The sequence below is a fragment of the Paenibacillus oryzisoli genome, from assembly GCF_001653565.1.
GTDB lineage: Bacteria > Bacillota > Bacilli > Paenibacillales > NBRC-103111 > Paenibacillus_E > Paenibacillus_E oryzisoli.
Genome location: NZ_LYPB01000046.1, coordinates 57,672 through 115,342 on the forward strand (window position 1 = coordinate 57,672; position 57,671 = coordinate 115,342).

Below are 57,671 nucleotides of genomic sequence, written 5' to 3' on the forward strand. Positions count from 1 at the left end.
TAATCTGTCCGTTCGCCGCCGTTGCTTGATATTTGTTCATACCACTTGCGACTAGAAAAATGAGTCCAAGACTCCAGAAAATCATTGATTTCCGATACGTTTTCAGTTCTCTCCAGAAAATATTCACTGGTCATTCCCTCCTCTCACCTGCGTTTAGACGGCATGAACGTCTTTTTTCGTGTAAATGAAGTAGCTTGCCGTAATCGAAACAACGATAATCGCGATAGCTGCAATAACATAGGGCGTTTCATAACTCGCATGTGCAAGCATGTAATTCCCACTAAAGTATTTGAAAGGCGAGAAATACCGCTTAGCTCCCTCCCCATCTACGGCAACGATCATGCCGATTACGAAAAAGGCAAACACCGTACCCAGACTGACGGATAAGACAGCTTTTATTTTTGAAAACACGACCGAAACCATGAAGCCAATCGCTAAAAACATTAACTGGATAAATAGTAATGTAAATGAAATCAGGAGAAAGATGTTCCTATCAAAATCAACTGTTTTTACTTGAAGCGCCATCAAATAAGCTGCCCCGATATACATGAGGCACGTGATCACTAAGGAAGCAGTTGCCGCTAATAGCTTGGAAGTCACTATTTTCGACCGTGTTACAGGCTTCGTAAGCAGAAAATCCGCTGTTTTCTCACGAACCTCTTTGGATAGGATAGACGCTCCCAACACCATAGCCTGAATAGCTCCGCACAGCGTAATGTACATGAAGATGTACATGTAGAATCCGAGTAGCGTACCGAACGTTTCGATTTGGATACCCAGCGCTTTCCTAACCCCCTCTGGATAGCCTTCTAAGACGGAAGAGAACTGCGCAAAATCTTTGGAAACCGAAGGAAAAAGGGATAAGAATAAGACGATGACAGCAATCAAGGAGCACGTCCACGTGATCGTGGATTTTCGATACGCTCGCAATTCATGCAGGAAAATATTCATGCCTTTTAAGCCTCCTTCTCGTAGTAATGCATAAAGATCTCCTCTAAATCCGGCTCTTCGATCCATAGATTCGCGATGTCGATTTGGGCTATTTTTCTCATGACTTGATTAATATTCCCTTTGAATAAGAAACTCGTCGTCTGGCCTTGAACTTCAATGTTGTTGACCCCTGGCATCCTGAAGAATTGTGGGTCGAGTACTTGCGCAGTGTCAATTTTAAATCGCTTATAATTGTTTTCTTGTAACGTGCTAATCTTCTCAACGGTTACGATTCTACCTTCTTTAATGATCGCAACACGATCACATAATCGCTGTACTTCGCTCAAAATATGAGAGGAAAACAGTATCGTAGCTCCCTTTTTATTCTGCTGTTCGAGCAATTCGAAAAACTTCTGTTGCATGAGCGGATCCAGCCCACTCGTCGGTTCATCCAGAATAATGAGCTTAGGATCGTGAAGCAGCCCTTGAACGATGCCCACTTTCTTCTTGTTCCCAAGGGATAGATCGTCAATTTTCTTCGTAAGGTCCAGATTCATGATTTCGGCAAGTTCTTTAATTCTTTGGGTGCAATCCCTCTTGTAAAAGCTCGCTGAATACTTAAGCAGGTCAATTACTTTCATGTTGTCATAATAAAAAACTTCCGATGGCAAGTAGCCGATTTCCTTCTTAATTTCGGGCGCAAACTGAATGCAGTCTTTACCGAAAATTTTGGCACTGCCGCTAGTTGGAAAAATCAGAGACAACAGCGTTCGAATCGTGGTTGATTTCCCAGCACCATTCGGTCCAATAAAACCGAAGATCTCCCCTTCTTCGATTGTAAAGCTAACATCGGTGATGCCTCTTGCATTCCCATAGGTTTTGGTCAAATTGGTAATTTCAATTGCATGCATGGCAAGGCCTCCTCAAATTTGTAAGGGTACAAGCAAACAAAAAGAAGCCCTAAGCATAGAGAATCTCTACGCCCGGGCTTCTTTACATAAGAAGGCGAGTGTGCGGTTCTCTCTCAATGCACTACGAGGTTAGCTGTCGGATTCGGACTTGAGAGCGTCCTACCTAATGCTTGCGAGCATCAGGATTCACCCCATGAAGCCATGTGTTGCTTGTTCCGGCTTCGGTTGGTTCCCCCGTTTCCCAGTTGGGAATTAAGTGGTTTAATTTTACAAAAAATCAACTTGTCGTAATGAATCTTACGCCGATCTAACCCGATTGTAAAACCTAGATTCACCTTTAATTTATGCAGATTTGACTTTGGCAGTCAATGAAAGCGCATACAATCAGTGAAGACGTTGATTATCCTATACTTTGCTAAGGCTAAGACGTTCATGCCCATTTCCACCATAGGAAACGACGAAATCCATCCGGTATACTTACACTTCCACTTCGCGGAGAAGGACTCATTCCCCATTTCCACCACTAGCACAAACCTCTCGTCACTTCCTGAGGAGGGGAGGCCTTTTCCCAACTTCAAAAGGATCACACTATAGTCACAAGGGCACGCTAAAAAGTGTAAAACCTTCAATTGCTTGAAGGTTTTTAAGTATTTCTACGTGCTCCACGGCTGCTGATATGTTGTTGGGTTACGTTCGATAATACGACAATACCCAGCAGACACCATTTCGATCCGTAACGATGGCAAGCAGTCCGTTGAACGGCGCTTCATACATGTCCACGTTAATTGAACCACCAGCGGCAAGCTCACTGTAGATGCTTCGGTACGCTTCTTCTTTCTCGATAGTTACGAACACTCTCACGTAATCGCCCTTCAAAGTTGGCTTTGCCGCTAACGTGTCAGCAAACTTAAGGATGGCCCCTTCGACATGTATGTCCGCGTTCAGCACTACTTCCCCTTGCTTGCGCAATATCGTGATCTCGCCACCAAAAATACGTTGGTAATACTCGATCTCATCCTTGCAGTTTTCTACCACGATAAAAGGAATAGCTTTCATCATATGCATCCTCCTCACAATTGGTTGCTCAATTTAGAATGTTGCTGTGTTGCTGTGCTTCTGCTTCTCCACCTTGCCTGCTTCCCACCCCACCCCACTCCGATCTTGCGACTACTCCCACTTCTACTCCTGCTCGGTCAGATTGTACAGTACGATTTTCAAGAGGCTAAGCATCTGGTCATACTCCGCATCGGTGATGCCTCTTCTCGTTTTATTTTTGACACGTGCTAGCGCTTCCTGTACCTTGGGCACCACCTCTTGCCCCGCTTCTGTCAAAAATAGCAACTGATAGCGGTTGTCGGAGCTATCTACTTCCCTCCGTACATACCCTTCTGTTTCTAGCTTGGAAATAGCTTTGGCGGTAGTCGTCTTATCGATAAGCAGCTTCTCGCTCAGCGCTTTCTGCGTAATTGGCTGCCCAAACGAGATGGCCATGAGAAAAATATATTGCCCGCTTCCGATTCGATACGGTGCCAACTCGGCTGAGATCGCTATCTGCATATGGCGGTAAATCGCTGAAATGTATTGGCCGTGTGATTCTGATGCTGGCACTCCTTCGTCATTGTTACTCCATCGGTGACTCAGTTTACCTTCCCCCTCAAAATAGGATGCTATTGCAACTAATTTCATTGTATGCCATATAGGATGTTATTGCAACTATTATTTTATCAAGAATGACCATATGAACTCGTCAAAGTTGCAAAAAAGCACTTATTTGGGGAATTTCCACCCAAATATAGTCAAATAAGTGCAAAAAGGCATCCTTGAGACCCCATCCGAGGGCATAAGGACGCCTGAAGGCAGAAACAGTTGCCTATTTGCACTTATTTCAGTTAAGAGAATGAATTCGATGCAAAAGGTTGCCTATTTGCACTTTTGCTAGGGGCATAGCCCCTACCTATTGCCTCTGTACCCGTCAATGTTACTGATGATTACGTTTAGCTTCTACGCCTAGAGCAAGAGATCCTCGCAAACCTGAGTTCGTTCCTAACCCAGGAGGTACAATATAGGTATTAATGTTCTCCATTAAAGATTCCGTCCGGATATAACCATTCAAGATCTTCTGAACATGCGTACGGATGAGTGGGAATAAATGAGCTTGCTGCATCACGCCACCGCCCAGAATAATCTTCTTCGGTGACATCATGAGTATGGTAGAACTAATCGATTGCGCTAAGTAGTAAGCTTCCAGATCCCATGCTGGATGATCAACAGGTAACTCGCTGCCCTTCACTCCCCAGCGTTGTTCGATGGCTGGCCCCGCGGCCACTCCCTCTAAACAATCTCCATGATAAGGGCATGTCCCCTGAAAGCTATCACTTGAATGGGGTCTAATCATCACATGCCCACCTTCGGGATGAACAAGGCCATGGACTAAACGCCCTTCCATATACACACCTACGCCGATTCCAGTACCGACCGTATAGTAGACACAACTATCAAGACCTTGTGCAGCTCCCCATTTGGCTTCTCCGAAAGCAGCAGCATTAACATCCGTGTCCCAGCCGTAAGGGACATCGAAGGACTGTCTCAATTTGCCCAATACATCGTAATTACCCCAGCCCGGCTTCGGCGTTGTTGTGATATAGCCATATAAAGGACTGCTTGGATCAACATTGATAGGTCCGAAAGATCCGATACCAATCGCTGCCACATGTTTATCTGCAAAATAATCAATTACCTTCTGCAATGTCTGCTCGGGATGTTCCGTTGGAAAACTAATTCGATCCTCAATGATACCTTCTTCATTTCCGATCCCACAAACGAACTTGGTTCCCCCTGCTTCAATGGCTCCATAACGCACGATGTCATTCCTCCTACAGTGTCTATGAAGTCGATTTTATCACAACCGTTTCGCCTAGAGATAGTCGAACTTTTCGACGATCTCGTCCCATCAGGCGCCATTCCTCACTGTGATAGTCGATTTTCTCGACTATCTCGCCCCTCTGTCGCCATTACACATAGAGATAGTCGAATTTTTCGACTATCTCGCCCCTTCAGGCGCCTTTCCGCACAAAGATAGCCGAATTCTTCGACTATCTCGCCCCTTCAGGCGCCATTTCGCACTGTGATAGTCGATTTCTTCGACGATCTCGTCCCTTTCAGGCGCTTCACTCTACCGCAAGTCTCATAACCTCTGTCAGCATCAGGATTGGCAGCGCTTGGCCATAGGTCATCGGGCAAAGTTCTATCCTGCGGTACGCCTCCAAAGTCTCTCCCATTCCGGTCCCATAAGAAACATTATGGACCGTTCCGTCCTCGGAGATTTGAGAGATGACGGCTTCAGCGGCCCTGCGCCCCAGAGGGAGATAACGGGCGTCCAGGTAGCCCAATCGGACAGCCTTTAGAATCCCGTAGGAGAAGCCTGCGGTAGCAGATGTTTCCACATACGATGTGGGATCATCCAGCAAGGTGTGCCACATGCCGTCTTGATGCTGCAGCTTCTCGAGTGCAGCTACCTGCGCTTGCAGGGCATCCAGAAGGAACCGCTCCACACCCGGATCCAAGTCGTCAACAATATCCAGGTAATCCACGACCCCGGCCGTATACCAACAATTTCCCCGAGCCCAGAGAGCCTCAGCAAAGTGATGGCGCCCCTCAAAGCTCCAGCCGTGATACCAGAGCCCGGTTTTGCGATCTGTTAAATATTTAATATGAACGAGGAATTGCCGTACCGATTCTGCCAAATAATCCTCACGCTCAAATAACTTGCCTGCCCTCGCTAAGAAAAGCACCGTCATGAACAAGGTGTCATCCCACAGCTGACCTTGGTTGACGTTCCCGGAAACAATGTGCTGCAACCCGTTTTCTTCCGTGCGAGGCATCTCCTCCATGATCCATTTTGCCCACTCCCGACAAAGATCCAAGAAATCCTCACGGCCTGTTTCCTCAGCAAGAAAGCTTAATGTCAGCATCGGACAGAGTGTATTCACATTCTTTTCCGGCAACCCCTTACTCATATTGAGCTCAAACCACGCAACAAGGAAATCCCGTACATCCGTCTCCCCTGTCTCCCGATAGTATTTATATAGCCCATACAAGCCTACGCCTTGGGCCCATTCCCACGTATCCATTGCGATAATACTAATCGGGCATTCTTCCACCAGTCCTGTATCGTTCCCTAGATGTTTCATCCTGTAGGCTACTTTGTTAATTAGCGCGCTAACGGCGGCTTTATCCATATGCAATCATCCTTCCTTCTTATCTTCATGCCCATTATAAAAAAAAGAAGGCGTGACCATTCTTGCATTATTGGACGAATTACATGCATTTTTGTGATATTCTTAACTAGGTAACAGATACGGGCTGACAAGGAGCAGGAAACGAGACGATGGTATATAAAAAGGTTAAAAACGCCTATACCGAGAATGTGCGGCTAGAGCATAACTTCGGAGCCGACTGGCATATGGACTATTATCACTTTCACAATGTCTATGAAATCTATCTTGCCGTAACAGCAGGAGCTGAGTTCTGGGTAGGAGATCAGCAATACCTGCTCGCTCCCAACGATCTTCTTTTACTCAGCACCAGCGATATGCACCGCTCCATTATTCATGACAGGGAACATTTTGAACGGTATATCCTGTATTTCAACCCCTTCTATATGAGTGTGATGAATACAGCCAATACCAATCTACTCGCGTGCTTTGCCCGTAGGACCGCCGCCAATCACCATCGAATCCGCTTGTCCAGCAGCGATGCAGCTACACTAGTCGGATTGTTCCATGAGTTGAAACTCCTGCTGGAACAAACTTGTTTCGCCGCCGATGTGAAAGTCAAATTACAGTTAGCCCACATTCTAATTCAACTGGAAGCCATGACACGAGAGGAACATCCCGGGCCAGCAAACAGTGGATTACCGACTGCCGCTTCTTCATTAATCACGCCGATTATGGCTTACATAGACGCCCATTATGCCGAGGCCATCACGACAGATATGATTACTGAGCAATTTTATATTAATCGCCATCGACTAAACGAATTATTTCGTGAAGTGACTGGGCTCTCCGTCCATCAGTATGTGGTGCAGCTACGAATTATCAAAGCCAAAGAACTTCTCGAAAAAGGGGATATCTCCACCACACAGGCATGTTATGCATGCGGATTCAACGACTACACCCACTTTATCCGTACCTTTCGCACGCTAGTCGGCATGCCGCCAGGTAAATACGCCAAACAAGCTGCCGAAAGCAAATTCCTGCATGGCATAAAGCAAGAACAATGAGGATATGCTGCTTGTTATTTCAGCCTACATCCAAATTAATAAATTTAGGAACAACTGCAACCTATTCCGTCCAACCTCCGTCTGATGGATTGTCAACATGATTGACGCTACATTTTAAATATCGGAGGAGATTCATCACATGAAGAAAAAATTAACTGTCATATTAAGTTTGGTTGGGTTACTTGGCACAACAGCTGCAGTCGGAGCAGAGGATTTCGTAGAAAAGGTTACAGGTTACTTGCAAAAGGATGTAAAAATTGTTGTTAACGGACAAGATAGCAAGCTAACGCCTGTCTATATTGATGGCAAAGCCTACCTTCCCGTTCGTGACGCTGCGACTCAGCTTGGATACACGGTAAATTACGATGAAGCCAATAAAGAGATCGAGCTTGACGAAGCCGAGGAGGCTGCCTTGATGCCTGCAACTGGTGTAATCGTAAGCGTGCAGACGAAAGACGACGGGAATACCCGTATTGAGCTGCTTGGCAGCACTTGGGTTATTTTGACCGTAGACAAATCAACGACCATCAAGAACCTAGATGGCAAAACACTAACTGCTGCTGATCTAAAAGCCGGCACTCAAATCGACGCTCAATTCGGACCAGCTATGGCGATGAGCTATCCGGGCCAAGCGCTTGCTGTAAACATTAACGTTCACGCAGACCGCTTAGTTAAAGAAGATACAATTAAAGAAGTGAAACATACAGATGATGGCTGGCAAGTTCAGCTAGACAATTTGGTACTTAATGGCGGTAAGGAAACGCGTGTCATGACGTCGCAAGGTGAATCCGTGAAATGGGAAGACCTGAAGGCTGGTACGAAAGTCAAAGCCTACTACGGTCCTTTTGAAACGAAAAGCCTACCTCCGCAAAGCCCTGTTTACCTTCTCGTTGTTCAGCCACAATCGCCTGTAATCGGCACGCCGAAAATGTCCCCAGAGGCTGCACAGGAATACCGTAACCTGGCATGGGCACAAGTGAAAGAGCAAGCGTCCCATATTACAACGAAGCAAGATGAGGCAGTCGTTCAAATCGTTTCCTCTGCTGAGGTTGGTGTACTGCCTTCCACAGACGAACAGAAGAAATTGCTAGCAGACGTACAAGCTGCGAAAGGCAACGTCATAACGGTTACTTACAATACTGACCAGGATGAGCTCCTCGGACCGTTAACGGCTGTGTTCGATTTCAACACCAAAGCTTTTATCGGCTTCAATATTAGAAAATAAACGATTGCCAAAAAGCCATGACATTCCGCTTAGGTTGAATGTCATGGCTTTTCTATGTCAATGACCACGAATGGTTAACTCCGTTAAATAGTCCGGGATCGATGTTACAGCAACACATGCCGTTCCCTATCTTATAGTTGAAAAATATTAATTTTGGATTTCAATAGATCTGCTTGGCATCGCAACATCTCTGAGGAAGCGGATAGTTCCTCCATAACTGCCATTTGTTCTTGGACAGACAAAGACACATGTTTCGTCTCTTTAGAAATCTGTGTTGCAATCTCCGCCACTTCGTTCGTTTGGACTAGGGCACTTCCAATCTTCTGAATCTGATCCGTTACACACCCAACGATATTCTCAACCGTTTGTGCGGTTTCCAGAACGGCCTTGTTGATTCGAGTCAGCGCCTTCTTTCCTTCCTCACCGTTGCCGACTTCGCGACTTGCGAGTTGTTCTTGATCCGTTATTTTCTCTACAACTCCGGCTACATCCAATTCAATTCGTGTGGTTAACTGGTTAATATCCCTCACCGCCTTGGCGCTTTGTTCAGCCAATTTGCGAATTTCCCCAGCTACGACCATGAATCCCGAACCATGCTCCCCTGCTCTTGCTGCCTCAATCGAAGCATTCAGGGCAAGCAAATGGGTTTGCTCAGCGATATCTCCAACAACTCGGGTTATCTGTCCGATTTCCTTCGCATTATCGTGTAACTGCCTGACGACCGTAATGGACTCCTGATTGGAATTAGCCAAGTTCAGTAGACCTTGTACGAGAGAACGTACAATAACCTCGCTCTCCTTGATGGTCTTCAGCGTTTCTTGCGAAATCGTCTGCGACTCTCCTGCTTTGGCCCCGATTTCATCTGCAGCTTGTTTAATCTGCACGACGGCCGTTAACGTTCCTTGCGTAGATGCTGCTTGTTCCGATGCACCGTTCGATATCATATCAACAGCGCCCGCTGTAAGTTCAATCTGTTTGGCCGCCTGATCCATCCCATGCCGTAGTACCCCTGCATGGCTGTCCGTAAACGAAACACTTGCCGATATATCCGTAATCATCTGTCGCAAGTTCCCAATCATTTGCTCAAAAGACATACTAAGCAAGCGAATTTCATCATTGGAGTGGTAAGCTGGAATATCCACTTGTAGGTTGCCAGTTGCTGCTTTATTGGCAGCTTCCGTCAATCTGAGCAGCGGTTTGGTAAACCAGGTGGCGCCAAACCATCCTAATAAACCTGTCCAGAAAATACCGAGCAGCATTATAATCGAGAGATATAGCCAATCGGTCATATCGGGAGCGATTATGTCTTTTACATAGAAAATAAAAAATGCACTGCTGCCATACGTCACGATCGACACAATGACAATGCCGATTACGATCTTCTTGACTAAACTCAGATTCATGAAGAAGCACCTTCGTTTTCGTACCCCACGACCTTCTCAATCACCATCGTAACTTTGCCCGCTTTGTTCTTCAGAGTCGTTTTGACATCACCTATTTTGCAGTCCCCACAAATCCAACTTTTGCCTAGCTGTCCTGAACCATTCGTCTTCCCGCATTGATCGCAAGTGATCATTTATCATCAACTCCTCATCCTATACGCTAAATGTACGCGATTTCCTACATGTTCTCTATGACAAATGTCACAGCCCCCCTGCAAAAAAAAGGACATGCCTCCTTCGTAAACAAGGAGACACATCCTTTTTTATACCTTCACTGGAACCGTCAGCGTCACGGTAGTCCCTGCACCGATGACAGAGTCAATCGTGACTTTACCGCCAATGCTCTTTGCTCGCTCTTCCATGCTAAACAGGCCTACGCCTTTGGCACTGCTGTTTCTAGCAAAGCCCTGTCCTTTGTCGGCTATTTGAACCCTAACATAGCCATCCATCTCTTTAACGACAACACTTGCCTCTGATACGCCGGCATACTTAGCAATATTCGTAAGCGCTTCTTGGATAACACGGTAAATGGTCGTTTCCTCCAGGGCTCCGAGCCGTTTGAGCAAACGACTGCTTAACTCTACCCGTATGCCATGGTGATCCGTGAAATTCTCAATATACGTACGAATAGCAGGGATGACACCTAGATCATCCAGTACGGAGGGACGGATTTGCCAAGCCAGACTTCGTACCTCTTCGATGATCCCTGTGACATTATGACGGAGCCGCATCAGTTCTGTCTGATCCCTCTCACCTTCTCCGATCAGTCGATCCATCTGAATCAACAGAGAGAACAAGCTTTGTCCAATTCCATCATGCAGCTCGCGGGAAAACTTCCTTCGTTCTTCCTCTTGAATCTGCAGAACCTGTGACATCATCAGCTGAAGCTCTTCTTCCACCCGTTTAAGTTGTGTGACTTCATTGCGAATCGCTAGATATTGATGGGTTCGGCCCTCGTTATCTACGAATGGCACGATGGTGGTATCGACCCAATAGTGGCTGCCATCCTTGGCTTTATTCTTAATTTCGCCTCGCCATACCTGCCCCGAGGATATCGTACTCCATAAATCCGTCATGAACGTTCGGTCATGATAACCGGAATTAATGATCCGATGATCCAAACCGAGGAGCTCACTTCGTTCATACTTGGAAATTTCACAAAATTTATCATTCACATAAATAATTTTCCCTTTATGATCCGTAACTGCTACAATCGAGGATTCATCGAGAGCGAATTTAACATTGGATAATTGTTTAAGCGACTGTCTCAAATCCTGTTGAAACAACGAGTCTGCGATCTGTTCATCAAGACGACTCAACAATTCATTTACATTTTCGCCGATGACTTCCGGGTATTCCCGGTTCACATCCTTACTCAAAGTTCAACAGTCCTTTCTTCGCCGCATATTTCACCAACTCGGGTCTTGTCTTCAAGCCTAGCTTCTCCATGACGTTGCTCTTATGTGATTCCACGGTCTTCACACTAATAACCAATTGTTCCGCGATTTCCCTATTGGAGAATCCTTTGGCGATTAAAGCCAGTACCTCCCGTTCACGTTCCGAAAGTGATCCGAATGTATCAACATGCTCGCCTTGCTTCAATTGTTCAATATATTCATTCATAAGCCGCTTCGTCGCTGTGGGGTAGAGATAGGCATTTCCCGCTGCCACGGAACGAATTGCCGTCAATAATTCCTCGTGCGGTGCACTTTTCAAAATGTATCCGGAAGCGCCCACGTGAATGGCCCTAAATAAGTATTCATCATCGTCATGCATCGTTAATATGAGAATAGCCAAATCGGGCATTCGTCGGCGCAACTCCGCGGTTGCAGTTAATCCATCCATGCCAGCTGGCATGTTCAGGTCCATCAGAACCACGTCTGGCTTCAGCAGCCACGCTGCCTCAATCCCCTCTTCACCATCAGCCGCTTCCCCGATGACTTCCATATTATGCTTGCCATGAAGCAGCATCATCAAGCCCGATCTAACTACGGCGTGATCATCCACGACTAGAATTTTCAGCGCACCCGCCCCCTTTTACCCATCATAACAAAATAACGCATTCCTCGTAAGGGCGGCTTCGCACCATTGGAGCAGCAGTTCGTCGATTCCATCGACTTACTCATGCGCCTCCATAGCCTCAATCATGAACAAATCCGATGCCAATGTGTCGACATTATATTGAACAGCCAGCAGTTCGTCATGTTCAAATCTTCGATGTTCTCGTTTACCGATGAAAAGTAAACCTTTGATCTGCGAGCTAGCGATAGGCACGAGTGGGAATACGGCTGCCGCTTGCAGTTGCTCGGCAAGCATAAGCGGACAATGGAGCCTTTCTTGCTCATGTTTAGGATGGGTATCATCGAGTTTAACCCATCTGCCTAAACGCAGAACAGAGCCAGCTAATCCCTGGCCTTTTTGGATTACCATTTGTTGATAACGATTATTACTGTTGCCAATGACATATTTCCAACGATTGCGACTGGCATGCTCTGCCAGAGGGGCAAGTGCCATGAAGTCACAGGACGTCAATCTTCGCAATTGTTCCAGCTTTACTACTAGGGTTGCATCGTCTGTTGCCATAAGGGCCACCTCCATTTCGACGCAGCAGGCCAGAATTTGTTTACCTATCATTGTAAATGTTTCTATATATCTTGTAAGTCAGGGAAAACCCTGATTTCCTTATCAGGAGATTGTGTCATTTCCACCGCTCATTCCCTGAGCGATTCATCAGGGGAGTAAGGATTCAGACTGTGATTTTCCTCACAGGTGATGGGGATAATTGCCTGCAAAGATCAGCAGAACCCCCGATAACCAAATGGATCCAAAGACGTTATGATATAGATATCACAAAACCGCCGAGGAGTTGGTCCCCATGGTTAAGAATGGTATCATGAATTTCTTTTCACAAGACAATTTCGATAGACTGCAGAGCATCATGTATCGGAAACACGCTACAAAGGGAGATTTCTTGTTCAGAGAAGGTGATCTCGCAGATCGTTTGTATTACGTCATCCATGGTGGCGTGCGAATTACCAAGCTGTCTGAAACCGGTAAGAGCTTCATTCTGTATCTCCATCAAACAGGAGATTTATTCGGGCAAATCGATCCGTTTCAGAACTCCCAACAGAGTTTCAGCGCCGAAGTAACCGAGGATTGTGAATTTGGCGTGATTCAGCGCAAAGACCTCGAAGTCCTGCTATGGCAGCATGGTGACCTCGCGATTGAATTCATGAAATGGATGGGGCTTATGCACCGTATGACAGAAACTAAGTTTCGCGATTTAATGATGTATGGTAAGCCCGGGGCGCTCTGTTCTTTATTAATACGGTTAAGTAATTCGTATGGTGTACCGAAGGGTGATCATATCCACATTAACTACAAAATTAACAATTCCGAAATGGCTGATATGATAGGCGCAACACGGGAAAGCGTCAATCGCATGCTAAGTGAGATGAAGAAAGAAGATGCCGTCGTGTTTGATCATGGGGAAATTATTATTAAAAATGCAACATACCTCCGGGATATTTGTCATTGCGAGAATTGCCCTGCTGAAATTTGCCGCATGTAAGTCCAATCAGATTTCTCTATCATTTCTATGAAAAAAAAGATTCCAAATCTGTCAGCACTTTCTCAGCTAAAGGAAAAACAAGCTGTTCTTCCATGGTCAAATGGTCGTTCAATATGAGGCATGCTTGTACGAGATGGCCTGCTGCTTCCGCTATTTGCTTTCTGCCTGCAGCAAGTCGCACTTCCTTACTCATATCTTGAAAGGATTGGATAAATGACACGCCCAGTTCGTGATCCCTCTCCAACACCCAAAAAGAAGGAAGGATTGAGGGGACGGATTCACGATGAACGTATCCAGCCAGGAATGGAAACAAGTCATGCTCTTCCCATTCCGAATGTCGTTCCAACTCCTTCACAAATAGTGAAGCCTGCTTTCTGAGCTCTTGAACGATCTGCACGCCCCTTACAAGGTCATCCGCAAGCATGACTTCCTTCGCTCCCGCTTCCATTTTCCTGAGTGCGCTCCTCAATGCTTCATGTTCCGCTATTAACCGATCTGTTGCATATTCAAGCTCCACGGGGTTTGATGATGCGATGCCTACCCTATTCATGGTGGAATTAATTGCCATACTAAATCCTCCTTTGCCATATTGAAATGAGCGTGAAATGATGAATGCTTCGCTACTTTAGTTGCGTATGCAGGAGCTTCATGTACTGGTAGTCCTCCAAGGTCGTCATCTGGGAAACAAACCTCATGTCAATGCCCCGTTCAAGCCAGAACTGATCCCCCAGCTCGCTCCAAAAAATATGTCTCAGCAGCGTGGAAACCGAGGTATGCCCCTGATTTAAGAGTCGTCCGATGTGGAAGGCACAAGCGGCTCGATCATAGATACCGTGCAAGGGATGCAACTTATCGGCCACCAACGGAACTACGGCTTCGAAGCCCTCCAGCTTTCTCCTCAGTAACAATTGAGCGGCTTCGCTGGATATAAAGGGCATGCCGCACCCAACGACCCACACGGAGGCATATTTAGCTAGGGATAATGCAGCATGCATGCCTCCGAGCGACCCATGGCCCATGAAGAAATCCGAAATAATGCGAACGGAACGATCTACCACGTTTAAATAAGGCCTAGGATCATTGGTTACCACAATTAATTCATCACATATTTCCTTCATAGCGTCGAGCTGTCGGACGATGAGCGGTTTCCCTTCAAATGGCAGCAAGGCCTTCTGTTCCCCGTTCATTCGACGGTTTGCTCCACCAGCCAGAATCACTCCTGAAAGCATGCCCATTACATCTCCTTTTTCTACATCATGTACCTCTATACAGCCTCATCTGAATTTCACTTTCACATGACATACCTCTAAGAGCTTATCGAATCCTCTGTGCAGATAAGGAAGAATCTTATAATCCACACCATATTTCCCCGCATTCGCCCCAGCTGCTATAATAATTAACCCGAGGAGCACAAGCCACGGATTCGAGCTAATTGTACCTGCAAACATATACATGAAATTCATCAGTAAGCCGAAGAAAATCGCTGCCGTTGTCAATGCGCCTACTAGTAACCCTATACCTACTAGGAGCTCCCCCCAAGGAACCAGCACATTAAACCATCCTACATGCGGTAGTGCGATGTTTTGCAAAAAAGCCACAAAATTCGGATACACCATATCTGTTGTTCCACTTTCTAGAACAGGTTTAGCAATGGCACCTTTCAGGTAACCTGCAGCGTCGAAAGCTTTATCGCCTGTGATTTTATGCCATCCCGCTATCATCCACTCCCAACCAACATACAAACGAATGATTGTCAAAAGTAGTGCAGCGTAATTATTTTCCCTGACCCATTTCATCATTTCAACCATCTCCTTCAGTCTTTATGACTTCATTATAGGTCGAAGAAATTACCATGTATGTGAGATAAATCACTCCATGAAACAAAATAAACGGCTACGCCGTCCTTTGAAGACAGGAGCGTTTATCTAGAAATTCAGCAAAATTATTAAGTAAAACTTATAAATTCTGATATTTACAAAAAGAGCAGTTCGCCGCGTGGCGAACTGCTCTTTATTTTCATTGAACTATCGCTCAACGTTAGATCTATGGTTCTGGTTCATCCTTTCATATCGATCAATGATGTCTGCTATCGCGTTAATGCTGATTGGTTTGCTGATGTAAGCATCCATACCCTCAGACAAGTATTTCTCACTGTCACCCTTAATGGCGTGAGCGGTCACGGCCACAATGCATGGACGTTTTTTCCCCTTACACATTTCATTAATTAACTTCGTTGCAGCTAATCCATCCATCCAGGGCATTTGAATATCCATAAAGATGATATCATAGAAATCGCGTTTAACCGCTTCCACAGCTTCTTTACCGTTTGCAACTAAAGTCGTTTGGTGCCCTAGTTTCTCTAACATTTTCTTTAGCACAATTTGGTTCACTTCATTATCTTCGGCAATTAATATTTTCAAGAATTGATCAGTTGAATGCTCGACAATAACATCTTGTTCGGACCATCGCTTATGTTTGCCTAGGTCTATATGATTCGATTGCACCCGGAAGTTGGCTGTAAACAAGAACGTTGATCCTGGTTGATCTTTGGAAGCCTCGTGCCAGATTTCACCATCCATCAGCTCAACGAGCTTTTTACAAATCGCTAGTCCTAACCCCGTACCCTCCGCTTTCCGAGTCATAAAATGATCTACTTGATAGAAAGGGTCAAATAAATGACCAACTTGTTCCTTCGGTACACCGATCCCAGTATCTCGAACAGCAAATTGAAGACGAACCGTATTCAGTTCTTGGAACACCGTTTCAACATTGATTGAAATAGATCCACTAGGCGTGAATTTAATGGCATTACTAAGTAAATTCATTAACACTTGTCTTAGCTTCGTGATATCGCCTTGAACCAAATTCGGAACTCTAGGACAAACGGAGGTCGTAATCTCCAGATTTTTCTCAAGAGCCTTAGCCATCACTAGATAAAGTGTTTCTGATAGAACATCTCTCACATTCAAAGGTTCTTCCGTTAATTCGGTTTTGCCGGATTCAATTTTGGAGAAGTCCAGAATATCGTTGATAATCGTGAGCAGCGTTGCTCCACTCTTCTTAATAATTTGCACATATTCTATCTGCTCCTCATCCAAATTCGTCTCCAGAAGAACATCCGTCATCCCGATTACACCATTCATAGGTGTTCGGATTTCATGACTCATCATGGCTAAGAAATCACTTTTGGCTTTGTTCGTCTTTTCTGCGGCTTCTTTCTCGATAATCAATTTCTTCTGTTCGGTCATGTCTTTCGCGATGAGGTAAAAGCCCATAGTCTGCGTCTGGATAATGATTGGAGCGAGCGTTACCAACACTTCAACGGAATAACCATCCTTGTGTTGAATGAGTGTGATATCTTTTTCGACTCTTTCGATTTCCAACTGATCCTTTATGGCCAAAAGCAACTGTATGGCACTTTTTTCGCCAATTAATTTGGACATGCCACTGCCGATTAACTCTTCGATGAGATAGCCGGTCATCTGTTGCACCATATTATTGCCATTTATGATAATGCCATCCAAGCCAAAAGAAATAATTGCATCATGATTGTATTTCTTTAACGACGTATACCGTTCGATACTCTCTTGCAGCTTAAGCTCTGCGAGCTTGCTCTTGGTTACATCGATAAATTGGGTAATATAATATAAAGGCTTCCCATCCTTGTCATCACGAACTAAGGAAACATAGACGGAGGTCCAAACAACATTGCCATTTTTATTAAAATACCGATTCTCTAATTGAAATGAAGGGATATTGCCAGCCAATAATTCTGTCAGTAAATTCTTGGTATTGTTACGATCATCAGGATGTCGGATATCCTCTAGCGTAACGTTCAAGAGTTCTTCTTCTGAATAGCCGAAAATGCTGCAAACCGCAGGGTTAACATTCATCCATTTTCGATCCAGAGAGATTAAAGCAATCCCAATTGGAGCATTCCTATATAGATGCTCAAATAAAGCTTCAGGGTCAAATAACCTCAGATCTTGCATCGATGCATTCCTCCTTCGACTTGATGCGGCAGCTTCCTCTTCCATTGGCAGCTACTCACATTCTACCACAAAATGAATGCCCGTCCGTATATTGCTAGTTAATTACACGATGCGTAAACGCAAAAGAAACCAGCCGCATGTCGTTATGCTGGTTTCTTTTGCGTTCCTTTTTTTTACAAACAAAGTATTTTGTTTGATAAACTACCTTTACAGTCACAGTACTGTATCGTATTATATAAATGTGAGGTGACGATATGAGCGAGAACAAAATTACATCCGACTTGCTGCGAGGACATACAGATACAATGATTTTACGACTCCTATCGGAAGCTGACCGCTACGGGTACGAGATTGTCAAACTAATTGCCGAACGCTCTGGCGGCGAATATGAATTGAAAGAAGCCACGATGTACTCCAGCGTTCGGCGGCTTGAGACAGATGGCGATATCGAGTGGTATTGGGGTGATGAATCTCAAGGCGGACGACGCAAGTATTTCCGAATTACCGAGAAGGGCAAGAGTGCTTACGTTCGCAACAAGAACAATTGGGAGTATTCGAAACGCATACTAGAAAACTTATTATAAGGGAGAGATTGCTATGACGAATCAGAAATTAACGAGCTATTTGAACGGTATTTTCACACCATACGATGGGGTAAAGAGTGTTACTGAGTTAAAGACAGACCTGCACTCCGATTTGCAGGAGCGCTATCGCGAACTCAAAGCCGAGGGCAAGGACGATGAAACGGCATTTGAAATGACCGTTGAGAGCATCGGTGACATCGAACAAACGATACTGGAAGTCGCGAACCTCTCCCGCTCCCTAGAACGGCAAGTCGTGACCAACTTTAGTGCCAGCAACTTGGCAATGGGCGACTTTGCAGGTGTTAGAGCCCATAAAGGACAATTTAATGCTAGTGCGTTACGAGCCGCTGACTTTGCTAGCGCAGATTTAACTGGAAGTTCGTTTAAGACCAGTGATTTACGTGATGCCAACTTTGACGGTGCCAACCTGACAGACTGTGTCCTAACGGCAACAGACCTAACGAACGTAAGCTTCAATGAATCGATCCTTGTGCGTACCAACTTCAGTGTTTCCGGGATGGAAGGAGCCAGATTCACTGGTATCAAACTGAGCGACGTCACGCTAAGCAAGATCGACCTTAAGAAAACAATCTTTGAAGATTGTATCTTTGACGGCGTAGACTTCGAATATTGCGACATGAGCGGGCTTCGTTTTGACGGGCAAACCTTTATCGGCGTTAAGTTTGATAAATCGGCCGTAAACGGCGTTTCATTTAAGGGCGCTATACTCAAGAATGTGTCTTTCCAAGCGTTCTTTTCATTGACCAATAAGTACTACCGCGCGTTCAAGACCATATGCTTTGACGGTGCGGTCATGGATAAACTGACCTATGCCTCACTGAAAGGCATGGGGGCCGATCTGTCTAAAGTTACTGTTCGATAAGGAGGGGAAAATTATGCATACGAATGCCATTCAAGTCGTTGGCCTGAACAAGTCCTACAAGCAGCATCAAGTCCTAAAGGGTGTTGATTTCGAGGTGGAAAAGGGCAGTATTTTCGCCCTGCTCGGCTCCAACGGAGCAGGCAAGACAACGGTCGTCAAGATCCTCACCACGTTGCTCAAACAAGACAACGGAACGGCCACTATCAACGGATTCGATGTGGCATCACAATCCGATCAAGTCCGTCAGGCCATTTCGCTGACAGGGCAATTCGCCGCGGTGGATGAAATATTGACCGGACGGGAGAATCTGATCATGATCGCCAAGCTGCGCTACCTCAAGAATCCGCGTCAAGTTGCAGAGGATTTGCTCAAACGCTTCGACTTGAGTGACGCTGCCGACCGCAGGGCGTCTACGTATTCCGGTGGTATGCGCCGCCGGCTCGACATTGCCCTGAGCCTTATAGGTAATCCACAAGTCATTTTCCTCGACGAGCCAACCACTGGGCTTGACCCCGAGGCACGCATCGAGGTTTGGAAGATCGTTAAGGAGCTTGCGGGTAGCGGTACAACTGTACTCTTGACCACGCAATACTTGGAAGAGGCCGAACAACTTGCCGACCGAATTGCTATTCTGCATGAGGGTAAGATTATCGCAAGCGGCACGCTCTCTGATCTCAAGAAGCTCTTTCCATCTGCGAAGGTGGAGTATATCGAGAAACAGCCATCATTAGAGGACATCTTCCTCTCAATCGTCGGCAAGAAGGAGGCGAAGTAAATGGAAACGGCTAAGAACCATTTCATTACAGATATAAGCGTTATGCTTGGACGTTCCATGCGTCATATTTTCCGGAGTTTGGACACCATTATTACGGTCTGTATCACCCCTATCGCCATGATGCTACTGTTCGTCTATGTGTTAGGCGGCGCCATTCAAACCGGGACAGACAACTATGTGAATTATCTGTTGCCAGGTATCCTCCTCATGGCGATCGCAAGCGGAATTGCCTATACCTCTTACCGCCTGTTTATGGATAAACAGCGAGGAATCTTCGAGCGGTTCCACACGATGCCGATTTCACGTTCCGCCTTGCTTTGGGGGCATGTGTTGACCTCTCTCGTATCCAACGCCATTTCACTCATCGTCATCATTCTTGTTGCATTAATTATGGGTTTTCGTTCTTCCGCAGGCATACTGCCTTGGCTTGCTGTAATCGGCATACTCGTCTTGTTTACGCTGGCCTTAACTTGGGTCGCGGCGATAGCCGGGCTATCCGCCAAAACGATTGAAGGCGCCAGCGCATTCTCCTATCCGCTTATCTTCCTGCCGTTTATCAGTTCGGCGTTTGTGCCGACGGAGTCCATGCCGACTGTTGTTCGCGTCTTTGCCGAGAACCAGCCAGTGACCTCGATCGTGAACGCCATCCGTGCGCTGCTTGCCGAGCAGCCTGTGGGCAATGAGATATGGATTGCACTTGCTTGGTGTGTCGGAATTATGATAGTCTCTTATTTCTTTGCCATGAGGGTGTATAAGAAACGTGTATGAACCGGTTAAATAAAAACGAGTGCCTCCCTAGAGGACACTCGTTTTTGTACAACATTTTATAATTGTCATATACTAGTTGCCGGATTACGATTCATGGAAGGTTTTCTCTGCTACTGTGGCAAATCTCTGAACGATATCACTGATCCGGAACTCCTCGGCACCGATCATATAAGTCTTTACTTTATCTTGGAACGGTGCATACCAATGGGGAGGCACACCCTCCTTGCCGACGATCGCGCCGACGATACTACCTGCGGTCGCAGCCGTGCAATCGTTGTCCATCCCCATCGCTACCGTCTCGGATATAACCTTGGAGACATCCGTCCCTCCGATCATTAAGCCGAATACGGTTAAGCATGCGTTGTTGTTCGTATGAACGCCACTCATACCATCAAAGCGCTCGTTTACGGCTTTCCGGGCATCGGCGTAATTCCCAATATCTCCTCCGATTGAGAGTGCCCATTCGATATCCTTGTAAAGGCTGCAGTCCTTCGGAATTTCTGTCAATCCGATACGCAATGCTTCCACCGGGTGATCGACCACGAAGGCGGCGGCTTGCGCCGCGCTGAAAAACATTTCGCCGTAAATCCCGTTTCTGCGATGACTCACATAGGCATCACGGTATGCATACTCCGCCGCTTTCGACGGGAGTCCCGGCGCGATGTAGGCCCACGGATCGGATCGGATGTCCGCGCCAATCCATTGACAGTACGGATTGTCCATATCCGCCGCTTCCATGGCAGACTTGCCTGCCTTCAAGTTATTCAGCGCCACTTCCTCCGCCGTGCAGGCGTACGGCAAATATTTCAGCCAGCTCTTGCCCACATCCTCCGTCGTAAAATGAATGCCATGCTCTTCGGCGATAAGCAGCCCCAGAATCGTATACGTCAAGTCATCATCTACCGGAACCCCGTTCATCCCTTCACGCGTATATTCTTGGTGTGTGCTCTTCCCATATCGCACATGGTTCGGCGTCTTGACCTTGGACCAATAGTTCTGCGGCGGGAAGCTGTCTCCGATGTATTCAGCCCAGGACTTCATGCCCTCTACTTCCCAAAACTCGACGGGAGCTCCGAGCGTGCACCCGGCGAATCGGGCCAATAAAGCTCCTTCCAGCTTATTTTTGTACAAGGCACTATCGAATGCTTTCCACATCGTTCTCGGTCCGCTTGACCGAAGTGCTTGAATACCCTTCAGATCATCTGGCTCTTTGGAAGCGAGTACTTCGTTTACAGGCAAATTTCTAATAAGCTCAATAGCCTCTTGCATCTGTTTTTCCAGCTTCGACCAGACGCCGGGCACCCCCGCCGCCCCGTATTCATGTGCCAGTCGGCCGTACTCAAGGATTTTACTGGATAAATGCGTCAAACTCGGTTCTACAGGATAAGCCATATAAACAGTCTCCTTCCAAATTTAACTTTCTTAGTGTAATGGATCCAAACCCAGTTTATACTAATAAAATAAACAATTCCGCTTAAAAAGGACCATAAACTATGCAAAAACAACCATTATCGTACGAGGTCGTTTCTCAACCTATTTTGCTTCCTTCGGCGTTCCCTGTAGAACTTCTCGAGAATTATATTCAAAGCGATGCCAATATTACGTACCTGCATTATCACAATTGCTTGGAACTAGGCTACTGTTGGGAAGGCTCTGGCGTATTTTTCGTAGAGGAAAAAATACTGCCCTATTCCAAAGGAGATGTGAGCATTATTTTTCCAGGTCAGCTCCATCTTGCCCAGAGTGTCAAAGGTCAAGTAAGCGGCTGGCATTTTATCTTCATAGACCTGAAAGTTCTTCTTGGCACAGCTGCTCCACCCTCGTGGGAAGGAGCTGCGCCCGTAGGATATTCGCGATTGGCGAACATCGTCCGCCCGGAGGAGTCTCCAGGCATCGCGATACTGACGGAATATCTCATTCAAGAACTGAGCCGAAAGCAATCGGGCTATGAAACTGCCGCCAAGGGATGCGCCTTGTCTCTTGCGTCCCTCATTACGAGAGCCATTAGTCAGGCGGCCGACCGTGCCCCTGAAATCGAAACGGTCGACCGTACTTCTATAAACAAAATCTCCAAGTCGCTGCACTATATCTCGCAGCATTACATGGAGACGATTCACACCCAAGAATTGGCGGCGATCTGCAACCTTAGCGTCACCCATTTCCGTCGCACGTTTCGTACGTGTATGGGCGCAGCTCCGCTCGATTACTTGATCAATATGCGCATGCAGATGGCCTCTGCCTTGCTGTGCCATACCGATGGCAGCATCCTCTCTATTTCCGAAAAAGTAGGATATTCCACCTTATCTAGCTTTAACCGACATTTCAAGATATGGATGGGCGCCGCCCCCTCGAAGTGGCGAGCGATGCATCGCTAAATAAGATATCTTTCCGCAGGTGCCAAGACCCCGCCACGCTCATGATCCATTCCTTGGTAGCTGGAAGGCAACTTCGGGTCTCCTCCCATGTATTCAGGAAACTTCGGATAAGGAAAGACTGGCCTTTGAAAGCTAATGCCATTCGGAGCAAAGCTATCCTTGTACGCTGTTGCGATTATTTTCTCAGGAGCTTTCCCATTCTCAACCCAAGCAACGAGCGCGTTTAAGATATCATGCTCGCTATCCCTCTGCTTACTTGGAACAGAGCTGAGACCTAGATCGTTTAACCCCGGACCGCCTCCACAATGTCCCATGCCGGGGATAAGGAAAAACCGAAAAAAATCTTGCGTTTCGGCGAGTCCCCCTTGAGCTTCAATCACACGTTCATAATAATGAAGCGCATCTTGATAAGGAACGAGCGGATCAGATAATCCTGTATACATCATTATTTTCCCACCGAGTGCTTTCATCGCGCTTACATCCGGATTATTGGCATTTAGAAGTGGAGCCAAACTTTCATTTAATACATCCAAATCATGATCAAAATCGAATGTCATGTAATCAAAGTCAGCGCCGAACACCCATCGAAACATATACAACAGAGACATTGGCAACCTCTCGGGATCTTGTTGAAGATCCAGTCCTCCCGAACAGTTCTCGCTTCCGTAGGGAAGTGGCGTATAAATCTGCTCTCCGGTTCTTGGATTGGTTGGCCCCTTATAAATCAGCTTCAATGCTGATAGTTGTGCACTCGTGAGTCCCTCGTCGTTAGCGAGTTCGCTAGAAATCGCAATGGTCTCCGGATCACAATCGCATTTCCTTGGATCGGTCAAAAAGTTATCCATAGGAGCACCACCATCTTTGCCCCGGCGTTGCTCGATCACCGCATTGGTTATGGCATCTATTTCAACTTTGGTGAAAGCGGAATGGCCGGGCAGCCCATTCATCGCTTTATAATTCCACAAGAAGCCCGTATGCAGATGCGTACGATTGTTAGCTGGAGCCCCTGCAAGAATGCCGTTGTAATCATCCGGATACCGCTGTGCTTCCATCAAGGCCTGTTGGCCACCAGTCGAACAACCCATGAAGTAAGCATACCTAGCTGGCCTTTGGTAGTATAATTGGATGATTTCCTTCGCTGCCACCGTCATCTCGTGTGTTGCGCGATATCCGAAATCCGCCCAGCGTTCCGGTTGACCAATGGCTGAATCGACATGAGGAGAAGTCCCCAAATCTGTGTTTGCCGTTGCATACCCACGTCGTAATCCGAAAGCTAAGCCGCCATGAGCAACAGCACCAGCACTTCCTCCATTGCCCGTGCCAAGAAATCTGCCATTCCAGTTCTCTAGAGGCAACCAAACTTCTACCTGGATATTCGAAATGGATGTTGGTTTCAATTGCATAACAACACGGCAAAAGGGGGGAAGATCGGTTATGATTCCACCGTCCGAGAGCGTGAATTCCCCCTCTTCTACCCTTTGAACACATGTAATTGTGCACCCTTCGATGTTCGCATCCCTGAATCTTTCTTCCATCATAGACTCAGCCCTCCTTTACATTCATAAAGATTCGAGCTACTGTGCGGTATAACCTCCGTCAATAACAATGGCTTGGCCAGTTATTCCCTTTGCATGCTCGCCAGCAAGAAACAAGGCGTATTCCGCTATTTCGTTCATCTCCAGCAGACGACGTTGCGGAATTAGCGGCAAGATAATCTCATCTAAGGCTGACTGCGGCGACTTTTTGTGCAGAGCCGCTACATCATTTAATTGCTCCCGTACCAGGAGCGTATCTACATAGCCAGGGCAGAGCGCATTGACTGTAATTCCGTGCGCAGCCGTCTCTAAAGCAACTGCTTTCGTTAATCCGATTACGCCATGTTTGGCGCTGTTATAGGCCGCTTTGCCAGCAAAGCCTACCAATCCGTTAATCGATGAAATATTAATGATTCTTCCGAACTGTTGTCTTTTCATAATGGGAACAACAAGCTTCGTCGTGATGAAGGAAGCTGTAAGCATAATTTTAATCATAAATTCGAATGTATTCGTCGGAAAGTCTTCAATCGGAGAAACAAATTGCATCCCCGCATTGTTGATCATAATGTCCAGTCTTCCCCATTTGGTCTCGATATGGCGAATCGTTGCAGTGATCTCTTCTTCTGACGTAACATCCAGTTTTATGCCATGGACATCCAGCCCTAGCAGCTGTAGCTGCTCTGCAGATTTCTCAACGGCGCCGCTATCCTTATCCGTTAAAATAACAGTACAGCCAGACTCAGCAAATCGTTTCCCAATTTGGAAGCCAATTCCCCTCGCAGAACCTGTAATCAATACAATACGATTTCCCATCATTAATTTCACCCCGATTAATAAGCGTTCAAGATAAGGTTTTCCACAATACGTAGCGGCGGTTCTGTCATGGCTTGGATCTCGTCGGATGTGTATCCTTGTGCAACTTCCATCAGCAGGAGTCCCTGTTCCGTTACATCGATGACCGCACGATCTGTAATAATCCGATTCACAACCCCTTTGCCGGTCAAAGGTAAACTGCAGTGTCGCAAGATCTTTGGCTGGCCTGCCTTATTCACGTGATCCATTATGACAACGACACGTCTTGCACCATGAACAAGGTCCATAGCGCCACCCATTCCTTTGATCATCTTGCCGGGAATCATCCAATTAGCGAGATCTCCGAATTCCGACACTTCCATCCCGCCAAGAATGGCGAGATCGATATGTCCGCCTCTAATCATGGCAAATGACTCAGCACTATCGAAATAAGCGGATCCTGGAACGTCAGTTATCGTTTCTTTACCAGCATTAATTAGATCCGGGTCGATTTGGTCTTGTTTCGGATAAGGACCTATTCCAAGCAGCCCGTTCTCCGATTGGAGCATAACTTGTTTGCTGCTTGGGATAAAATTGGCTACCAATGTGGGAATACCGATGCCAAGATTGACATAGTATCCGTTTACAATTTCTTTTTCTGCGCGGATGGCAATTCTTTCACGAACGGTCCATTCTGTCATCGTCTTCCTCCCCTCACTACTTATTCGTTACAGCTCATGGCTGATCGTCATTTTCTCAATTCTTTTCTGCTGCTGCCCAACAATAAGTGTTTGCACGTAAATACCCGGCGTATGGATATGTAAGGGATCAAGCTGCCCAGGCTCGACCAATTGCTCCGTCTCCACGATCGTTTTGCGTCCTGCCGCAGCCATTAGCGGGTTAAAATTCCTTGCTGTTTTGTTATAAGTGAGATTCCCCTTCTTATCTGCAACCGCCGCGCGAATTAGGCTGAAATCGGCCGTTAGTGCTTCCTCCAACACATAGGCCTTTCCGCCGAACATGCGTGTTTCTCGATGTTCCGCAAGCAAAGTTCCAACGCCTGCAGGGGTATAGAAGGCAGGGATCCCAGCGCCTCCTGCTCTTATTTTCTCCGCCAATGTCCCTTGAGGCAGAAGCTCAACTTCAATTTCCCCTGAGATGAGTTGGCGTTCGAACTCTTTATTCTCTCCGACATAAGAAGCAATCATTTTCTTAATCTGCTTATTGCGCAGCAACAGACCCAGTCCCCAGTCATCGACACCACAGTTGTTGGAAATGACAGTTAAATCCCGCTTACCGCTTTTGGCAAGTGCCACGATCAAATTCTCAGGAATGCCAACAAGTCCGAATCCGCCAACCATGAGCGTGGAACCGTCTTTAATTTCTGCAACCGCTTCATCAAATGATGTTAATATGCTTTTCATTTCAACGTTTCCTCCTACTCATGCAAACAGCGCTCCACGATAACGGAAATGCCCTGCCCACCGCCAATACATAGCGTAGCTAGCCCGAACTTAGATTCTCTGCGCATCATCTCATAGAGAAGCGTTACCATAATTCTTGCACCGCTGGCACCAATCGGATGTCCCAATGCAATCGATCCGCCGTTCACATTAAGTTGATGATCGTCCAAACCGAAATGCTTCGTAAAGAGGAGTGATTGCGCAGCGAATGCCTCATTCGCTTCAATTACATCCATATCTTGTATCGTCAATCCAGCTTTTCTCAAGGCTAGCTCAGTGGCTGGAATGGGGCCGATTCCCATATAGGCTGGGTCAACGCCTACCACTGAGCTTGAACGAATGATAGCCAAGGGTCGAATCCCCATAGACAGAGCTTTGTCATGGCTCATCAGAACACAGGCAGCTGCTCCATCGTTAATGCCCGAAGAGTTGCCAGCTGTAACCATGCCATCCTTGCTAAATGCTGGACGAAGCAGCGATAATGCTTCCATATTCGTGTCAGGTCGCAAGTACTCATCGCGATCTGCACGTGTCGCACTCCCTTTTCGCCCAGGAACGTGCACAGGTACAATTTCCTCCTGGAACCTTCCCTCGGCTGCGGCTGCCGCCGCTTTTCTTTGACTGCCCATGGCGTACATGTCCAGCTCTTCTCGAACCAAACCGTATCGACTGCACAGATTTTCTGCCGTTATTCCCATATGATAGTCGTTTTGGGCGCACCATAGGCCATCCTTTAGCAATCCATCAACAAGCATCTGGTCACCCATGCCGAAACCGGTCCTCGCCCCCTTGAGTAAGTAAGGAGCTTGACTCATATTCTCCATGCCACCAGCTACAACGATATCGTTCTCCCCACTCCGGATGGAGAGATAGGCCATTTGAATCGCCTTAAGCCCAGAACCGCATACCTGATTGATGGTTGTTGCTGGTATTTCTGTGGACAATCCTGCCAGTAGAGAAGCCTGTCTTGCCGGATTCTGACCTATTCCCGCTTGCAGGACATTGCCCATCAATGTTTCTTGCACCAGACGATTATCGATATTGGCACGTTGGATTGCTGCCTGTATGGCAGTTGCTCCAAGCTGAACAGCTGATATATCTTTGAAAATGCCATTCCATTTTCCAATTGGTGTTCGGGCTGCGCTTACGATTGCAACCTCCGTTTCATGCATATGAATCTCATCTCCCCCGTTGGCTGCAAGTACTCTTCCATTCATGAATGGAACGCTTACATAAAAGTGTACCGCAGTCCTATTTATGTGTAAAATAAAAATAACGAATATAATTAATTCGATTTTGGAATAAATTAACGAGGGAGATCCGATATGGATTTGCAACATTTAAGTTATTTCACAGAAGTCGTCCGGCAGGAAAGTTTTTCAAAGGCCGCTCAAACTTTGCACATCTCACAGCCTACTCTGAGCAAGATTATTAAGCATCTTGAAGACGAGCTAGGCGTTACCTTGCTCAACCGTTCAACCAGGCATATTCAATTGACTGCTGATGGAGACATTTTTCTCAAATTCTCCCTTCAAACACTAGCTATGGCCGATGATCTTCAGGTATCTCTGAATGATGGGAAACTTCTAAAGAAGGGGAATTTGTCCTTGGGACTTCCTCCAGTCATTGGGGTCAGTTTCTTCCCAGAGATTATTGCGAATTTCCATAACCTTTACCCTGGCGTTCATATTCAACTCATTGAAGAAGGTGGGAAAATCGTGGAACAATTGTTGCGCGAGGCCAAGATCGATTTGGGCGTGGTCGTTCTTCCTATAGATGAACAACAGTTTGATTTTCTGCCAATTGTCGAACGTCACTTGTCCCTATTGGTGAACTCGAATCACCCCATCGCTACAAAAGAATCGGTTCATTTGTCAGAGCTGCGGAATGAATCATTTATTTTATTCAAGGAAGGCTTCTCTCTCCATGATCGGGTTCGGGAGGCATGCATGCAGGAAGGATTCGAACCTATTATTTCATTTGAAAGCTCACAATGGGATTTAATAAGTGAAATGGTGGGAGCCGGATTAGGGATTGCTCTTCTGCCTGATACCGTGGCAGGAAGAACGAATACCCGTACTGTCTCCGTGCTTCCTAAGACCGTTCCCCCCATCAGTTGGGATCTAGCCTTAATATGGAGTAAACACCATTATATTTCCCATGCTGCCAGAGTGTGGATTGACTTAATGAGGGATGGGTTAACACGACAGACAACTAATCGCACAATATAAATGAAGAGACTAAAAGGCCTCAGTCCATAGTGATTCAGGACCAAGGCCTTCTACTCTTTTATTTTTGTACAATCAACCGAAAATTCATTTCTTAAAGCTGAAGAACGACCACTGGATTCATCGTTACATTACTTAATGATTCCTTGTACGTTCCCGCATACGCAACTGCGAAGGTATAAGATCCAGGCAACAGTTCCTTACTAACCTCGCCTCCACTCGTATTCCCGATGGTTCGCCAGCTCCCTGCATAATAGGTCACATTTCCTCCGTCTAGCAGATTCCCTTGACTGTCTTTCAGCTGTACCTTCACGTTTACCGTTTGGAAAACAACGACAGCGTCGATTGCAGTATTTTGCACTTTCTCTTTATACGTTCCTTCATAAGTCATGCTAAATGTATACGATCCGGCTAATAACTCCTTGCTGACTTCGCCGCTGCTCGTATTTCCAAACGTCCGCCAGCTTCCCGCATAATAGGTCACTGTGCCAGCATCAATCGGATTCCCTTGGCTGTTCTTCAGCTGTACCTTCACATTGACCGTCTGGAAAACAACCACAGCGTCAGTTCCGGTATTCTGAACTTTCTCTTTATACGTTCCTTCATAAGTCACCGCAAACGTATAGCTCTTATTCGGTAAGGATTTACTTACCGTCCCAGAGGCATCCGTTATGCCAAAATTCTTCCATCCACCGTCATAATAGGTAACTGTACCACCACTCAATGGATTTCCATTGCTGTCTTTGAGCTGAACCTTCACAGCTGTCGCAGCCAGTGTAAAGCTAAGTGACTGAGGAGATTCTACATTCCCCGCTTGATCCGTTGACTTATATAGCAAGGAGATCTGACCTTGCTGAGCTAGTGTAACCGTTGATGTGTAGGGCTGCCATGTTGTTCCGTTATCCAAACTATACTCGGTTGTCGCCACACCCGATGAGTTATCCGTACTAGTCAGTGTTAGTGAAATAGGATTTACGTACGTACCATTAGGTCCATCTGGTACTAATGGGGATACGTTTGTTGCCGTCACTGGAGCTATTTTATCGATATTACTTACGATATAGCTCGTGATATTAGATACGTCGCCCCCAGCATTCTTACCTCTAGCAAACACTGTGGCATTGGATGAAATGACAACTGGAGCTGTATAAGCCGCCCATGTACCATTTTCGCCTACTTTGAATTCCTTGACGGTTGCTTCCGTTGGATAGCTAATCGTGACTGTCACATCACCGTTCGTAGGAATTGTTTTATCGGCAGCTAGTGTTGCATTAGATGGTGGGGTTGATGGCGTTGTTGTGTTAGGGAGAGCCCATACTTCCAGTTCCACATGATTACTGTACACATTCGTTGAGTTGCCATTCAGCCATAACCGGACATACCTTGCATTGGTTGTAGCAAAAGGAATATCCTTCCCGCCGCTTGTCTCCACATACTCGGCATCTGTTCCTATACCCTGCCCAGCACTATTATCGGTATCATTATTGAATACTGTAGTCTTCGTAGCAAAGGTAGGGTCATTCGATACTTGGACGACAACATCACGGTATTTCCATCCGCTTGCGAAATAGTGCCACAATTTAATGTCGTTAATATCATAGCTCTCGCCGAGATCTAGCTGTATCCAATTGACCGTGTTCGAATACATATCTACAAAGTTAGCGTTGGTCTTGTCTCCGTCTGTCAGGCGTGTTTTATTTTGAGCATTGGAACTTGATGTGATAGCTGTCTTATTCAATGCCACATTAATTGGCAGAACAGGTGGTACGACGGGTGCTCCAGGTTTACTCGTAATCGTAACTTTACCAAGCTGCGTAACATACGCATTCGTCGAATCATGCATAAAGACGATTTTCAGGTACTTCGTACCTACCGGCAGCGATTCGTTGTAGCTAAATTTATTCCAGGTTCCAACTGCTTTAAGCACCCCCGTCCTGATCGGTGTGACTGGCGTATAAGTGATGTTATCTGGTGAAGAGAAAAATTGATAATCGGTAAATGGCCCATTATTCAAATACCAGGTATCCGCAGTGAATTTATCCATATCCATGTCCATAAATGACTTATAGATCACATATTCATTCAAGTTTTTGGTTCTGGTTAGTCGGGAAGTGTCACCTTCCATCTTGGATGCGTTGCCTGTGTCAAATCTAAAGTTAGGTGTATGGAAGAACATATTCGTATAATCATACACATCGTCCGTTACAGTTACTGTGCCAGCTCCCGCTGGAGGTATTGCCAAGGGATCGAATTGAATGGACAATTTATGGGAAATCCCGTCCTTAGCATCTGTGTTCACCTCAAACTTGATCGTAGGACTTAACTGCAGGATCGTAATCGTCGGATCCTTGGCTATAACCGAAACGCCCGTTTTTTCAATTTCATATGTTAATTTGTTCTGCTTATGTGTCGGATCGGAAATCGCAAAATCCAATACGCTAGACTGCTCTTTCAGCATCATGGAAGATGGATTATACGATATTACACCACCAACCATACCTGCATTCCAGAAATTTGCTCCTGTGATGCCTAGGACTTTGTCTTTCACCGCATGCACATCCGTATTGTTCATGAGAATTTCAATGTCCGGATTGTTGCTGTACGATGTCGTTTCCAATGATGTTTTATTCGGCAGTAAGACATAGGAATAGTCCTTGTTTACCGGATTGCTGCCATGGTCATACCAGAGTGTCAGATACTTTTTGGTAATTGTACCAAGTCCCGTATTGCCGAGCGCCTGCCAAGTGCCTTTTCTTGCTTCTCTCAAACCTTTGATTGACGCGGGTTGAGGGAAATAATAGCCGCCTGTGCCTTCCAAATACACAGTTGAAACATTCGCCATGTCCTCTGACCAGCCCAGTCCAGATGGCTTCGTTACGCCATTAACCACAAGCTGTTCATCCCCATTATTTTTGGGAAGATTATGATGAATAGGATTTAATACAGTCCCAAGTGTGCTTGGTGCATAGAACTGAATCTCTGATAGACGATTAGTAAGATCGAGATTGTTTCCGTGGAATACAATTTTTATATATCTGGCTGTCGTATCCGGGATGTCATACGCTGCGATTTCAGAGGTTAGTACACTATTCTGACCACTATATACGGTCGTCCAAGTCGTGTTGTTGGTGGATGTTTGAAGATCAAATGAATACTGTTTAGTAAGGCCATCGAAGAAACTTAAGCCTGCATAACCCACCTGAACATTGCTGCCAAGATCGTAGATAAGGGATTGTCCATCACCCACAGAAGCGTAATAAGTCGTAATATCGGAGTCCGTGGTTTCCTTTTTGTTGGTTGTGGACAGGGCATTCAAAGGAGCAACCGAAAGCGGAATAATGCTATTACCTAGCGCATTAGGAGCGTATATTTGTGCCTCTAGAATATGATTAAATTGGTTTGCAGTGTTTCCATGTCCAATAATTTTCACATATCTGGCCTGCACATCAGGGAAATCGTACACGCGAATATCCGAAGCGGTCCCACCAATACTGGAACTACCGCTATACACATTCGTCCAAACGGAGTTATCCGTTGATACTTGAATATCGAAGGTCGTTGCTCGAGATGTTTGACTCTGGAAGTTGATGCCCATATAACCTATAGGTTGCAATTTGCCAAGATCATACTGGATCCACTGATTGTCGCCCAAGGATGACCATCTTGAATCTAGATTATTGTCTAATGTATGCTGCGGCACATTGCCATCATTGCTGTTGCCGGTGACTTCATAAACTTTCAGACGCAGGGGTTCGCCGGCAATTGGCGTTGAAACGGGAGAGGCCAGATCGATACTTTTGGAAACGGTTGCTTTATTCAGCATGCGATTCTCAATCGTTGTTTCGATTTTCCGATTGTCTGTGGAGTTAATACCACTGCCGAGAGCCACGATTTCATCATCAAACATGAACCAGGATTTTCTAGCTTTAAGGGAGCTGCTCGCTGCTTTCAAATCCATGCCTACTGCAGCGTATTGCTGAAAGAGTTCGCTGCCTCCTGTCCATGGATTGGGACTCAAATAATTCATATTGGAATTATCAGCTCTGGTCATCGTATCCACCGTGGTACCTGGCAAACGATATAGGTTTACGGTTGGCCAGAAATCGGTATACTGATTAAGATCTTGATTATATAAATAAGTCATTCCCTCGCCCGTATACCAGCCTTTTTTATTATCATTGGAAATCGACTCATAATTGGCGATACGACTGGAAGACATACTAACCCCAAAGCCGAAGCCCGGCTTCAGGTGGACGGCTCTGTCCATACCTGCAAACACTTTGGTAAGAACTTTCTCATCTCTTGGAATAATGTTCGGATCATTGATCACAGACTTAGCTAGCAGCATCGTAATTAAATCGATATCCTTGTAGAAATTACTCAAGCTGTTCTGCTGCATCCAATACTTCACCATTGCTTTCATTCTTAGCGCGTCCGCAGGAGGCGCAGACTCCGACAAGCGCAAGATAGCACCCATCACTTTATGGGCTGGAACTTGGTCCTGATAATAATTTCTTGCCACTTCTCGGCTTCTGATCATATCCATCAGGGCACCTTTGTAGATAAACGGCTCATAGGAATCATATACCCATTGATACACATTATTAATGCCGCTATACGTAGGATACCATTGTGTACCGCCGAGTAAGTTTAATATTTTCGCTACATCCTGGATCAGGGCCGCACCATAGCCTCCATTATAAGCATATCTGCCATGCATCACGAAAGAACCGTCTTGGTAGAATCCGTCACCCGTTGTCACATAGTCCATCACTTGAGACAAAGCGTCTCTGGCATTCGACAACATCGTATCTGATTTCATAATAATACCTTGAACAGCCAGATAGGATGCTTTCCAAACACGGTTAGTGCCAGTAAGTTCAGTTAAATCGATACTCATTTTGGTATTGTCAGGAGAAAAATGTTGAATCATATTCATATATTTCGTAATTCTGTCTGGCGTAGCTAACAGATCATCGTACATTAATACAACGGTATCTGTGAGCTGAATTGGCGTACCGATTTCTAAGTCGTACCATAAATCCCACGAAGACACCGGATATACCGTTTCGTTGTACCGATTCAGATGCATCCATTCTAAGGCATCGAGGATGTCCGTTTTGAGCGTTTGATTCCCATATAAGCTGGAGCCGACGCTTTTGTAGGCGAGCGCCATCTCTTTAATTCGAATATAGTTCTGAGTGAGATGCAACGGCTTGCCGATATTGGTTGGATCATAAATATCCCCCCATAAATAAAGTCTTCCGGGTGCTTTATTCAGACTGCCCCAGCTGGATTGGGCTAATAAATTAACTTTGTAGGCAACATCCGGATCCGACAGATTATACCCCGTACCACCAGTTAAGGTAGCCTCATACTTCATTCTTAGATCATCATACACATCGTTCGCACTTGCACTACGCAATCCCACTTGGCCAAAAATTGAAAATAAGAGCGCAATAGTTAATAGCACACCTACCTTTTGCCTAAATCCCTTTAACATGATGACACCACCGTTTCTCTCAAGATAACTTGACAATTAACGCCTATACTGAAGGTAAACGAAATGCGAGTACTACAAAGCGGAACGAGTATTATCCAGCGTCCACATACGAGAATGCGCTTTCAATACAAGCTAGCATAAGCTTCGGCATATGATTTCCCCCCTTTCATTAAAGACTGTATCCATAAAGTGGGAAGAAAGAAAAGACGGAAGCATCTATTGGGTATGTTACACAATACCGCCACTTCTTCCGTCTTCTATGCTACCCCTCAACTAATTGTTACGTTTACGAATTATTTTTTCTTACTATTATAGTAGTCGGTTTCATATTTAATCTTTTCGGTGCCAGCTTGTGCTCTCCATTGCTTCACAAACGTATCAAAGTAATCGAGCGGTTCTTTGCCAAGCATGATCTGAGCAGCTGCCTCTTGGAAAAGCGTACCACTGAATTCCAATTCAGGCTTTGCTGGTAATTTTGAAGGGGGCATACCCGCTATAATACTCTTCATTCCTTCTGAAGCGGCGACTTTATAAGCCGAATCCACTTTGTCTGCTGCTTCCTTGCTGCCCAATTGAATTTCTAGGAAGTCTTTGTTGTACGCGACCAGATTGAAGGAACTTGAACGCCATAGTGCTGTTTTGTCGTCTGTATCCTTTTTGAGATCATAGGTAATTTTGCCGCCATCCTTCTTGTATGTTACGTTTGGCATCCCAAAATTAACGAACTCTTGGCCGTCTTGACTAACGAGCCAATCAAGCATTTTCACGATCGCTGCTGGATCTTTCGCGACCTTGGTGACCATGAATGACTTATTCGATGCACGAACTGAAGTCCCAGAACTTTCTACGCCTGGCGCTTTTGGCGTTTTAATAGCAATTACGTTCGCTCCTATACCCGGAAGAGACTTGTTCAATTTGTCCTGCCAATCCCAAGCAAGCGAAGGTGTGTGCACCCAAGTACCAACCAAGTTATTCTGAATCTTCTGCTCCCAAACATTCCGTTTGTTAGTCAGAAACTCGCTATCAATTAACTTCTCATCCACCAGAGTCCGGAAAAACCCAAGCGCTTGCTTCATATTAGGACTAATAACCGATGGAACTACCTCGCCATTAACTAATACACGGTTGAAAGCATCCACACCGAACATCGTCATCACATTGTCAACCCAACTGAACTTTTCACGACCCGAGATCGCCATCTCATCTTTTTTGCCGTTACCATTCGGATCTTTATCACGGAAAGCCCGCAGCATCGTCAACAATTCATCAGGCGTTTGAGGCGGGTTGCTAATCCCAACCTTATCCATCCAGTCTTTGCGGACATAAAGTACATTATTTCCTAATTGACCTTCTGGAATCGCCATGATTTTCCCATCAACTGTGACTTCATCCCAAGCCGCTTGCGAGATTGCCTTTTTCAGGTTAGGGCCGTATTTATCAATATAATCGTTTAATGGAATAATTTGATTGTTTTGAAGTAATTCATAATTAATGCCCCAACCTCCGACGACATCAGGGATATCACCGCTGGCAAATTTAATTCTAACCTGCTCCCCATACTGCGCATGCGGAAGGAATACCCAATCCAGATCCGTATTTGACTTTTGAGCCAGGTAATTCATCGTAGGGTTATCCATCGTCTTTCCACCTGGAACCGGTTGGTTAACATCACTTGCGAATACGCGAATTTTGACCGGCGCTGCGGGTGTGGCAGGCGCTTGTGAAGCGCTTGTTTGCGTACTTGTTTGACTCGGCGTTGCGCTGGAACTGCTGCTCTCCTTACCTGTAGAACAGGCAGACAAGAGCACAATAGCAGACATCGTTAGACCAAGCGTGCTGCCCCATTTCTTTTGGAAGCTCATTTTTTTTATCCTCCCTAGGTTTTCTTAAATTATCTATTAAGGCGATTGCCTGAATATTCAGTTACTCTTTGACAGAACCGAGCAATGCTCCTTTAACGAAATGTTTCTGTAAAAAAGGATAAATCAATACAACGGGCACGGTGGCTAATACAATCGTGGCCATTTGGATGGCGACCGGAGAAAGCTTGATCCCGCCTTCTGCAGCCGCACCTGCTGTCGAGTCCGAATCACCATTGGCAATCAGCGAGTATAGGTACATTTGCAGCGTTTGTTTGTTGCGGTCGTTAATAAACAAGAGCGGCCCAAAATAATTATTCCAATGGCCCACTGCATAAAATAACAGAAGCGTCATGACAATCGGCATGGATAAGGGTAAGACGATACGCCATACCATGCCGTATTCGCTCATGCCATCCACACGCGCTGCATCAAATAAATCATCGGGTACCGTACGGAAAAACGTTATACATAGAATCATATTGAAGGCACTGATGGCACCCGGCAGAATTAAAGCCCATATGGAATTTAACAGGTACAAATTTTTCACAAGCAAATAGGATGGTATGATCGGCGCGCTAAAAATCATTGTAAAAATGATTAACAGCATAAAGTACTTTCTTCCCTTTAAATCCATCTTGGATAACGGATATGCCGTAATCATCGTAAGCACCATATTGACCGTGGTACCGATCACTACGATTTGGACTGTCATCCAACCTGCCTTCCAGAAGGTGCTATTATTCGCGACTAGCTTGAAATTATCAAAGGTCGCTTCTACCGGCCATAAGAAGACCCTATTGTGAATAAGAGCGTTCGAAGAACTGAATGAGCCTGCGATAACGTAAAGGATCGGGAGCATGGCTGCAACTGTTATCAGAATGAGAAAAGAGACGTTAGAGACATCAAAAACCTTTTCACCGAATGATTTTCTAATTTTCATATGGGACCACCTAGAATAACCCTTCCCCAGAAACTTTTTTACTGACTCGATTTGCCGTGATTAGAAGCGCGAAACCGATGACTGATTTGAACAGCCCTATCGCGGTTGTAACGCTATACTGGCCCCCTAAGATCCCTTGCCGATAGGCATAAGTATCCAACACATCACCCACCTTAAGCGTAGTTGGGTTTAAGAATAAGTACACTTGCTCGAAGCCAACATCCAGCACGTGGCCAATTTTGAGCAGAAGTAGAATAACAATAGCAGGAAGAAGTCCAGGAAATGTGACATGCACGAATTGTTTCCATCGTCCTGCCCCATCAATTTTCGCCGCCTCATAATAGGAGGGACTTATCCCCGCCAAGGCTGCCAAGAAGATGATGGTACTCCACCCCATCTCCTTCCAAATGCCAGAACTGATTAGCAAAGTACGGAAATATTCCGGCATTTGCAAGAAACTGATTGGTTCATATCCGAGCCATGCCAACACCAAGTTAACGAAACCTGTCTGGCTGGAGAACATCATATAGACTAAGCCGTATACAATCGTCCAGGATAGAAAGTGAGGCAAGTAAAGCAACGTTTGAACCATGCGCTTCAGCGCGAAATGTCTCAGTTCATTCAACAAACAAGCGAGTATAATTGGAGCAGGAAACGCAAAGATAATTTGATAAAAACTTAAAATAATCGTATTAGCGATTAATCGCTTAAATTGTGGATACGTCACTAGCTGCTCGAACCATTGCAATCCAACCCAATCACTCTTAAGGAATCCTTTATAAATATTGTAATCTTGGAATGCAATGACACTTCCCAGCAAGGGAATATATTTAAAAATTACAAAATACAAAATTCCCGGCAGCAGCATCAAGTATAACGGATGATTTCTCTTCAAGTATCGGGAAAGTGATGACTTAACGACAACAGTGGGCGGCGCATCTGACACTCTTGGAAGTAGTGCCTCATGCTTGGGTAACGAATTATTATTCAATCCAGTCCATTCCTTTCTCTATCTGTCTGAGTTTAATTATAAAGTACGTTAAACTTACCTCATACAGGATGAGCGTTCGTTTATACCTGACGATATTCGGGAGATTGGGCAAAAAAAACACACCTTCTGGTGTGTTCGTCACTCATTCCATACGTTTTTTATATTCCAATGGACTTAGGCCAAAATGTTTTTTAAATATCTTGGTGAAATAATCGACATCTTCATAACCAACGCGATTTGCAATCTCATAAACCTTTAGGGGTGAATTCAGCAATAAATCCCGCGACTGCGTCATCCGTTCCGCAACGATATATGCCCAAACGGTCATGTTCGTTTCTTGCTTGAACAAGGTGCACATATACGTTTTATTATGCATAACGATGTCAGCCAAATCCTGCAAATTGATTTTCTCCCCATAATGGATTTGAATATACTGTTTCATCGTATCGACAACCCTGATCGACTGATGATCACGGATGCCACGCATAGCGAACATTAGGCTATTCGCCCCTTCTTCCAGTCTCCTAACTGCGCATAAACGAAAGTAACTGCGAATGGCGCCAACACTCAGTAGATTATCCACTAGCCCCAAATCCTTCCCCTCATCCAACTCCAGTCGAAGTTTATCCTTTCCCATCTCTTCGATAACCGATTGCAGCCATAGATTGGACATGGCATTTAACAAATAATAACTTCCAGCCGCCCATCCTTCTAGCAGTTCAAGTGTTTCGACAATTAGCATCGGCATATTCTCAATTCGTTGCGTCTGAATATGTTCAATCCAACGTTCCATCCACGACCGATTCATGGGCAGTTTCCGCAATATTAATTGAGCAGCCTCGTGATTTCTTCCCTGTATAATCCGATCTGTCGCCGAACTCAAGGACTCATGAATGGCATGCGGATGGATCGGTTTCAAAATATAATCCAGCGCATGTAATTTCATACTGCGTTGCGCATATTGAAAATCGTCGTAACTGGAAACGACCATGCACTTCATCCATGGGTACAGCCGATTGATATGTTCAATTAATTCTAAGCCATCCATGGCAGGCATTCGGATATCTGTGATGCACAAATCCGCATAATAATTCTCAAGCCATTCCAACGCCTTGACGCCGTTGGAAGCTGTTCCCGCAACAACGGTTGTGTCGTTATGTCCCGATACAAATTTGGACAAACTGTTGCAGATTAACATGGAATCATCCACAATAAGCACGCGAATCATGATATAGCCCCCTCCTAGGATCGATGCGGAAAACGAATGATAATGCGCGTCCCGCCTTCCGGCAATAATCGTTCTACGAATACACCTGTTTCTGGTTCCTTATAGAACGTTTTTAATCGATAATGGACATTCAATACCCCGATCCGGGAGAAACGCATGTAATCTTGCTCCCCCTGTCCCATGCTCAAAGCCTGCTGCATCATATTGAGCTTCTCATCCGTAAGCCCGATCCCGTTATCTTCAATGACGATTTGGACGTATCGATCCATCCAACGCATCGTCGAAATCTTAATTAACAGGTGATCACCTGTCACTTCGTAAGCATGCTTCACACTGTTTTCAACAAACGGTTGGATAATTGCTTTCAGGCATTGCGCATCCTCCACGAAACTGTCTTGTTCGAAGCTTAACGATATATGTTCACCGTACAAGATGCGAATGATGAAAAAGTAATTTTTCAAGTGGTCAATCTCATCTTTGACAGTAACCGTCGTTTGCTGATAATTGGATGTGTATCGCAGCATGTCTGACAAGGCAATTGTCGTCTGTTGAATATCGGGTTGTTCCGCCAAATGAGCCATAGAATTGATCGATTCCAGCGCGTTATATAAGAAATGGGAATTGATTTGTGACTGGAGGGCGGACAATACAGCATGCTGCTGAACAAGTCGGGTCTCAGCGAGCTGTTGTATGGCGTTTTCTATGCGATCTAGGAGTATATTATAAGCCGTAGCCAGCTCAGCTACTTCATCAATTCCGGTCACTTGGGCGCGGACATCGAATTGATCTAATTTCGTCATTTTGATCGTTCTGCGCAGCTGTTTAAGTCTTCGAGTTATGGAGTGAGAAGTTATATAGGCCAATATGGAAGCAATCAACAGCCCCGCAATTGTAAGCGTTATCGTCAAATGACGAATATTCGATATGCTCCTAGCCAAATCACCGTAAGGTACGATAACGATCACTTTCCAGTCGGTACCTGTAATGGTTTGATACACGATCATTTGCTTCGATTCAGCCTTGTAGTAGGAGCCAGCGAGGTTTGAGCTAATATTTGTAAAAATACCAGGGTCCAGCTTCGTATTAATTCGCTCTGGGTCGGGATAGGATACAATCGTTCCCGATTGATCGACGATCATGCCAAGCCCATGCTCACCCAGTTGGATTTCATTTAATATTTCTTGTGTAGCCAGCAGGGAAATATCAATGGCCAAGTAACCGTTCTGTTCAGCAAAACGAAACTTCTGCGCATACGTTAAAATAGGGATGCTCTTCGACCTTCCCGCTTTGTCGGTGTACTGGTCATTCATTCCATAATGACGTGAGATCTTTCCTGTCAAATTCATACTCATTAACCACGATTCATTCTTCATCGAGTAATAAGGTGCCAGAATCGATTCCCACATGTATTCATTGCGGTATGTGCTTTCATTCCCATTCTCGTTATACAACTTGATGGATAAGGTTTCTGGATGATAGGTGGTAAAAGGGGTTATCACTGTTTTCTCCATCTTTTGGTAGCTATCAAAGAGGCCATATTGATCATTTGAACCTGTTTTCAACCAATCCTGGAACTCTCTGCTTCCGCTAATTGTGCGAAAGAACTGCTCATTATCCCTGATATATCGGCTTAAATTCAAGTTCGCTTGCTTCAGAATCTGGTTACTGAAACGCACCACATCGTTATTAATTGCCTCTGAACTTTTAATATAGCTGAATGTACTGACTCCAGTTACCGTAATAAAAATAGTGGCAAAGATAATGAGAATAAGCTTCCATTCCAATGAACTCCGGATCGCTTGAATCATGCCCATACCCTCCTCAGACAGACGTCTGCATGATCAGACACCCTTATCGAGAATTAATGTTACCAAATATTCCCGATAATCACCAGCGTTTCATGGACAGATCGCACGGTAAAATATAAGTTCAGAAGTAGTACTTTCAACCTATAACTAGCAAGTGAAGTTCTTGTTATATGGATTACACACGGCCAATATCATGATATAATTATATCAATTCGACAAAATTCGACTAATTGTCAATCACAGTTTAAACAGATAGGAGAACACTTCGATGAGCGCTGTGAAGGACACGAAGATATCCGAAGTTATTCAGGGTCCTACGATAGGCATGTTGGTGGGGTGGTCACTATCCCCCCTGTTTCTAGAGGCATGCCAGCATGTTGCATCTTCATATGGCGCGCGTTTTTTTTACTTCTATCCCAAACAAGTAGACTTTGAGAAGAAGCAAATCATAGGTTCCTATTGGCGGGACGGGAAATGGTTGAAAGCAATATTTCCTTTTCCAGACGTCATTTATGACCGGATGAGACGTAAGAATAGTGATAATGCCGAGTTCTATGAGGCCTTGTCTCCGATTCCGATTACGCACCAACTTCGTTTTGGCGTACTTAACAAAATAAAAGTTTACCAGATGATAGAGACCGTCCCTGATCTCTGTTCAGCCCTTATCCCTTTCCAACTCTTGCAAGATCTCGATAAAACCAAAGCTTTCATTGATCTTCATCCTAGTTTTATCTTAAAACCTCTCCGAGGTTCGAACGGTGAAAATATCATTACCGTGAAACGTGTGGGAGAGCATTACGAGGTGTTCGATCAACATCTTCTGCACCTCATGAGTCGTGTTGAATTGGACCAACTGCTTGCTATCCTTCAACCGAAAGACTACTTCGTCCAACAACTAGTTGAAAGTACAACCAAAGAAGGTTACCCGTTCCATATTCGTGTGCACGTTATGAAAGATGGTGTCGGACAATGGAAAATTGTTTTCATTCTCCCATCCTTATCACTAACCCCGTATAGAAAAATTACGAATCACGAAAAAACATTCCGCACCATTACGAAGTGGGAATGGTTCCTTAACAAACAGTTTGGTGACAAGCCTGGCCAAATTGTAGATCGTAAAATGAAAGAGTTTGCTTTCAAAATGTCGAATTTTCTGGAGAGTAAGTTAGGTGCAGGCTTCCATGAGATCGGACTTGACTTAGGTATTGATCAACATGGAGCTATCCAACTATTTGAAGCTAATCTAAACAATGTAGGCATGAACTTCCATGAATTCGAAGCGGCCAAACATGGGATTGCATACGCTTTGTCATTATCTTCCTGTAACTAAATTTTTAATAATATCACTCATATACCTAAGGAGGCAGGACAATGGTAATCAGCAACGACGACAATGAAGTTCAAGTGTCCAAAGACAGAAGAACCAGTTTGAAAAAATACAGCAAGGTGGCACGCGCTTCGATGATGGCGATTACAATGGGAATGAGCTTGAACCCCGCGTACTCAACAGCAGCGAGTGTAGACAACCCATCAAGCAAAGTAGATCAACAGATATCCCTTGCCGCACCGGTTCAATATACAGGAAACTCGTTAGATTATTTTAAAAATGTGTTTCTGCCTAAATCAAGCTTCCATGCGCTAGGTGGCGGAGAGACTGCGCCAACTGCAACGAATGTGGCTATCACTGGCAATGCTATGGTAGGTCAGACATTAACGGGAGTTTACAGCTATGACGATGCTGAAGATAATATTGAAAGTGGAACATCCTTTCAGTGGTACCGCTCGAATGATCCCTCTCAACTCGGTGATTTGATTGCAAGCGAGAGCGCTAAGACTTACATACTTACTAGCACAGATGTAGGCAAATATATTACCTTCGTTGTTACGCCACGCACAACAGTTGCGCCTACGGATGGTTTAGAAACGAAGAGCGCGCCGACAGCGGCTATTGCCGCAGCACCGCAGCCAGAACCAGAACCTTCTAATACGGATACGCCAGAAGATACAACACCTAAACCAGAAGAATCACTCATCGAGGTCGTTGCTCTTCAGCAGAATGTTGAAACACAGGCTTCTGCCAAATTGACGCTAACTAAAGATCAGGATGGCGTATCGTTAGCGAATTTCCACTTCCTGAAAGAAGGGGTCGTTCAATCCTCGCAAGCAGCGAATAAGAAGGAAACCATCGCTGTGCGTGCCAAAACGTTGATGAAAGCTAAGACCGTATATGCAGACATTACTGGTGATGTTATTTCAACATTAATTGCTAATCAGCAAAGATTGGCTGTGCAGACCGGGGATGTTGCGACTGAATTCCCAACCGTTTCTATTCCTATTGCCGATATGGCCAAACAAAGCGGCGTAACCGCAGATAAGCTGAAAATTGAAATTAAAATTGAAAAGCAGCCTGAAGCGGTCAAAGAAAATGGAAATCAATGGGCGGCAACGCACAACGCTACCGTGATCGGTGAACCTTACAAATTCACTGTCGAAGTGAATGACGGGAGCGTCTCCAAGCCAATCGTTCAATATGGGAACCGGTACGCCTATCAAACCGTTCCAATTCCTGATGGAGTTACCAACCTAAATTCCTTAGGAGCCATTATGCTGCTTGATGGCAAATATGTTACGGTACCCGTTCGTATTGTTGATGCCACACATGCCTTGATTCATACGCCGACCAATACGACAGTCATGTTAATTCAGCGTAATACGAATTTCGCAGATGTCGCTTCCCATTGGGGGAAAGACGATATTCATCTGATGGCCGATAAAGGGAATGTCGTAGAGGATGCTCAAGGCAAATATAACCCAGATAAGCTACTGACACGTGCTGAATTTGCGGATTTACTTGTGAAATCTCTAGGTCTGGGCCATCAACAAAATGCGACGAAGAGCCCTCAATTTAGTGACCTTCCAAGCGATCCCACACTTCAAGAGTCCATCCGAATAGCTGCTGCGGACGGATTATTTAACGGTATATCAGACGGCATATTCGCTCCGAATGCCATCGTGACACGTGAACAGATGATCACAGTACTTATGCGTTTCTACAAGGAATTCGAGTTAGACACCCGAATAAGTGTCACACCGCCAACTTTCAGCGATGAGAGCCAACTCTCAGATTGGGCTGAAGACGATGTGTACGCTGCGAATAGGGCTGGCATTATTGACGGATATGAAAATGTGACCGTTCGTCCGCAACGGACAGGAACGCGTGCAGAGGCAACAGCTCTGATGCGTCGTTTCTTGCAGAAGACGAACCTAACCAACTAAGCATAACAGCCCAAAGAACCTCCAAGATCTTGCCGATAACGGCATGATTTTGGAGGTTCTTTGGGCTGAATCACGTCTATTGACGAGCGGCTCTTTTATATTTGAAATCTAGCAAGGATAGAGCATATGGTATCACGCGACGAGCGATGTCATACGGGTGAACGGCTCCTGCTGGTCCGTCGAATTCTCCTCCAAGCAGGCGAACTTCTGCATTCTGATCTATAGCAAAATCCAAGATCAACTCATGAATACGATTGCGGTTGGCTAGTCCCAGTTGTTCAGCCATCGTACGGGCAATATCCTGTATCTTCCCTTCCAATTCAGTACCTAATTCCTCGCTGAACTCCCGGTCAACCAACCATTCCCAATCCACTGGAAAAGGAAGCGAATCACTAGGGTTAGATGAGGCTAACGCAAGATGAGGAGCAATATGAATCGTTTCCCAAGAACCGCCGGGCTGCTTGAACAAATAGACACGAATATGAAGCGAATGACCGTCATGCGTCCTACTATCCACTTGTTGGATGAGGATATAACTGGATTCACTAAACAAATCCAAGAACGAGAGAAATTCCGCCTCTTCAAAGGAATGCAGATATGCGCCATCTCTAACCACATAACGAGTAGGAAACCGTTGAATCATTATGATATCTTCCAATTCTTGCGCATTATCGGACTTCATCATAACGAAGCGATGTCGATCCACAAAATCCTTAGCTTCCTCTCGATTCTCAGGACGTATAGAAGACGGCAGGTGTTTCGCCAGTAGAGGGTGTCTGGACGCAATAGCGAAAAATAGCGCAGAAGGAACAAACCCTTTGGGTTCTCTGGCCGTTAATAGCATATTCGATTTGGATCGATACAGCTCATGTGAAGCATCCACATCCTCTTGCTCCATTAAGTTATATACAACATCCGGAAAGGCAAAATTTCTAGCGACCCACTCCGTCCCTTCTCGCCAAAATCCGGAGATCGATCCCGCCCTGAAACGAACATCTTCCAGCAAAAAATAGACCAATTGAACATGATGGGCTTGCGCAACCAACGCGTACGCTTCCATATCCTGCAGCGATGGGGCTGTCCTGAATAACAAACCCAACGTAGTAAAAGAAAAATTGTTAGACGGTGTCAACATCTCATCTTGAAGAGCATTCTCAGCTATGTATTTCACATAGGCTACGGCTTCTACAGCTCGCTCTTGTTCATGATACAATGTGCCAGGACATGTGTTAGCTTCATAGAACCAAATGCGCCGCTGCGAATCAATCGCCAGGTCTATACCTAGCTCGTTCAATGGATAAGCGTAGTGGGAATCAATGAATTCAGCGAGTTCCAGGCCTATCTTAGTCAGTACGGGAGGAAAGAACTCATGATCATCAGGAAATACACGCTGTAAGAAGCTATACAATTCTTCTGTGCGACCACTAATGCTCACATTACTTGTAATTGTATCTTTTGCGCCAATGCGAGGATAAATAATAGTAACTTGCCAATTCCCTTCACCATTACGCTGAACAAGAACACGGAAATCGAAGGGTTCCCCTTCTGGGGTCAGACACACGATATAGGGCTGAATCATAAAATCTTTTTTCAAATTCACCACATAGTCTTGCATGTCTTCGCGATTCAGCCAAATCCAGTCTGCTCCCTGCTGCAAACCATATTGACTCTCCTTATAAATCAACGCCTGGACACCTACGCCGCGACTGCCTTGCACGGGTTTAATGACCAGTTTGGCGTGCGACGCCAACAGCTCATCAATCTGATCCACACTGCTTAGGATGGCTGTCGGAACTATAAATGGCGCTAAGGAGGGGAAAGATGAAACCATCTTCGTAATCTCCCATTTATCATCAATTAAAAATGCGGTAAACGGAACGATTTTCCTGAAAATCAACTCTTTATCCGAACGTCTGCGCGGCCCCCATGGTCTCACATTCATAACCGCCTGCGGAAATGGGAACGTACCTTGCACCCAGCGCTCCCCGTCAAAAATCGTGCCGTCAATTTTTTGAAAATCCAAATTAATGCCTAATTCATTGAAGAATACCAATTCAACCTTTTGTTTGACCGACTCCGCGACAATCGCCTGTACACGTTTCTCCGTCATTACCGCAAAAGGATCATTAGGATGAAATACACCAAGCAGCACTACGATTTCCTCCTCTTAAACACTTACATATAAGCCTATTATATCATTGAATTGTCAATGTTACTGGCATCCATTATATGGGTAGGAGAAGTGAAGCCAGCAAACACAAGGGTTTGCTGGCTTCTATATTGATTACCTATATCATACATGCATTAGCAGCAATATCGGGCTTACTTATAGACACTTTTCCCAGCATCCTGCACGTATAACCCCTTCAATGGTACCATTGACTCCTGCGGGACATAATATTTAAACGGATCTATGTCAATAACGCCCAATAACTGCTTGCGCTCAGGCGATGCATTTTCCAACAAACGGTCAGAAGCGTTGCGGTAATCAATAGGCCTCATCCAGATCGGACTGTATCCTAGAAATAATTGTCTGCGTGTAAACTCAGAGCGGTTAGGTGCTCCGGCGTGCCATAAATTCTGTGGGAAAATAAACACATCCCCAGGTTTACCACAGACTTGTATTTCGCCGGACACAAGACCATTCACGTCCTGACTCTCCGGATGAAACGGCTTATTGTGAGAGCCCGGAATTACTTTGGTATTGCCGCGATCCGGCTGTGACATGTCGCTTAGGATATAGCACGTTTTAATATAATACGTAGAGGTGATGCCATTTTGTTGCGGGAACTGCGGATGCGGTCCGTCTTGATGCCAGTTAATGAAGCTGTGTGACTCGGTTTTCACATCGTTCGGATTCGGTTTCCGAATGGTTAAATGTGAAATATGCAGTTGAATGTTAAAACCGAGCAAATTGACCATGAGCGGGAGTAGAGATGGCTCATCGATCAATGCAGCAATTTCGTCGTCGCGCTCTACACTGTTATAAATATTATAGGCTAAGGATTCTGGTTCCTCAGCAACGATCCTGTCAATGGCGGCATTCAACCGATTGACTTTATCTTCCGATAAAATACCAGGTAAAATCAAATAACCATCCTCGTTAAATTGTTGGATTAATGCGGGAATATCTAAACTTTTTGTCGTCATAGCGAATCACTCCTTGTAAAAGATGTATAATGATACTTTATTCTAAAAATTTACTCGTGTAAATAGTTATTTTTAAGGGAGGAAAGGAATCATTTCAAGGTTAGCCGGATCACCATCTTTTGTTTGTTGAACGGCTTATTCATTGCCAGGTTCCGGTTAGAATACCAATCAAGGTAGCCTGACGAATGTTCGTTTCCATCATGAACAAGATCCAACCGATCAGTTAGGGAATGCAAGCGGGAATAACAGATTGCGTAATAATTGATAAGCAGCTTGCTCCTGTAGATCTTAGGGAGAATAAAAATAACTGGATTTTCTCCATCTAAATCAGAGTATAACTACCCCTTTAAGGCGTTTAACTGGATTTCCTCCATCTATTTTCGCTCGAAGAGTTACATTCTGGGAAAATAGCCTAAAATAAAGGGAGAAAATCCAGTTATTCTGCAAAAAGCCGGGATTATGCTTGAATTAGCTGTAGAAAATCCAGTTATTCGCTTGGGTCTCGTCCTGGGGTGCAGCCATACACCTAACACGTGCAGTTCAATCTAACCTACTTATTGACTGCAATAACAAGCTCCCCAGCAAACATTCCTTCAGCGAACGCTGACAATACAACGCGTCCCTCAGCACCGGTTAACCGAATAACCGTACTGACGCAGCCTCGGTACATATGCATCCAAGTATTGTCGTACGTCTCGCTAGAACATAGATCACCATTGTCAACGCCAACGATTTCCGCGGGTCCGGTTACGGCAAAAGTGACTTTGGCACTTTCACGAAATACGGGCGTTCCATCCTGATCTACGGCTCGAACCGTGAATAATTGCTGATAACTTTCCTTGGCTTCCAGACGGATCTCCCTCGTATCAAAGGCAAGTCTCACAGCTGGGCCGGCCGTCTTTAACTGATATTGACACATCTCTTCCCCATGAATGAATCCTCTCAGCGTAATCGTTCCCGGGAAATAAGGAAGATAACCTGTGATCATTCGATTTGGATGTGAAGATGGCTTCAGCACATGGAACTGTTTCCCGTTCAACTCCAGGGTCACTTCCTCACAATTTGAAGCAATCATATACGGAATGACGGTTTTGTTGAATTGAGGGAAATTCCAATGACTCGCATACCGAGGCGCATCCCAATGTTCCTTCGCCCCCTCATCTTGCAACGAATAATCCATCACCGCCAGATAGACCATCGGTTTCTCCGACCAGTAACTTTCATATAAATACGAAAGCGGCTTCCGCTCATTGTTCGTCGAGAATAAGGAGCCCGCCCATCCTTTGGCTGGATACCCCATCGACTCACCGAGGTAATCAATCCCTGTCCATAGCATGCCGCCAATGACATAATCATGTTTCTCAACGTCCAGCCAAGGCACTTCGTCACTAAAATTTTGCATCTGATCCGGGTGCCCTCTAAAGAATTGGTAGGTTTCCGATCCCAGAATTAATTTATCCGGCATAGCCTCATGAATGGCAGGGTACCACTGCTCCTGATAATTGCAACTTAGTACATCGACATGCTCAGCAATCCTTCGGATGCGCTCGATTCGCTCGTCGTTATTATAAATTTCCGTATCACTGACTTCATCTACAAATTGTTGAATATCCTTGACCTGAGATAAGTCAACCTCACTGTCATATTTAAAATGCGGGTTCATGGCATAAGAGACAGGTCTCGTATCATCAAGCGTAAGCAGATGTTCTTTCAGCATTTTCAGAATGCTGATCATGGATGCCTGCCCTTGATGTTCTACCTCGTTCCCAACGCCCCATATAAAAATACAGGGATGGTTCCGGTCTCTTTTTACCATACAGGCCAGGTCCTTCTGCCATTCCGTCTCAAAATATCTGCGATAAGAACCTCCCGTCCACTTATCGAACGGCTCTTCATAAACGAGCAATCCCAGTTCATCACAGATGTCCAGAATTTCAGAGGCTGGCATGTGGTGAGCTGTACGAATCGCATTGCATCCCATCGCTTTGAATGTAACTAACCGCTCTCTCCAAATTTCCGAAGGAACGGCAACTCCGAGACAGCTGGCGTCTTGGTGAATGCATAAGCCCTTAATCTTCATCCCTTCACCATTGATAAACATCCCTTTACCGGCCTTCATTTCGATTTCTCGAACGCCAATCCGCAATGCGTAGCTATCCAGGACATGCTCCCTCTCATAGAGAGACAATTCCACATGATACAGATGTGGGTGATCAGGACTCCATAACTTCACCTGAGGAATTTCAATGCGGATTATCCCGTTATCCGAATCGCCAGTAATACGCACACTTTCATCCGAAATACACGCTTTAACCAAGGAAGAGCTCCCTGTTGCAATGGTAACAATGCCCGTTTCACCTTGGATGCTTGTTTTCACCTGAATGTCTTCCGGTTTCAGATGATTCTCGTTCAATTCGAGCAGCTTCACCGTTCTGTAGATACCTGCCCCCGAATACCATCGGTCCGCCGGGGTAGCCGTGTTATCCACTTTCACCAGAATGAGATTATCCCCTTCATGCAAGTAATCTGTGATATCCAGCGTAAACATGGAATAGCCATATTTTTGCCCACCGACATCGATTCCGTTGACCCAGACCGTACTATTTTCATAGACGCCGTCAAACTGCAGTTGATACACATGGCCTTTCTTCTTCTCTTTCAAACTAACTTGTCTTCTATACCAACCAATTCCCCAGCGGTCTCTGAATCCTTGCGCTAACCCCTCTGCCATCGTTCGATTAATAGGCGCATGGATAGCCCAATCATGAGGCAAGTGTACGGGCTTAAAGTTGTGATCATGCGGCTCCAATAATGTAAATTCCCATCCAGTCATCAATTGTGTTTCTATACGTGTCATGCTCATCTCATCCTTTCAGTCCCGTGGTGCTAATACCGTCCACAATATAACGTTGGAAAATAAAAAATACGATAACAGGCGGAAGCAACGATAAACTAGCCATCGCGAACATCGCAGACCAATCGGTTTGCGAACTCGGATCAGCAAACATCCGCAGCGCTACGCTGACCGTATACATCTTCGGCTTTCCTAGATAAATCATCGCTTCATAGAACTTATCCCAGGTCCAGTAGAATTCAAAGATCGCCGACGTAACAAGTGCCGGTACAATCAAGGGAATAATAATTTTGAGGTAAATGCCAAAACGATTACAGCCGTCCATCTTCGCCGACTCATCGAGTTCATACGGAATGGTCCGGATAAACTGCATGATGAGGAAGATAAAGAATGCACTGCCAAAAAACGCAGGGACGACTAACGGAAGAATCGTATTAATCCATTGCATTTTATAAAAAATAATATATTGCGGGATTAGGATAATTTGCGACGGCAGCAGCATGGTCACCATTACGGTAGCAAACCAGAACCCTTTGAACCGAAATTTGATCCGTGCGAAACCGTAAGCAATCAACGAACAAGATAATAGGGCGCCTAAGGTCGAGAGCAAGACGATAACGATTGTATTGGTAAAAAAGGTGGCAAACGTAATCCCCGCAAATCCTTTCCAACCACGTGCATAGTTAGAGAAGTTCCAGACTTGCGGCAGCAACGAATGCGATTCAGCAAACACTCTAGCACTTTCTTTGAACGAACTCGCAATCATCCAAACAACGGGATACAACGAGAGCACAGCAATGAGAACGCACAGAATCTGGAAACTTAGCTTAGGCAGTAACGATTTCCAAGTTGATGTCATTTCACTCACCCTTTGATTCATAATGAACCCATGAATTTGACGTTTTGAATACGATGGCCGTCAGAATCGCCACAATGACCAGCAGAATACAGGACAGGGCTGACGCGTAACCCATCTCAAATAATTCGAACCCTCTTCGATATACATACAGCTGGTAGAACAACGTTTTGTCCAGTGGCCCTCCGCCAGTGATGATCAAACCTTGGGTAAACGTCATGAAACCGCCGATAATTTGCATAATGAGATTGAAAAAGAGAACAGGACTTAGGAGTGGTAACGTAATCCGGAGGAACCTCTGCCAGCCGTTCGCGCCATCCACGACCGCAGCCTCATAGTACGAAGCAGGAATGTTCTTAAGGCCAGCTAGGAAAATAACCATCGGCGATCCGAATTGCCACATGCTGAGCAGAATAATGGAACCTAATGCGGTACTCGGGTCCCCTACCCACGAAATATCAGGCGTCTTGCCGAACAGATAACCAATCAGTGAGTTGACGGCCCCTTCTCTTGAGAACAACAATCTCCACATGACGGCCACCGCAACGCTTCCCCCGATAATCGAAGGAATATAGAAGACCGTACGATAAACACCGATAAAGCGATGTTTGGTATTAAGCAGCATGGCAATCGCGAGCGCTACAATCAGACGAGCAGGAATCGCAATCAGCACGTAAATGAACGTCACTTTCAGGGACTGGATGAATTTGGGGTCATGCGTTAATATTTCAATATAATTGTCTAATCCCAACCACTTTGGGGAAGATAACAAATCATATCTCGTAAATGAAAAATAAATTAAACAAAGCAGCGGAACTAAGGTAAATGCTAAAAATCCGATAATCCACGGCAATATAAATAGATATCCTGCTTTATTTTCAAAATCTGAACGTGCTACAGTTTTACTCACTTCCCGTCACCTCTTCCGCGACCTACTTGTCAGCTATCTATCGCTCCCTATTAGAAAGGCAGCCGTATAGGCTGCCTTGACGAACTGCACAACAAATTTTATTTCTTATTCTTATCCAAAATTTTAACGGACTCACTCTTCAGCGTCGCATAGGCTTGCTCAGGTGTCGTTTTGTTATATAGGATCTGCTGTTCCAAATCCAACATAAGCTTCTCGATTTCGGTAGAGCCAGCTGGCGGCTGAGGGTCCATCGGCGAGCTTGCTTTGGCAACCTGATCGATATAGGCAGCCGTTACCTTCTGCGCTGGCGTAAAGCCATCTTTGATACCATCCCTAACTTTACCCGCTACCGGCATCCCTCTCTCTGCATTCAACACTTTATTCGCATCTACATTGTTAACGAAGTACGAGATGAACTTAGCCGCTTCTTCTTTATTCGTAGAGTTTACTGGAATGGAGAAGTGATTGCCTGGACGCAAATCCATGGCTTTCGCCCCGTTAGGTCCAGGAAGAGGAATCAGCTTTAATTCCTTGCCAGCCGCTTTGGAAATACTCTCAAACTGATTGGTATAAATAATATTAACCGCTGCTTTCTTCTTGGCGAGATTGGACTCTTCTGGCGATTTGATCGAAAGGATGACATCAATCGGAGGAATCAAGCCGTCTTTGCTCCAATTCTTTTTCATCGTATAGAAGTCTACAAACGTTTTTTCATTGAAACCGATTCCTGTTTTATCTGCGTATTGAACCTGTCCCATCTGCCTAGCATAATAAGGGAACATGAAGTTTTCGCCAAGCAGATCGTCAGCGCCGTACACGCCTGTAACCGCCTTCAACTTGACCAAATCCTTCCCGAGATCTTCCCATGTCGCATAACCATTCTCCGGAATCGTCAATCCTGCTTTTTGATACGCTTCTGGATCTACAACCATCGCCTTTGCATTGACGCCAAGAGGGATGCCATACAGCTTTCCTCCAAGCTTACCGCTAGACAAGGCACTCTCACTGATATCACTGACATCGAGAAGCTTCTTCGCCACCAAATCATCTAGAGGTGCAATTAAATTCTTATCCATGAACTGCTGCGTGTCGGCCGATCCTACATAGTATTGCAGCACATCGGGCATATTGTTCGTCGCTGCTTGCAGCGTAACTTTCTGCCAATAACCGTCAAACCCTTGGAATTCAGGTTGGAAAGACACATTCGGATGATCCTTCTTGTACATGTCCAGCACTTTATTGGTAGCATCGTGTCTAGGCTGAGACCCCCACCACAACACTCGCAACGTGCTATCTTTCGCGCTTGCCGTTTGGCTTGGAGCGCTTGACGTCGCTGCTGTTGTTGCTGCTGTACCCCCATCTTTCGTTCCGCTGGAACAACCCGCTAGTGCTATAGTAACCGCCAAACTTGCCACGATCGGTGTCATCGCTTTATATTTTTTCATCTCAAAAACCCTCCTGTCATATACATTCCTGTGGGAAACTATGTGATCGATAACCAATGGCTATTTTCGGGCCCTGAGAATACCATTTGTCTTGCTTTCATCGTACCGCTACGGGGCTTTCGGGACAATGTAATAACTCGATGATCTCTATGCAAAAACTCTACTTCTTCCCCTCGCCCTTATAAGGGTTTCCGCAAGCCTTCTTCCCAATTCCGTTTGTACTCAGATGGCGTGAACCCTGTATATTTCTTAAACACCTTGCTAAAGTAGGGAGTGTCTTCCCTGAAACCCGTTAACCTAGATATTTCATACACCCTCAAATCACCCGCCCGTTCAATTAAACGGATCGCCTGCTCCATTCTGCGCTCCAGCACATATTGCGAGAATTTAACGCCGGTTTCTTTGGAGAATAATCGCCCCAAATAATCCACGTTCATATATAGCAGCTCTTTCCCAATCCACGTTAGGGATAACTCCGGGTTTCCGAGGTGTTCATCAACAATTTGAATGACAGAAGCGATCATTTTATTCTGAATACTGGAAGACTCTTGATAATTGCTTTTCGCCACTTCTATGGAAATCGAGCGAAGGAACTCAAATGTCGCATGCAGAGTATCCAATTCTTGAAAGGTAACCACCTGAAACATCTTTTCGGAGGACGGAGGGAGCTGTCCCTGACGAATGACAATCATGTACAATTCCATACAGTGTGATTTAACCTCATTAATCTCCATGCGGTGTTCCTCAAAGACGTCCAAGAGAGACTTCAACCGATGCGTAACATCGTTCACATCTCCAGCCTTGACAGAGGAAGCGATAGCTTCAAAGGACGCATTAAAATCGACCTGCCAAGAGGCCTTCGATGTCACTTGAACATCGTCACTTGTAAGCATACATCCCTCTGTAAAATAAAACCGATATCGGAGCACATCCTGTACCTCTTTGTACATACTGCGAATAGCCGTAAAACCGCCAGCTCCGCTGACACCCATAAATAATTCTAATCGGTAGTACGACTTATAAATATCTCGGACTTCATTTAAAATCGTCGCCATGTCCTCGAATGCCATCGCTTGGATCAGAAGAAGTACACTGTCTTCAACAACCGTGCTTAAATAGAGCTTCTCCGAAGTGAACAAATCTTCCGCAATGTTTTTTAAAGCGAACTTTTCCAGATAGCCACAGCTCTCGCCAAACTGAACAAGCACAAGTTGAAACGTCTGCGCCTGAATATGAAACATTGCCATAAATTCTTCGAAATCCCGCTGATTATACGTACCCGTTAAGGCAATATCTCGAAGGAACTGTTCTTTGACCTGCGGGAGCACCCGAGTAAAATTATTGTTCAGCTTTGTGAAGAACTCACGTTCCCTGTTAGCATTGGCAATCTCCCGTTTAATTTCGCTCAAAACGTCAATGATCTGAAGCTCATTACAAGGTTTAAGCAGGTAATGTTTGATCCCGTAACGCATAGCTTCGCTCATATAGTCATACTCGTCATAGCCAGAAAGCACGACGAATACGGTATCGCTTCTCCGCTCCTTAATCTTTCCGATGAGCTCCAGACCATTCATGACAGGCATCTTAATATCGGTGATCACGATGTCCGGCATCTCTTTGTCCACCCATTCCAAGGCTTCGAATCCGTTCTTGGCAGCTCCGATCAACTGCAATCCGTGTTCCTCCCATTGGACCAAAGTTGCTATACTGTCTCTGGATAACTTCTCGTCATCTACTAATAGAACTTTATACATCTGACCCACTCTCCTTTGGCAGCTTAATTGTAACTGTAGTACCCATTCCTACCCTACTATTAAAATGAAGGCCCGCTGATTCGCCGAACATGAGGCGCAAGCGCTCGTGAATATTTTTGAGTCCAATCCCTGTGCCCTTGGAAGGAATTTCGAATTTCCTCAGTTGTTCGAGGGCGATCTCGTCCATCCCCGGTCCGTTATCCGTGATGGATATGTCGATCCCTTCCTCCCATTCCACGGCAGCAATCGTGATCGTGCAGTCTCCCAGCATATTTTCCAAGCCATGCTTAATCGCATTCTCGACAATCGGTTGGATGGACATTTTCGGAATTCGGTATCCATTGAAGCTTTCGTCGATATCGAGAAGGAAGTGCAGCTCGCTCTCGAATCTCACCTTTTGAATACTCATATAATCTTGAATCAGTCCAATTTCCTCACCAAGGGTAATCACTTGCATATTATTGCTAATGGCGTTTCGCAACAGTCTGCTCAGCGCTTCCACCATCCTGGATATGGCCGCTTGGCCGCTTGTCCTTGCCATCCAATTGATTGAAGTCAGTGTGTTGTACAAAAAGTGCGGGTTAATTTGTGCTTGTAAAGCCCTGTATTCCGTATCTTTCAACAACATCTGCCGCGTATAGTTCTCTTCAATTAACGTATCAATTCTTCGGATCATGATAAAAAATCGTTTTTGCAAATAACCGACTTCATCCGATCGATCCGAATCTAGCGAATTGGTGACAATCCATTCGAAATCACCTTTCTCTGCATATCTCATCTGCTGCGTCAATCGCTCGATCGGCTTCGTGATTCCTCTGGCAAAGCCATAGCTAATGGCAATAACGGTTATGAATAATAAAAATACGACCACAAGTAGGGCAAACCGCAAATCATTTTTCTTCTTAAAAATGTCATTGTACGAGAGGATGCTGAAATAGGTCCATCCCGTTTCCTTCGAGGTCGTGTAAGCGATAAACGAGCTCAATCCGCCTACCTTTTGTATGGTATACCCTTGTTTGGCGTCCATCATAGCCACGCTCGGCTGAAAGCCTGCATCGGATGTATAGACGGGTTGGTCACTTTTCCAAATATACAAGTATCCGCTACCTTTGGTGACGGTTTGATGTTGATGCACGACAGAGGCGATATTCACTTGAAAAATAAGCGTACCCAGCGGCTCCAACAAATCTGAGCCTGTCGAACGAATCTCTCTTGCGGCTAGCAAATAAGGATGCGCGGCATCGGGATCAACCCACACATTACCTCCCTTCGCTTGCCGCGCTTTGATGAGAACCTCTTCCATCTTGCTCTCATCTGGGATTTGTGCACTTTGACCAACCATTAGACTGTAGCCGGAATTATTCATAAAGTGGATAGATGAAATGTGTTTCTCGGTCAGCATATAGACAAAAATTTTGTTCTTGAAGTCCGTTAACGTCTGTGCCCGATCGTACTCATTCGTCATTTCCTTTACTTTAGAAAGCTGTTCTTGAATCCGCGAATCCGTCGCAATCGTTAACGACAACTTTTCAATATTTCTAATTTCGTTCTCAATATCGCCAATCGAATTATTGATGGTTTGGGCGGATTGGGCATACAGCATTTCGTCATATGCATGGAAAATATACTGCAAGCAAGACATGACAACTAGGCAAAAAAATAGGATTAACAGCATCATAACGACCATCAGCTTGTGTTTAATCTTCATATCCCGGAAGGATATACGACGAAATCGGTCCGTCATCAAGGTGCCCACCCCTTCAAAGAATAATAAAAAGAGACACTGACCGCATCATCGTCAGCATCTCTTTTTAGGTTATCTTATTATACCTACCATGCCCATACAAAAATTCGTGTTCGTTAGGTACTAATCAGACTTGTTTCAGTTCTATGCACTGAGCATACCTTGCTTGGAAGAACGGACACCTCGAAATTTGATAAAACTAGTAATCCGCCAAGTTGCAATGTAGCCAAAGGTCACCAGGTTGCACATAAAACTAAGCGTACTTGGATCGACTGCATGTATCGTCGCAACTGCGAGGAAACGCAGGGCAAAGATCACGATTATCAGTACAAAAACCGTTTTGTTACGCTTAATAAACGTATCGCCATTGTCTCTCACTTCAAAGTTAGTCGTCACAATGAGGGGAATCGAAACAACGACGCCGATCAACAAAGCAATGATGACTTGCCCCTCGCGGATATGCAAAGATGGATCGAACAATTGCATAAGCGAAGTAGAAATGTATAAGATAGGCAGCAGTAAGGTTACTCCTGATTTCTTAAGCGGTTTACGCATACCGCTTAATTGTCCGCGTAGGATGAAAAAGAAAATTAAA

General features: G+C 45.2%; 48 protein-coding genes and 1 riboswitch (2 of these 49 cut by a window edge). Of the genes, 11 read left to right on the top strand and 37 right to left on the bottom strand.

The features are described 5' to 3' along the window. The 7 genes from A8708_RS03945 to bglB form a co-directional block, all read right to left on the bottom strand. Positions 1-127 carry the 5' portion of an ABC transporter permease subunit gene (locus tag A8708_RS03945; protein ID WP_068662211.1) on the bottom strand. 668 nt of this gene lie to the left of the window's left edge, so only the first 127 of its 795 coding nucleotides appear in the window; its start codon is at positions 125-127; its stop codon lies beyond the left edge, outside the window. Between the two features lie 26 nt (positions 128-153). Continuing rightward, entirely contained in the window at positions 154-951 is a 798-nt protein-coding gene (locus tag A8708_RS03950) for an ABC transporter permease subunit (protein WP_068662212.1), read from the bottom strand. A gap of 5 nt (positions 952-956) precedes the next feature. Further along, positions 957-1,841 (bottom strand): ABC transporter ATP-binding protein, encoded by an 885-nt coding sequence (locus A8708_RS03955; protein ID WP_068662213.1) that lies wholly within the window; start codon positions 1,839-1,841, stop codon positions 957-959. Between the two features lie 103 nt (positions 1,842-1,944). Then, a riboswitch (cyclic di-AMP (ydaO/yuaA leader) is annotated at positions 1,945-2,110 on the bottom strand. Positions 2,111-2,528: 418 nt separating this feature from the next. Beyond that, positions 2,529-2,897, bottom strand: coding sequence for a VOC family protein (locus tag A8708_RS03960; protein WP_068662269.1), 369 nt, complete (start codon positions 2,895-2,897; stop codon positions 2,529-2,531). Between the two features lie 123 nt (positions 2,898-3,020). Then, on the bottom strand, positions 3,021-3,527 hold the full coding sequence (locus A8708_RS03965) for a MarR family winged helix-turn-helix transcriptional regulator (protein WP_082927256.1): 507 nt from the start codon (positions 3,525-3,527) through the stop codon (positions 3,021-3,023). Between the two features lie 292 nt (positions 3,528-3,819). Continuing rightward, a complete protein-coding gene (locus A8708_RS03970; RefSeq protein WP_068662214.1) occupies positions 3,820-4,701 on the bottom strand; it encodes an ROK family protein in 882 nt (293 codons plus the stop codon). 307 nt (positions 4,702-5,008) lie between these two features. Beyond that, on the bottom strand, positions 5,009-6,079 hold the full coding sequence (gene bglB / locus A8708_RS03975) for a beta-galactosidase BglB (RefSeq protein WP_068662215.1): 1,071 nt from the start codon (positions 6,077-6,079) through the stop codon (positions 5,009-5,011). 149 nt (positions 6,080-6,228) lie between these two features. Between bglB and A8708_RS03980 the strand changes: the two genes are divergently transcribed. Continuing rightward, positions 6,229-7,122, top strand: a complete 894-nt coding sequence (locus A8708_RS03980) for a helix-turn-helix domain-containing protein (protein WP_068662216.1) — start codon at positions 6,229-6,231, stop codon at positions 7,120-7,122. Positions 7,123-7,261: 139 nt separating this feature from the next. Then, positions 7,262-8,347 carry a stalk domain-containing protein gene (locus A8708_RS03985; protein WP_068662217.1) on the top strand — a complete coding sequence of 362 codons (1,086 nt, stop codon included), beginning with the start codon at positions 7,262-7,264 and terminating at the stop codon, positions 8,345-8,347. Between the two features lie 131 nt (positions 8,348-8,478). Here A8708_RS03985 and A8708_RS03990 read toward each other — a convergent pair whose 3' ends face one another. The 5 genes from A8708_RS03990 to A8708_RS04005 form a co-directional block, all read right to left on the bottom strand. After that, on the bottom strand, positions 8,479-9,750 hold the full coding sequence (locus tag A8708_RS03990; protein WP_068662218.1) for a methyl-accepting chemotaxis protein: 1,272 nt from the start codon (positions 9,748-9,750) through the stop codon (positions 8,479-8,481). Further along, positions 9,747-9,923, bottom strand: coding sequence for a hypothetical protein (locus A8708_RS35210; protein ID WP_157264531.1), 177 nt, complete (start codon positions 9,921-9,923; stop codon positions 9,747-9,749). Before A8708_RS35210 ends, A8708_RS03990 begins: the two co-directional genes overlap by 4 nt. Before the next feature lie 129 nt (positions 9,924-10,052). Next, the gene (locus A8708_RS03995; RefSeq protein ID WP_068662219.1) at positions 10,053-11,168 is read right to left on the bottom strand and encodes a PAS domain-containing sensor histidine kinase; all 1,116 of its coding nucleotides are present in this window, start codon (positions 11,166-11,168) and stop codon (positions 10,053-10,055) included. Beyond that, positions 11,161-11,796, bottom strand: a complete 636-nt coding sequence (locus A8708_RS04000) for a response regulator (RefSeq protein ID WP_275667865.1) — start codon at positions 11,794-11,796, stop codon at positions 11,161-11,163. Before A8708_RS04000 ends, A8708_RS03995 begins: the two co-directional genes overlap by 8 nt. A 111-nt stretch (positions 11,797-11,907) precedes the next feature. Further along, complete coding sequence (locus A8708_RS04005; RefSeq protein ID WP_068662221.1) at positions 11,908-12,372, bottom strand: GAF domain-containing protein; 465 nt, start codon at positions 12,370-12,372, stop codon at positions 11,908-11,910. Positions 12,373-12,664: 292 nt separating this feature from the next. Here A8708_RS04005 and A8708_RS04010 point away from each other — a divergent pair, with 292 nt between their 5' ends. Beyond that, a complete protein-coding gene (locus tag A8708_RS04010; RefSeq protein WP_068662222.1) occupies positions 12,665-13,360 on the top strand; it encodes a Crp/Fnr family transcriptional regulator in 696 nt (231 codons plus the stop codon). A gap of 25 nt (positions 13,361-13,385) precedes the next feature. Here A8708_RS04010 and A8708_RS04015 read toward each other — a convergent pair whose 3' ends face one another. From A8708_RS04015 to A8708_RS04030, 4 genes are all read right to left on the bottom strand, one after another. Beyond that, positions 13,386-13,928 (bottom strand): hemerythrin domain-containing protein, encoded by a 543-nt coding sequence (locus A8708_RS04015; RefSeq protein ID WP_068662223.1) that lies wholly within the window; start codon positions 13,926-13,928, stop codon positions 13,386-13,388. Between the two features lie 52 nt (positions 13,929-13,980). Further along, positions 13,981-14,589 carry a molybdenum cofactor guanylyltransferase gene (gene mobA, locus A8708_RS04020; RefSeq protein WP_068662271.1) on the bottom strand — a complete coding sequence of 203 codons (609 nt, stop codon included), beginning with the start codon at positions 14,587-14,589 and terminating at the stop codon, positions 13,981-13,983. Positions 14,590-14,634: 45 nt separating this feature from the next. Beyond that, the gene (locus tag A8708_RS04025; RefSeq protein ID WP_068662224.1) at positions 14,635-15,159 is read right to left on the bottom strand and encodes a DoxX family protein; all 525 of its coding nucleotides are present in this window, start codon (positions 15,157-15,159) and stop codon (positions 14,635-14,637) included. A 225-nt stretch (positions 15,160-15,384) separates the two neighbouring features. Next, complete coding sequence (locus A8708_RS04030; protein ID WP_068662225.1) at positions 15,385-17,352, bottom strand: PAS domain-containing hybrid sensor histidine kinase/response regulator; 1,968 nt, start codon at positions 17,350-17,352, stop codon at positions 15,385-15,387. 254 nt (positions 17,353-17,606) lie between these two features. Here A8708_RS04030 and A8708_RS04035 point away from each other — a divergent pair, with 254 nt between their 5' ends. Genes A8708_RS04035 through A8708_RS04050 form a run of 4 tightly spaced genes read left to right on the top strand, consistent with a single transcriptional unit; the run spans position 17,607 to position 20,362 of the window. After that, positions 17,607-17,936, top strand: a complete 330-nt coding sequence (locus A8708_RS04035) for a PadR family transcriptional regulator (protein ID WP_068662226.1) — start codon at positions 17,607-17,609, stop codon at positions 17,934-17,936. 13 nt (positions 17,937-17,949) lie between these two features. Next, positions 17,950-18,819 carry a pentapeptide repeat-containing protein gene (locus A8708_RS04040; RefSeq protein ID WP_068662227.1) on the top strand — a complete coding sequence of 290 codons (870 nt, stop codon included), beginning with the start codon at positions 17,950-17,952 and terminating at the stop codon, positions 18,817-18,819. Positions 18,820-18,832: 13 nt separating this feature from the next. After that, positions 18,833-19,594 (top strand): ABC transporter ATP-binding protein, encoded by a 762-nt coding sequence (locus A8708_RS04045; protein ID WP_068662228.1) that lies wholly within the window; start codon positions 18,833-18,835, stop codon positions 19,592-19,594. Beyond that, positions 19,595-20,362: an ABC transporter permease gene (locus A8708_RS04050; protein WP_068662229.1), complete on the top strand. Its 768-nt coding sequence runs from the start codon at positions 19,595-19,597 to the stop codon at positions 20,360-20,362. Positions 20,363-20,446: 84 nt separating this feature from the next. Here the strand turns inward: A8708_RS04050 and A8708_RS04055 are convergent, their stop codons facing one another. Beyond that, complete coding sequence (locus tag A8708_RS04055; RefSeq protein WP_068662230.1) at positions 20,447-21,754, bottom strand: ADP-ribosylglycohydrolase family protein; 1,308 nt, start codon at positions 21,752-21,754, stop codon at positions 20,447-20,449. A 101-nt stretch (positions 21,755-21,855) separates the two neighbouring features. On the opposite strand from A8708_RS04055, the gene A8708_RS04060 reads away from it, so the two are divergent. Further along, positions 21,856-22,737: an AraC family transcriptional regulator gene (locus A8708_RS04060; protein ID WP_068662231.1), complete on the top strand. Its 882-nt coding sequence runs from the start codon at positions 21,856-21,858 to the stop codon at positions 22,735-22,737. On the opposite strand, the gene A8708_RS04065 is transcribed toward A8708_RS04060, so the two are convergent. From A8708_RS04065 to A8708_RS04085, 5 genes are read right to left on the bottom strand one after another with little or no spacing between them, the layout of a single operon-like run. Next, positions 22,734-24,275: a tannase/feruloyl esterase family alpha/beta hydrolase gene (locus A8708_RS04065; protein ID WP_068662232.1), complete on the bottom strand. Its 1,542-nt coding sequence runs from the start codon at positions 24,273-24,275 to the stop codon at positions 22,734-22,736. The genes A8708_RS04060 and A8708_RS04065 overlap by 4 nt on opposite strands. A 36-nt stretch (positions 24,276-24,311) precedes the next feature. Next, on the bottom strand, positions 24,312-25,088 hold the full coding sequence (locus A8708_RS04070) for a 3-hydroxybutyrate dehydrogenase (protein ID WP_068662233.1): 777 nt from the start codon (positions 25,086-25,088) through the stop codon (positions 24,312-24,314). A gap of 14 nt (positions 25,089-25,102) precedes the next feature. Continuing rightward, on the bottom strand, positions 25,103-25,765 hold the full coding sequence (locus A8708_RS04075; RefSeq protein WP_068662234.1) for a 3-oxoacid CoA-transferase subunit B: 663 nt from the start codon (positions 25,763-25,765) through the stop codon (positions 25,103-25,105). A 27-nt stretch (positions 25,766-25,792) separates the two neighbouring features. Further along, positions 25,793-26,488 (bottom strand): CoA transferase subunit A, encoded by a 696-nt coding sequence (locus A8708_RS04080; protein ID WP_068662235.1) that lies wholly within the window; start codon positions 26,486-26,488, stop codon positions 25,793-25,795. Positions 26,489-26,502: 14 nt separating this feature from the next. Continuing rightward, positions 26,503-27,699, bottom strand: a complete 1,197-nt coding sequence (locus A8708_RS04085; protein ID WP_068662236.1) for an acetyl-CoA C-acetyltransferase — start codon at positions 27,697-27,699, stop codon at positions 26,503-26,505. A gap of 153 nt (positions 27,700-27,852) precedes the next feature. Here A8708_RS04085 and A8708_RS04090 point away from each other — a divergent pair, with 153 nt between their 5' ends. After that, positions 27,853-28,758, top strand: coding sequence for a LysR family transcriptional regulator (locus A8708_RS04090; RefSeq protein WP_068662237.1), 906 nt, complete (start codon positions 27,853-27,855; stop codon positions 28,756-28,758). Between the two features lie 91 nt (positions 28,759-28,849). Here the strand turns inward: A8708_RS04090 and A8708_RS04095 are convergent, their stop codons facing one another. From A8708_RS04095 to A8708_RS04120, 6 genes are all read right to left on the bottom strand, one after another. Next, a complete protein-coding gene (locus A8708_RS04095; RefSeq protein WP_068662238.1) occupies positions 28,850-34,258 on the bottom strand; it encodes a polysaccharide lyase family 8 super-sandwich domain-containing protein in 5,409 nt (1,802 codons plus the stop codon). A gap of 293 nt (positions 34,259-34,551) precedes the next feature. Beyond that, complete coding sequence (locus tag A8708_RS04100; RefSeq protein WP_068662239.1) at positions 34,552-36,120, bottom strand: type 2 periplasmic-binding domain-containing protein; 1,569 nt, start codon at positions 36,118-36,120, stop codon at positions 34,552-34,554. A gap of 61 nt (positions 36,121-36,181) precedes the next feature. After that, a complete protein-coding gene (locus tag A8708_RS04105; RefSeq protein ID WP_068662240.1) occupies positions 36,182-37,060 on the bottom strand; it encodes a carbohydrate ABC transporter permease in 879 nt (292 codons plus the stop codon). 10 nt (positions 37,061-37,070) lie between these two features. After that, positions 37,071-38,051, bottom strand: a complete 981-nt coding sequence (locus tag A8708_RS04110) for an ABC transporter permease (RefSeq protein ID WP_239696528.1) — start codon at positions 38,049-38,051, stop codon at positions 37,071-37,073. A 142-nt stretch (positions 38,052-38,193) separates the two neighbouring features. Then, positions 38,194-39,279, bottom strand: a complete 1,086-nt coding sequence (locus tag A8708_RS04115; protein ID WP_068662242.1) for a response regulator transcription factor — start codon at positions 39,277-39,279, stop codon at positions 38,194-38,196. 14 nt (positions 39,280-39,293) lie between these two features. Then, positions 39,294-41,087 carry a cache domain-containing sensor histidine kinase gene (locus tag A8708_RS04120; RefSeq protein ID WP_068662243.1) on the bottom strand — a complete coding sequence of 598 codons (1,794 nt, stop codon included), beginning with the start codon at positions 41,085-41,087 and terminating at the stop codon, positions 39,294-39,296. A gap of 268 nt (positions 41,088-41,355) precedes the next feature. Between A8708_RS04120 and A8708_RS04125 the strand changes: the two genes are divergently transcribed. Together A8708_RS04125 and A8708_RS04130 are read left to right on the top strand one after the other, a co-directional pair. Then, on the top strand, positions 41,356-42,417 hold the full coding sequence (locus tag A8708_RS04125) for a YheC/YheD family protein (RefSeq protein WP_068662244.1): 1,062 nt from the start codon (positions 41,356-41,358) through the stop codon (positions 42,415-42,417). Positions 42,418-42,458: 41 nt separating this feature from the next. After that, a complete protein-coding gene (locus A8708_RS04130) occupies positions 42,459-44,363 on the top strand; it encodes an S-layer homology domain-containing protein (protein ID WP_068662245.1) in 1,905 nt (634 codons plus the stop codon). A 76-nt stretch (positions 44,364-44,439) separates the two neighbouring features. Here the strand turns inward: A8708_RS04130 and A8708_RS04135 are convergent, their stop codons facing one another. The 9 genes from A8708_RS04135 to A8708_RS04175 form a co-directional block, all read right to left on the bottom strand. Continuing rightward, positions 44,440-46,515: a YheC/YheD family protein gene (locus A8708_RS04135; RefSeq protein ID WP_068662246.1), complete on the bottom strand. Its 2,076-nt coding sequence runs from the start codon at positions 46,513-46,515 to the stop codon at positions 44,440-44,442. Between the two features lie 170 nt (positions 46,516-46,685). Next, positions 46,686-47,513, bottom strand: a complete 828-nt coding sequence (locus A8708_RS04140) for a phytanoyl-CoA dioxygenase family protein (RefSeq protein WP_068662247.1) — start codon at positions 47,511-47,513, stop codon at positions 46,686-46,688. A 550-nt stretch (positions 47,514-48,063) separates the two neighbouring features. Continuing rightward, a complete protein-coding gene (locus A8708_RS04145; protein WP_068662248.1) occupies positions 48,064-50,370 on the bottom strand; it encodes a sugar-binding domain-containing protein in 2,307 nt (768 codons plus the stop codon). A gap of 7 nt (positions 50,371-50,377) precedes the next feature. Continuing rightward, entirely contained in the window at positions 50,378-51,226 is an 849-nt protein-coding gene (locus tag A8708_RS04150; RefSeq protein ID WP_068662249.1) for a carbohydrate ABC transporter permease, read from the bottom strand. Between the two features lies 1 nt (position 51,227). Then, the gene (locus tag A8708_RS04155) at positions 51,228-52,133 is read right to left on the bottom strand and encodes a carbohydrate ABC transporter permease (protein ID WP_068662250.1); all 906 of its coding nucleotides are present in this window, start codon (positions 52,131-52,133) and stop codon (positions 51,228-51,230) included. A gap of 98 nt (positions 52,134-52,231) precedes the next feature. Next, entirely contained in the window at positions 52,232-53,578 is a 1,347-nt protein-coding gene (locus A8708_RS04160) for an ABC transporter substrate-binding protein (protein ID WP_068662251.1), read from the bottom strand. Between the two features lie 179 nt (positions 53,579-53,757). Further along, positions 53,758-55,332, bottom strand: coding sequence for a response regulator transcription factor (locus A8708_RS04165; protein ID WP_068662252.1), 1,575 nt, complete (start codon positions 55,330-55,332; stop codon positions 53,758-53,760). Then, positions 55,325-57,076 carry a sensor histidine kinase gene (locus A8708_RS04170; protein WP_068662253.1) on the bottom strand — a complete coding sequence of 584 codons (1,752 nt, stop codon included), beginning with the start codon at positions 57,074-57,076 and terminating at the stop codon, positions 55,325-55,327. The genes A8708_RS04165 and A8708_RS04170 overlap by 8 nt, the downstream gene beginning before the upstream one ends. Before the next feature lie 144 nt (positions 57,077-57,220). Continuing rightward, positions 57,221-57,671, bottom strand: partial view of a CcdC protein domain-containing protein gene (locus A8708_RS04175; protein WP_068662254.1) — the 3' portion only. Its footprint extends 32 nt past the window's final position; the window shows 451 of its 483 coding nt (coding positions 33-483); its start codon lies off the right edge, out of view; the stop codon is at positions 57,221-57,223.

Bases quoted from the DNA above. Each gene is read 5' to 3' on its own strand.
- A8708_RS04165 (WP_068662252.1), bottom strand. From the start codon at position 55,332: ATGTATAAAGTTCTATTAGTAGATGACGAGAAGTTATCCAGAGACAGT.
- A8708_RS04105 (WP_068662240.1), bottom strand. From the start codon at position 37,060: ATGAAAATTAGAAAATCATTCGGTGAAAAGGTTTTTGATGTCTCTAAC.
- A8708_RS04090 (WP_068662237.1), top strand. From the start codon at position 27,853: ATGGATTTGCAACATTTAAGTTATTTCACAGAAGTCGTCCGGCAGGAA.
- A8708_RS04035 (WP_068662226.1), top strand. From the start codon at position 17,607: ATGAGCGAGAACAAAATTACATCCGACTTGCTGCGAGGACATACAGAT.
- A8708_RS04040 (WP_068662227.1), top strand. From the start codon at position 17,950: ATGACGAATCAGAAATTAACGAGCTATTTGAACGGTATTTTCACACCA.
- A8708_RS04085 (WP_068662236.1), bottom strand. From the start codon at position 27,699: ATGCATGAAACGGAGGTTGCAATCGTAAGCGCAGCCCGAACACCAATT.
- A8708_RS04050 (WP_068662229.1), top strand. From the start codon at position 19,595: ATGGAAACGGCTAAGAACCATTTCATTACAGATATAAGCGTTATGCTT.
- A8708_RS04120 (WP_068662243.1), bottom strand. From the start codon at position 41,087: ATGATTCAAGCGATCCGGAGTTCATTGGAATGGAAGCTTATTCTCATT.
- A8708_RS04005 (WP_068662221.1), bottom strand. From the start codon at position 12,372: ATGGCAACAGACGATGCAACCCTAGTAGTAAAGCTGGAACAATTGCGA.
- A8708_RS04115 (WP_068662242.1), bottom strand. From the start codon at position 39,279: ATGATTCGCGTGCTTATTGTGGATGATTCCATGTTAATCTGCAACAGT.
- A8708_RS04145 (WP_068662248.1), bottom strand. From the start codon at position 50,370: ATGACACGTATAGAAACACAATTGATGACTGGATGGGAATTTACATTA.
- A8708_RS03980 (WP_068662216.1), top strand. From the start codon at position 6,229: ATGGTATATAAAAAGGTTAAAAACGCCTATACCGAGAATGTGCGGCTA.
- mobA (WP_068662271.1), bottom strand. From the start codon at position 14,589: ATGCTTTCAGGAGTGATTCTGGCTGGTGGAGCAAACCGTCGAATGAAC.
- A8708_RS03960 (WP_068662269.1), bottom strand. From the start codon at position 2,897: ATGAAAGCTATTCCTTTTATCGTGGTAGAAAACTGCAAGGATGAGATC.
- A8708_RS04130 (WP_068662245.1), top strand. From the start codon at position 42,459: ATGGTAATCAGCAACGACGACAATGAAGTTCAAGTGTCCAAAGACAGA.
- A8708_RS04140 (WP_068662247.1), bottom strand. From the start codon at position 47,513: ATGACGACAAAAAGTTTAGATATTCCCGCATTAATCCAACAATTTAAC.
- A8708_RS04160 (WP_068662251.1), bottom strand. From the start codon at position 53,578: ATGAAAAAATATAAAGCGATGACACCGATCGTGGCAAGTTTGGCGGTT.
- A8708_RS03985 (WP_068662217.1), top strand. From the start codon at position 7,262: ATGAAGAAAAAATTAACTGTCATATTAAGTTTGGTTGGGTTACTTGGC.
- A8708_RS04025 (WP_068662224.1), bottom strand. From the start codon at position 15,159: ATGATGAAATGGGTCAGGGAAAATAATTACGCTGCACTACTTTTGACA.
- A8708_RS03950 (WP_068662212.1), bottom strand. From the start codon at position 951: ATGAATATTTTCCTGCATGAATTGCGAGCGTATCGAAAATCCACGATC.
- A8708_RS04065 (WP_068662232.1), bottom strand. From the start codon at position 24,275: ATGATGGAAGAAAGATTCAGGGATGCGAACATCGAAGGGTGCACAATT.
- A8708_RS35210 (WP_157264531.1), bottom strand. From the start codon at position 9,923: ATGATCACTTGCGATCAATGCGGGAAGACGAATGGTTCAGGACAGCTA.
- A8708_RS04095 (WP_068662238.1), bottom strand. From the start codon at position 34,258: ATGTTAAAGGGATTTAGGCAAAAGGTAGGTGTGCTATTAACTATTGCG.
- A8708_RS04045 (WP_068662228.1), top strand. From the start codon at position 18,833: ATGCATACGAATGCCATTCAAGTCGTTGGCCTGAACAAGTCCTACAAG.
- A8708_RS03955 (WP_068662213.1), bottom strand. From the start codon at position 1,841: ATGCATGCAATTGAAATTACCAATTTGACCAAAACCTATGGGAATGCA.
- A8708_RS04080 (WP_068662235.1), bottom strand. From the start codon at position 26,488: ATGAAAAGCATATTAACATCATTTGATGAAGCGGTTGCAGAAATTAAA.
- A8708_RS04170 (WP_068662253.1), bottom strand. From the start codon at position 57,076: ATGACGGACCGATTTCGTCGTATATCCTTCCGGGATATGAAGATTAAA.
- A8708_RS04125 (WP_068662244.1), top strand. From the start codon at position 41,356: ATGAGCGCTGTGAAGGACACGAAGATATCCGAAGTTATTCAGGGTCCT.
- A8708_RS04075 (WP_068662234.1), bottom strand. From the start codon at position 25,765: ATGACAGAATGGACCGTTCGTGAAAGAATTGCCATCCGCGCAGAAAAA.
- A8708_RS04060 (WP_068662231.1), top strand. From the start codon at position 21,856: ATGCAAAAACAACCATTATCGTACGAGGTCGTTTCTCAACCTATTTTG.
- A8708_RS04150 (WP_068662249.1), bottom strand. From the start codon at position 51,226: ATGACATCAACTTGGAAATCGTTACTGCCTAAGCTAAGTTTCCAGATT.
- A8708_RS04055 (WP_068662230.1), bottom strand. From the start codon at position 21,754: ATGGCTTATCCTGTAGAACCGAGTTTGACGCATTTATCCAGTAAAATC.
- A8708_RS04030 (WP_068662225.1), bottom strand. From the start codon at position 17,352: ATGCAAGATCTGAGGTTATTTGACCCTGAAGCTTTATTTGAGCATCTA.
- A8708_RS03990 (WP_068662218.1), bottom strand. From the start codon at position 9,750: ATGAATCTGAGTTTAGTCAAGAAGATCGTAATCGGCATTGTCATTGTG.
- A8708_RS04070 (WP_068662233.1), bottom strand. From the start codon at position 25,088: ATGATGGGAAATCGTATTGTATTGATTACAGGTTCTGCGAGGGGAATT.
- A8708_RS04010 (WP_068662222.1), top strand. From the start codon at position 12,665: ATGGTTAAGAATGGTATCATGAATTTCTTTTCACAAGACAATTTCGAT.
- A8708_RS04100 (WP_068662239.1), bottom strand. From the start codon at position 36,120: ATGAGCTTCCAAAAGAAATGGGGCAGCACGCTTGGTCTAACGATGTCT.
- A8708_RS04015 (WP_068662223.1), bottom strand. From the start codon at position 13,928: ATGGCAATTAATTCCACCATGAATAGGGTAGGCATCGCATCATCAAAC.
- A8708_RS03965 (WP_082927256.1), bottom strand. From the start codon at position 3,527: ATGAAATTAGTTGCAATAGCATCCTATTTTGAGGGGGAAGGTAAACTG.
- bglB (WP_068662215.1), bottom strand. From the start codon at position 6,079: ATGGATAAAGCCGCCGTTAGCGCGCTAATTAACAAAGTAGCCTACAGG.